The organism is Nonomuraea terrae (assembly GCF_044465245.1).
Taxonomy (GTDB): domain Bacteria; phylum Actinomycetota; class Actinomycetes; order Streptosporangiales; family Streptosporangiaceae; genus Nonomuraea; species Nonomuraea terrae.
The window spans coordinates 767,913-824,129 of record NZ_JBITLL010000004.1; the positions used below are offsets into that span (position 1 = coordinate 767,913).

The following is a 56,217-nucleotide window of genomic DNA, read 5'->3' on the forward strand; positions in this document are numbered from 1 at the left end:
CCGGGCAGCAGGGACCCGGAGCCGGGCGGCCCTCTCCCGCGCGGAGCTCAGCGCGTGTCGGACTCGCTCTGGGAGAGCGCGGCCCGGCCGGCCTCCAGGCGGGCCACCGGGATCCGGAACGGTGAGCAGGAGACGTAGTCGAGGCCCACCTCGTGGCAGAAGTGCACGGAGTCGGGGTCGCCGCCGTGCTCGCCGCAGATGCCGAGGTGCAGGTCGGGCCGGGCAGCCCGGCCCTCCTCCACGGCGATCTCCACGAGCCGCCCCACACCCTCGCGGTCGAGCGTCTCGAAGGGCGAGACGCCGAAGATGCCGAGGTCGAGGTAGCGGGAGAAGAACGAGGCCTCCACGTCGTCGCGGGAGAAGCCCCACGCCATCTGGGTCAGGTCGTTGGTGCCGAAGGAGAAGAACTCCGCCGCCTCCGCGATCTGTCCCGCCGTGAGGGCGGCGCGCGGCACCTCGATCATGGTGCCGATCAGCGCCTCCACGCCGGCCTCCGCGAGGATCTTGACGGCCTCCTCGCGTACCGCCTCCAGCTCCTGTACGGACGCCACGAGCGGGATCATGATCTCCGGACGCGCCCCCGGCACCTCCGCGGCGGCCTGGGCGATGGCCCTGACCTGCATCGCGAACAGACCGGGGATCATCAGCCCGAGCCGCACGCCGCGCAGGCCGAGCATCGGGTTCTGCTCGTGCAGCCGCTTGACGGCGGCCAGCAGCCGGTGATCCTTCTCGGTGACGTCCCGCGACGTGGCGATCTTGACGGACAGGTCCACGATGTCGGGCAGGAACTCGTGCAGGGGCGGGTCGATGAGGCGGATGGTGACCGGAGCACCCTCCATCGCCTGAAATATCCCGATGAAATCGGATTTCTGGAGTGGCTCCAGCGCGTCCAGGGCGGTCTGGCGTTCCTCGTCGGTCGAGGCCAGCACCAGGTCCTCCACGAGCTGCCGGCGCTCGCCCAGGAACATGTGCTCCGTACGGCACAGACCGATGCCCTGCGCGCCGAAGCGGCGGGCCCGGGCCGCGTCCTCGGGGGTGTCGGCGTTGGCGCGCACACCCAGGCGGCGGGCCGCGTCCGCGTGGCGCATGATCCGGTCCACGGCCCGGACCAGGTCGTCGGCCGGCTCCGAGCCCTCGAAGTACTCGACCACGGCCGAGTCGACCACCGGAACCTCGCCGAGGAAGACCTCGCCCGTCGTGCCGTCGATGGAGATGACGTCGCCCTCGGAGACCACCACGTCGCCGGGCGCGACGAACCGCTTCTCGGCGGTGTTCACCTCCAGCTCCTCGGCGCCGCACACGCACGTCTTGCCCATGCCGCGGGCCACCACGGCGGCGTGTGAGGTCTTGCCGCCGCGGCTGGTGAGGATGCCACGGGCGGCGATCATGCCGGACAGGTCGTCGGGGTTGGTCTCGCGGCGGACGAGGATGACGTGCTCGCCCTGCTCGGCCAGCTCGATGGCGCGCTCGGAGGAGAAGACGGCCTTGCCGACGGCGGCGCCCGGGGAGGCGTTCATGCCCTTGGCGATCTTCTTCTTGTCTGCGCCGCCGTCGAAGCGGGGGAACATGAGCTGGGCCAGCTGGTCGCCGGTGACCCGGGTGACGGCCTCGTCCATCGTGATGAGGCCCTGGTCGACGAGCTGGGTGGCGATGCAGAACGCGGCCGCCGCCGTGCGCTTGCCCACCCGGGTCTGCAACATCCACAGCTTGCCGCGCTCGATGGTGAACTCGATGTCGCACAGGTCCCGGTAGTGGTTCTCCAGGGTCTCCATGATCCCGAGCAGCTCGTCGTAGGAGTGCTTGTCGATGCGCTCCAGCTCTTCGAGGGGGATCGTGTTGCGGATGCCGGCCACCACGTCCTCGCCCTGGGCGTTCTGCAGGTAGTCGCCGTAGATGCCCTGGCGGCCCGAGCCGGGGTCGCGGGTGAAGGCGACGCCGGTGCCGGAGTCGTCGCCGTAGTTGCCGAAGACCATGGCCATGATGTTCACGGCGGTGCCGAGGTCGGTGGGGATGCGTTCCTGGCGGCGGTAGAGGATGGCGCGCGGGGCGTTCCAGGAGTCGAAGACGGCCATGACGGCCAGGCGCATCTGCTCGCGCGGGTCGGTGGGGAAGTCCTGTCCGGTCTGCTCGCGCACGATGCCCTTGTACGTCTTCACCAGCTGCTGCAACTCGCCCGCGTCCAGGTCGGTGTCCTGGCGCTTGCCCTTGAGGGTGTCGAGCGCGCGCTCGAACAGGTCGCCGTCGATGTCCAGCACGGTCCTGCCGAACATCTGGATGAGCCTGCGGTAGGAGTCCCACGCGAAGCGCTCGTTGCCGCCGGCCTGCTTGGCCAGGCCGTGGACGGATTCGTCGTTGAGACCGATGTTGAGGACCGTCTCCATCATGCCCGGCATGGAGAACTTGGCCCCCGAGCGTACGCTCACCAGCAGCGGGTCGTCCGCCTGGCCGAGCTTCCTGCCCATCTGCGCTTCCAGCGCCGCGAGGTGCTCGGCGACCTCCTGGTCGAGACCGTCCGGCACGGCGCCCTCCGCCAGATAGTGGCGGCACGCCTCAGTGGTGATCGTGAAGCCGGGGGGAACGGGCAGCCCTAGGTTCGTCATTTCGGCGAGGTTCGCGCCCTTACCGCCGAGAAGATCCTTGAGATTCCTGTTGCCCTCGGTGAAGTCGTAAACGTACTTGGCCACCACAGCTCCAATCCAACGCCTCTGTCCCGGACTCTACCGGTGAAATTGGCGACGAAACTGCACCCCTCGGTTAATTGCACGTTATGCCTGGTGAAGGCGGCATGACAGGTCTAATCCAATTATAGGTCCCGACAGCGGAAATTGGATTAGACCAATTGGTTTAAACCAATTTCGATAAACGCACGGGAGCGAGAATGAGAAACAGATCACACCACCACCGCAGCCCCAACTGGTTACTACGGTCCCTTCTGGACCAAGGGAACTACCACCCCCGATCCCCGCACCAGCCTCTCCACCCCAGCTCAAACGGCTTCCCCGGCACACCCATGACCGGCCGCCCCACGGACTCAGGGGGAAGCCAGGGGTCGGAACTGCTGGCGTATCGCGCGCCCGGCGCGCCTCACGCGGCGTCCAGAGGCCACCCGCGCTTCCATCACTAGAAAGCCGCCGGGATGGCTGAGGTCAGCGGGCTCGTGGCCGACCGCCGGGTCATGGCCGGAGGCCCATGGGGTCGTGGCGGCCCTCGCCAGGCCCTCCTCACCTCGCGAACGGACGTCCACCTTAGGAGAGCGCCCCTTCATGAGGCGGACGTGCCGCCCCTCGCAGGAAGGGGGATGGCACTGGCCGGGGAAGGCGAGGTCGCGCCAGGCGAAACCGTGGGGGTTACGCGGCCGGTGGGATGAGGGGGTTGTGGTCAGGCGGTGGGAGGGGCGTGCCCTCGCGGGGCGGCAGCCAGAGGATGAAGGTGGCGCCCTGGCCGAGGCGGGAGAAGACCGCGACGCGGCCCCCGTGCGACTCCACGATCTGGCGGACGATCGCCAGGCCGAGGCCCGTGTGGCGGTCCCGGCGGCTGGCCTCGCCGCGCCAGAAGCGGTCGAACACCCGTGCCTGGTCGGCCTCCCGTATCCCCGGGCCGTCGTCGCGGACGGCCGCCCACAGCCACCCCGAGTCACGGCCGGCCGCCACCCGGATCCTGCCGCCGGGCGGCGAGAGGCGTACGGCGTTGGACAGCAGGTTGGACACGGAGCGGCGCAGGGCGTCGGAGTCGCCGGTGGTGTCCAGCCCCGGGGACAGGTCGCGGGTGATCGTCAAGTCACGGGCGGCGGCCGGGGCCGCGTACTCCTCGCACGCCTCCCCCACCACCCGGGCCAGGTCGACGTCGGCGTCGGCGAACGCGGTGCCCTGCCGCCTGGCGGTGGCCAGCAGGTCCTCCACCAGCCGGGTCATGCGGGTGGTGGCCCGGTCCACGATGGCCACGGCCCTGACCCGCTCCTCCTCGCTGGCGTCGGGGGCGGCCAGGACGGCGTCCACGTTCGCCCGGATGATCGTCAGCGGGCTGCGCAGCTCGTGCGAGGCGTCGTCGATGAGCTGGCGCTGCGCCCGGAACGCCTCTTCCAGCCGGTCGAGCATGGTGTCGATGGTGTCGGCCAGGTCCTTGAGCTCGTCGCGGGGCCCGTTCAACTTGATGCGCCGTTTGAGGTCGGTGGCCTGGATCTCCTCGGCCGTCCGCGTGATGGACCGGACCGGGCGCAGCACCCGACCGGCCAGCACCCAGCCGATGCCGAGGCTGGCGACGTACAGGCCGGCGAGCGTGAGCAGCGAGTAGTCGCGCAGCGTGGCCAGGGTCTGGACGTTGACCGCGTTCTCGACCTCCTCGACGAACACCACCTCCTGCTTACCGACGTACCGGTCCCCCGCGTACGCCTTGGCGTACTGCGTCGTGTACGGCCGCTGGTCGGTGCTCTTGGACACCGCGAAGTAGATGCCGCCGAGCACGACCGTGGCCAGCACGAACAGCAGGCCCGAGTAGAGCACCGTGAGCCGGAAGCGGATGGTGTGGATCACGAGGGCTCCTTCAGCCGGTAGCCGCGGCTGATCACGGTCTCGATGAGCCCGTCCTCCTGGAGTTTGCGGCGCAGGTTGCCGACGGTCACGCGGACGGTGCTGGTGAACGGGTCGGTGTGCTCGTCCCAGACGTGTTCGAGCAGTTCCTCGGTGGACACGACGTGCCCGGGGCGGGTCATCAGGTAGTGCAGCACGCCGTACTCCTTGGGGGTGAGGGCCAGCGCCCGGCCGTCGAGCGACACCTCCAGGCGGGCGGTGTCGATGCGCAGACCGCCCACCTGAAGCACGGAGGTGCCGCCGCCGCCGTCCCTGCGCAGCAGTGCCCGCACCCTGGCCAGCAGCTCGGGGAACGCGAACGGCTTGACCAGGTAGTCGTCCGCCCCCTCGTCGAGCCCGCGTACGCGGTCGTCGAGCCGGTCCCGGGCGGTCACCATGATGATCCGCACGCCCTGGCCCGCGCTCCGGACGGTCCGGCACAGCTGGAAGCCGTCGCCGCCGGGCAGGTTGAGGTCGAGCAGCACCAGGTCGTACGTGTTGACCTGCAGCTTCTCGTGGGCGGACGGCGCGTCGTAGGCGACGTCCACCGCGTATCCCGCCCGGACCAGGCCGACCCGCATCGCGTCGACCAGGTCCTCCTCGTCCTCCACCACAAGCAGTCGCATGCCAAGGACCCTAGTTTCGGATGATTCGTTCTGCGATGGGCGCGGCCCTGTCGATCGGGATGGCGAAGCCGATGCCGATGTTGCCGCCGCCTCGGCCGGCCGCGATCGCGGTGTTCACCCCGACGACCTCGCCGCGGGCGTTCACCAGCGGGCCGCCGGAGTTGCCGGGGTTGATGGAGGCGTCCGTCTGCACGGCGGTCCGCTGGGAGCCGCCGAGGCGTACCTCCCGGTCCGTGGCGCTGACGATGCCGGCGGTGACCGTGCCGGACAGGCCCAGTGGCGAGCCGATGGCGAGCACCTGGTCGCCGACGGACAGGTCCGCGGACCTGCCGAGGGTGGCGGGCGTGAGGTTCATCAGGTAGTCGACCTCCAGCACCGCCAGGTCCTCGTCGGTGTCCATGCCGACGACGCGGGCGGTCAGCCGGCTGCCGTCGTTCAGCGTCACGCTGACCTGGCTGCCGCCCATGACGACGTGGGCGTTGGTGAGGATGTGTCCGCGGTCGTCCACCACGAACCCGGAGCCGCCCCCGCCACGTGTCTCGATCGACACGACGCTCGGCAGCACGCGGGCGGCCGTCGCGCTCAGGCCGGTGAGGCTCGCCGACGACGCGGGCGGCACCTGGGGCAGGGCGGCGACCGGGCTCGGCCCTTCGGAGAGCCGGGCCCCCGCCACGCCGGCCACCGTCCCGGTGACCGCCGCGACGAGCGCGGCGGCCACCAGGAGGCGGCCCCTGGGAGAGGTATTCGGCGGCTTCGGCGGGTTCGGCGGGTTCTCCCTCGGCGGCACGTACGCCCGGTGCGCCCCCGCGGGCTCGGCGGCCACACGCGCGCCCGGCGCGTGGAAGGGGACGGTCTCCTGCCGGACCCCCAGCGGCGGGGTGTGGAACTCCGGCCCCCGCGGCCGCCCCAGCCCTCTCACGGGAGCCTCGAGAACCAGAGCATCGACGTGACCGCCGCGATCATCGCCAGGACCAGTCCAGCGCCCACGAACCACTGCCATACCTCCTGACGTTCGGTGCGGTAGCCGACGGAGGTGCCGATGTCGTCGTAGACCGCCTGCAGCTCGTCGCCGCTGGCCGCCTCGTAGAAGCCGCCACCCGCCGTCTGGGCGAGACCGCGCAGGGCGGGCCCGTCCACCGGCACCGGGACCTCGTTGCCCGACAGGTTGATGACGCCTTCAGGGGTGCCGTACGCGATCGTGGTGACCGGGACGCCGCGGGACGCCGCCTCGGCCGCCGCTTCGCTGACCATGCGGCCGGTCGTGTTGGAGCCGTCCGACAGCAGCACGATGTGCGCGGGCGGGGCCTGCTCCCCCGTGTCGAGCGAGGCGACGGCCTCCAGCGAGGTGAAGACGGCCTCGCCGATGGCGGTGCCGGAGTCGGTGGTGAGCCGGTCGAGCGCGTCCAGCACCGCCTGCCGGTCCAGGGTCGGCGGCACGGCTACCGAGGCGCTCCCGGAGAAGGACACGAGCCCGAGGTTGAACCGCTCGGGCAGCCCCTGGACGAACTGCCTGGCCGCCTGCTTGGCCACCTGGAACCGGTTCGGCGCGACGTCGGTGGCGTCCATGGACGCGGACACGTCGAACGCCACCATGATCGTCGCCCGCTCGCGCGGCACCTGCACCTCGGCCGTCGGCCGGGCGAACCCCACCACGAGCAGCGCGAACATGAGCAGCAGCGCCGCCGCCGGCACGTGCCTGCGCCACCCGGGCTGCCGCGGCGCCACCTTGTCGAGCAGGTCGAGGTTGGTGAAGCGGACGGCGTAGGCGGTCCTGCTGCGCAGGGCCATGAGCACGTACGCGACGGCCAGCAGCGCCACGGGGATGAGCAGCAGCAGCCAGACGGGCGCCATGAGCGTCACGCCGCGTCACCTCCCCCACCCGGCCGCCGCCCACGGCGCCCACTCGGACGCCCAGCCAGCCGCCCGGCCGGGCCGGGCGACGGTCCACCGGCGGCACCGTGTGACGAACCATCCGAAGGGCCGCCCGACGAACCACCCGACGCGCCACCCGAAGGGCCGCTGGGCAGGCTGCCCTGGGGGCCGGAGCGGGGCGGAGTCGAGGCTGGGCTGGCGGCCAGGCTGGCGAGCCGGCGCTGGCGCATGACGTGTCTGACCAGATCGCGCACCCAGTCCCGGTCCGTGCGCAGGCGCAGGTGGGTGACCCCGGCCCTGCGCAGCGCCTGGCCGATCGTCTCGCGCTGCGCGGCCGCCGCCTCGGCGTAGCGGCGGCGCAGCCGGGCGTTGCCGGTGGCGACCTCGCGCCGCCGGCCCGTCTCCGGGTCGATCAGCGTGAGGATCCCCACGTCCGGCAGGGTCAGCTCGCGCGGATCGACCACCTCGACCGCCAGCACCTGGTGGCGGGCGGTGAGCTTGCGCAGCGCCAGCTCCCAGGTCTCCGGCTCGTCGAGGAAGTCCGACACGACCAGGACCAGGCCGCGCCGCCGTACGACCCGGCTCAGCTGCTCGGCCGCGACGCCGAGCAGCGGCTCGGCCACCCCCGGCGGGGTGCGCGGCAGCCCGAACGCCGCCTGCAGCAGCGCCATCAGGTGCGGCCGGCCCGTCCGGGCGGGCAGCGTCCTGACGCCGCCGCCGTGCAGCAGGTGGGCGCCGATCCGGTTGCCGGTGCGCTGGGTGAGGAAGCCGACCGCGGCCATGGCCGCGAGGGCCAGCTCCCGCTTCTCCATCGCCGCGGTGCCGAAGTCCATGCTGGCGGTGGCGTCGAGCAGCGCCCAGATCTCCAGCTCCCGGTCGGCGACCATGTCCCGCACGTGGGGCTCGTTCGTGCGGGCGGTGACGTTCCAGTCCATCCGCCGCACGTCGTCTCCCGGCTGGTACGCCCGTGACTCCGCCGGTTCGCTCCCGGGACCTGGCACCAGGCCGAGATGTTCGCCCTGGAGCAGTCCATCCAATCTCCTCGTGATCGTCAGCTCGAGCCGCCGCAGCGCGGGCTCGGCCATCAGGTACGACCTCATGCCACGATCTCCTGACGCCGGATCTCCTGCTGCGGGGCGATGACCGGCAGCGGTACGGCGTTCAGCACCCGGTCCACGACGTTCCGGGGCGTGATCCCGTCGGCCAGCGCGTCGAACGACAGCACCAGCCGGTGGGCCATCACGTCGTGGGCCAGGTCCCGGACGTCCTCGGGCAGCACGTAGTCGCGGCCCCGCATGAGGGCCAGCGCCCGGCCGGCCGCGAGCAGGCCGAGCGTGGCGCGGGGGCTGGCGCCGAAGGCCAGCAGCCGCCGTACGTCGGGCACGCCGTAGCGCTCCGGGTCGCGGGTGGCGTACACCAGGCGGACGGCGTACTCGGCGACCGCGTGGTGCACGAAGATCTCCTCGGCCCGGCGCTGAAGCATGACGACCTGCGCCGGGTCGAGGATGCTCTGGGGCTGAGGCGGGTCGACGCTCATGCGGTAGACGATCGCCAGCTCCTCCGACTCGCTGGGATAGTCCACGTCGATCTTCATGAGGAAGCGGTCCCGCTGTGCCTCGGGCAGGTGGTAGACGCCCTCCGACTCGATCGGGTTCTGCGTGGCCAGCACCAGGAACGGCCGCGGCACGTCGTGGGTGACGCCGCCGATGCTGACCTGCCGCTCTGCCATGATCTCCAGCAGGGCGGACTGCACCTTCGCGGGCGCCCGGTTGATCTCGTCGGCGAGCAGCAGGTTGACCATGACCGGCCCGAGCTCGACGTCGAACGTCTCGGTCGAGGGCCGGTAGATCCTGGTGCCGACGATGTCGGCGGGCACCAGGTCCGGCGTGAACTGGATGCGGGCGAACGTGCCGCCGACCACCGTCGCCAGGGTCTCGGCGGCCAGGGTCTTGGCGATGCCGGGCACGCCTTCGAGCAGGCAGTGTCCCTTGGCGACCACCGCCACGAGCAGCCGTTCGACCATGCGATCCTGTCCGACGATCACTCGCTTGACCTCGAACAGGGCCCGTTCGAGCAGTGCCGGGTCGGTCATGGCTGCACGTCCTTCTGGGGGCAGTCGTCCACGACCACCCGTAGCTCCAGGGCGGTCGGCTGGGGATCGGCGTACGCGGCACCGCCTGTCATGAGCAGCGCGCCGGCGGCCAGCAGACCTAGAGCGAAACGCGATCTACGCATGGATTCCTCGTCCCTCGTATCGGCTTAGAAGGAATTTCAGCAAGAGACCGCGAAAACCTGCGTAACCGCCGTCTTTACACGGTTTTTCGGTGAACGGGGTTAGACCTCCGACATGACGCCCATCCAGCGCTATCTCGCCGAAGAGGTCGCCCTCGACCACGTGGACGGCCTGATCTCCCGCCGCGAGGCCCTGCGGCGGCTCGGTCTGCTCGGGCTCGGGCTGCCCGCGGCCGCCGCCCTGCTCACCGCCTGTGGCGCGTCCCCGGAGCCGGCGGCCCCGGCCACCCCGGCCACCTCCCCTGCTCCCCCCGCCCCCACCGCGAGCCCGGCCGGGCCCTCACCACTGCCCACGGAGCCCGTCACGTTCGGCGGGCCCGAGGGCACGACGCTGCAGGCCGCCTGGGCCTCCGCCGAGGACGCCAAGGGCGCGGTCCTCGTGATCCACGAGAACCGCGGCCTCACCGACCACGTCCGGTCGGTCGCGGGACGGCTGGCCGCGAGCGGCTACTCGGCCCTCGCCCTGGACCTGCTGTCACGGGACGGCGGCACGGCGGCGTTCACCGACACCGCCGAGGCCACGGCGCGGCTCGGGGAGATCCCGCCGGAGCGGTTCGTGGCGGACATGAAGGCGGCGGTGGGCGAGCTGGGGCGGCGGGCCGAAGGGCCCAAGCTGGGCATGATCGGCTTCTGCTTCGGCGGCGGGTTGTCGCCCCCGAAGACGTCCTCCAATACGCGGTTCAGGCTCGCCGCTCGGTCGTCTGGTGCAGGCCAAGGAGGGGCCGGCGCGATGGCCTTTCTGGCCCGCGACGCTGCCGCCTCCATCACCGGGCAAGGACCTCAATGTGTCCGCCGGTCTTGTCATGTGCTGATCGCGTGAAGCCACGGATGTGCCGCAGATCTGGTCCACCGCCCGAGACCTCTGCATAGCGCAGGTGAGAGGCATATCCGTACGCTAGGAGGCAAGGGGCAGGCGTAGGACGAAGCGCGCCCCGTCGGGATGGTCGGCGACGTGGAGATCGCCATCGTAGGCTTGGGCGATCTCGCGGGCGATCGGCAGCCCGAAACCTGAGCCGCCTGGGTCGAGTCTCCGGGCCTGGTCCTGGCGGTACAGGCGGTGGAAGATTCTCTCGCGGTCCTCCGGCCGGATGCCGGGGCCGTCGTCGATGACCTCCAGAACGGCGAACGGGGGGTCGGTGGCGACCACAATCTCGATCTTGCTGGTGGTGTGCCGCTCCGCATTGGCCACAAGATTGGACAACAGCCTGGCCAGCCGCACGCGAGAGGCCCGGACCACGGCGTTGTCGCCGAGATGAATGATGACCTCGGCGTTCACCGGGTGAGCCTCCAGTTCTTCCATGACAAGGTTCCCCAGGTCGACCAGACTGGTGGTGGGCGGAGTCGCCGTGTACAGGCGGGCCAGGACGAGCAGGTCGGCGACGACATCGTCGAGCCGTTCAATGTTCGGACGCAGAGTCTGCAGCGTCTGGCGCGGATCGGCATCGGGGTCGTCCAGCGCCACCTCGACCTCGGTCAGCAGGCCCGTGATCGGGTTACGGAGGTCGTGGGTGGCGTCGAACAGAAATCGTTGCTGCTGCTCGATGGCCTCGTGCAGCGCCGACACAGCTTGCTGCTCCTGGCGGTATGCCTGTTGCAGCCGCAAACTCACCTTCACCGGGTCCGGGTCCTGGCCGGGGATACGTGCGCCGGTCCGCGTCGACCCGCCCCCGACGACTCCGGCCCTCAGTGAGGCGCGCACCTGCTCGAAGAGGCCGGTCACGTCCTCCAGCGTGACGATGATCCACCGCACCTGGCCGACCGTGTCGAACATCGGCACGTTCAGCAGGCGCCAATACCGCTCCTCAAAGGCCCCCGGGCGGTCAGACGTCTCCATCCCGTGCCCTAGCAGCGGCACGACGTCGGCCACGCCGGTGTTCGCGACCCTCTGGAGCGAAGCACGCACTTCTGACACGCCGGACGTCTCCGGATCGCCGACGACGCGGAGTCGCCCAGAAAGGCCGGCAAAGACATCGCGACGGGCGACGTCCTCTCGCTCCCGCCCGATCAAGCGTACGTAGGCATCGTTGGCAGCCACGACGACCTGATCCGGGGTGAGGATGGCGCAGGGTGACGGCATCGCGTCAAATACCGCCTGATAATCGATGTTCGTTTCCACAATGGATCACCTAATAGACATCTGCCTCTGATTGCCGACCGTCAAGGCGGCAGGCGGTCCACGCCCGCATGTCACAGGCCGGCCCGGAAAGCGCCGCTGCCGCCGGAGTTCCGGCTCCCGTTCCAACGCGCCGCCGTACGTCCAAGCCCAGGGACCCGGCCCCGGCCTCAACGCCGACCCGGATGACGAGAGCGTGCGCCAGGAGAACGCCCGCGCCCTGTGCCGCTTACGGAGCCTTCAGATTGAGGCCGTCGACGACTGCGGGGCCGGCGGGGAGGAGATCGGCGAAGGTCATGCGTTCCATGAACTGGCGGCGGCTGCGGGCCGCGGCCTCGTTGACCGGGATGTCGCCGGCCCCGGTGTAGTCGACGGTGGTACGGAACGGACGGGAACCGGCGGGAAGGCCGACGACGCGGACGATCTCATCGGCGACGCTCTGCACCTGGGGGGTCGGGCCGGGGAGCGTCATTCCTCGGGATGCCTCCTCGTTGCGGTCCAGGTACGACTGGTAGAGCGCCAGGTACTCCTGCTGGATCCCGGCGTCGGCGGGGAACTCGGCATTGGGGAAGTGGGCCGTGCCCTCGACGAAGATGCCGGGCATGACGATCGTGGTCTCGATGCCGAACTTGATCGTTTCGTAGCTGACCGACTCGGCGAAGGAGTCGAACGCGGCCTTGGCCGCCGTGTACGGGCCGAGGAACGGGGGGACCACCCTGGTCGAGCCGCTGCCCACCCAGACCAGCAGGCCGGAGCGTTGCCGCCGCATCATCGGCAGGAAGACGCGGTTGACCCGCAGAGCGCCGACCACGTTGGTGTCCAGCCCGCGCATGACCTGTTCAGGTGTGAAGGCTTCCGTGATCCCGACATAAAGGTGGGCGGCGTTGTGCACCAGCACGTCGAGACGGCCCTGCTCCTGCTGGATCGTCCGCGCAGCCGCCTGTGCCGACTCGTCCGACAGGACGTCGAGTTCGACGACCCGAAGGTCGACCCCGTGTTCTTCGGCGAACGCACGATGCTCCGCGGCGTTGTCCGCATCGCTCGCGTCGATGTTCCGCATGCTCGCGTACACGGTGTGGCCGGCCAGTGCGAGGGAACGTGCGGTGAGCCTCCCCATGCCGGTGCCGGCACCGGTGATGATGATGACCATGAGCTCAGCCCTCGCTGTCTAGGGTGGCCATCAGCTGGGCGTTGTACCGGTCGCCGACGGCCGAGCCGGCGGGGATGGCAGCCTCGATGGCGGAGAGGTGCTCATCACTGAGGACCAGGCTTGCGGCGGCCAGCGACTCGGTGAGCCGGTCGCGGCGGCGCGCGCCCACCAGCGGCACGATGTCCGGCCCGCGTGAGGCGACCCAGGCGATCGCGACCTGCGCGACGGTGGCGCCGATCGACCGGGCGACCTCGCGCAGCGCGTCGACCAGGGCGAGGTTCGCCTTGAGGTTCTCGTCCTGGAAACGCGGCAGCGCCTGAGCGCGGAAGTCGCCAGACGTCAGCTGCCGGTCCGCACTCCAGTGGCCCGACAGCAACCCCCGGGACAGCACGCCGTACGCGGTGAGCCCGATGCCCAGCTCGCGGAGGGTCGGCAGGATCGTCTCCTCGACGCCGCGGGAGATCAGCGAGTACTCGATCTGCAGGTCGCTGATCGGGTGGACAGCCGCCGCCCTGCGCACGGTGGTCGCGCCGACCTCGGAAAGCCCGACGTACCGGACGTAACCGGCCTGGATCAGTTCAGTGATGGCGCCGACCGTGTCCTCGATCGGCACGTTCGGGTTCAGCCGCGTCGGCCGGTAGATGTCGACGTAGTCGGTGCCGAGGCGGCGCAGCGTGAACGCCAGCCGGTCCTTGACCGCGACCGGGTCGGTGTCCGCGGGCACCGGCTGGAAGGCGCCGCCCGGGATACGCCGCGAGCCGAACTTGACGCTCAGCACCACGTCCTCGCGGTTCCGCTCCTTGAGCGCACGGCCGATCAGCATCTCGTTGTGGCCGGAGCCGTAGAAGTCGCCGGTGTCGATGAGCGTGACGCCCGAGTCGATCGCGGCGTGCAGGGTGGCGATGCTCTCCTGCTCGTCGGCTGGGCCGTACATATCGGACATGCCCATGGCGCCCAAGCCGATGGCCGAGACGCGCGGGCCGTTCGACCCGAGCCGGCGGGAAAGAACGGTGGCCATTGCGGATTCTCCTTGTCGTTTCTCTTCCCCGCCTTCGCGGGGACAGACCCAGTTTGACCTGCGATAACGAGGCCAGCCACGGCTGCCACGGCCCTGGGGACGGCGTCCCCCCTCTACGCACCGCAAGGCCGACCCTCTGGCTCGACCCAGGGGTTGCGGTCCCCTGGTTCCGCCCATCGGCCTGCGCCACCATGGAGATATGAACCACTCGGAACTCGCCGCGTACCTGAGGTCGCGGCGTGACAGGATCCGTCCGGCCGAGGTCGGTCTGCCCACCGGTCCGAGGCGCCGGGTGCCGGGACTGCGGCGCGAGGAGGTCGCCCAGCTGGCGGGGCTGTCCGCGGACTACTACACCGAGCTGGAACGCGGTCGCGGCACACAGCCCTCGGCACAGGTGCTGGCCGCACTCGCGCGGGCACTGCGGCTGGACGGCGACGAACGCGACCACCTGTTCCACCTCGCCGACCGGCTGGTCCCCACGGAGGCGCACGGCCCGACCGCGCACGTCCAGCCGGCGCTGCTCAGCCTGCTGGACCGGCTCTCCACCACCCCCGCCCAGATCATGACCGACCTGCACGTGATACTCGCCCAGAACCCCCTGGCCATCGCCCTCCTCGGCCACGTGTCCACGACGCGGGGCCAAGGGGCCGGATTCATCCACCGCTGGTTCACCGACCCCGGCGCCCGCACGCTGTACCCGGCGCAGGACCACGACCACCACTCGCGTGTCTTCGTCGCCGACCTGCACGCCGTCGCCGCCCGCCGCGGGCGCGACCCCGAGGTGAACCGCTTGGTCTCCGCACTACGACGGCGCAGCCAGGAGTTCGCGAGCCTGTGGGAGACGCGTGACGTCGCCCTGCGGCGGGCCGACCACAAGCGGATCGTCCACCCCGCCCTCGGCGTCATCGAGGTCGACTGCCACAGCCTGTTCAGCGAGGACGGGCGCCAGCGCCTGCTGTGGTTCACCGCGCCGCCCGGCAGCAACGGCGCCGCCCGGCTGGAGATGCTCTCCGTCATCGGCACCCAGGACATGACGACCGGCGCCGGCCACACCCAGCCGACCGGCACGTCCCGGATGACCCCATAACGGCACCTGCACCACCTCCCCCTGGTCGATCTCTGTGCTGGAGGGCGCGCGGGAGAACATGATCGTCGGCGAAACCGTGGCCGGCGACCGCTACAGCGCCGAACGCCCGGGCCGCCACCTCAAAAGCCTGGCCAAGGAGCAGAGCGAGGAGCCCGACCAGCCGCCGCTCTTCAGCCGGCCGACTTCCGCGGGGGCGCCCTGCAGGTGGACACCTGATCTAGTTGCGCCTTGATCTGTCCGTATCGGCGTGGCGGCAGATCGTTGATCATCACATGGTCTCACGGCTCGCCTGTCGCGAGACTTGTCCGACGCCCGGTGAGCGTTGATCGAACCGAGCTTGACGGCATGGCGAGCGGCCCGGCATGGGCCAGGTAAAAGCAGCCCGTGTGCACGACCTGCGGGGAATCGTGTCTGCGGCTGCATGCCCCGCTTCCCATGATCTAGTGGGCGATGGCTGACCTCGCTCGGCACCCGGTGAGCCGGCCGGAGGGACCACGGAGCCGGGCGACGTGCGCCGTAACGGCGGCGCGCCGGTGAGGCGGAGGAGCGTCTCCCTGGAGGGCCCTCAGGATGACCACGGCGGGTGGGCCGGGCCGGCGCAGCCGTAAAAAGAGGAAAAATGGATCGCCGCAACGAGGGATCACGCCGCCGCGAAAGCGCGCCGTAACAGAGCCACCGCGCCGCCGCGAAAGCGCGCCGTAACAGAGCCACCGCGCCGCCGCGAAAGCGCGCCGTAACAGAGCCACCGCGCCACCGCGCCACTGCGCCACCGCGCCGCCGCGCCGCGGCGAAGCGCGACATAGCCGCCGCGCCCGTGACAGGGCCACCGTGCCGTGAGCGTCGGGACAGCGCCCTCGACGGAAGACATGGCAAAAGCCGCCCGCCACAAGTACGGCGAGCGGCCCGTGCCGGAGAACTCAGTCGTTCAGGTGCTGGCGGAGGTAGGACTCCACGGCGTCGATGGAGATGCGCTCCTGGCTCATCGTGTCGCGCTCGCGGATGGTCACCGCGTGGTCGTCGAGGGTGTCGAAGTCGACCGTGATGCAGAACGGCGTGCCGATCTCGTCCTGGCGGCGGTAGCGGCGGCCGATCGCCCCGGCGTCGTCGAACTCGACGTTCCAGCGGCGGCGCAGCTGCGCGGCCAGGTCGCGGGCCTTCGGCGACAGGTCGGCGTTGCGCGACAGCGGCAGCACCGCGGCCTTGACCGGGGCGAGCCGGTGGTCGAGGCGCATGACCGTGCGCTTCTCCATGACGCCCTTGGCGTTGGGCGCCTCGTCCTCGCTGTAGGCGTCGAGCAGGAACGTGAGCGTGGCCCGGTCGACGCCGGCCGCCGGCTCGATGACGTAGGGAACGTAACGCTCCTGCGTCTCCTGCTCGAAGAAGCTGAGGTCGACGCCCGACGCCTTGGAGTGGGCCGTCAGGTCGAAGTCGGTGCGGTTGGCGACACCCTCCAGCTCACCCCACTCCGAGCCGGTGAAGCCGAACCGGTACTCGATGTCGACCGTGCGCTTGGAGTAGTGGGACAGCTTGTCCTTCGGGTGCTCGTAAAGGCGCAGGTTGTCCTTGTTGATGCCGAGGTCGGAGTACCAGCGGTAGCGCTCGTCGATCCAGTACTGGTGCCACTCCTCGTCGGTGCCGGGCTTGACGAAGAACTCCATCTCCATCTGCTCGAACTCGCGGGTGCGGAAGATGAAGTTGCCCGGCGTGATCTCGTTGCGGAACGACTTGCCGATCTGGCCGATGCCGAACGGGATCTTCTTGCGCGCCGACTGCTGCACGTTGAGGTAGTTGATGAAGATGCCCTGCGCGGTCTCGGGCCGGAGGTAGGCCAGGCCCGATTCGTCCTCGACGGGGCCGAGGAAGGTCTTCAGCAGGCCGCTGAACTGGCGAGGCTCGGTGAAGGTGCCCTTGTTGCCGCAGTTGGGGCAGGTGATGTCGGTCAGGCCGCCCTCGGGCGACTTGCCGTTCTTCTCCTCGTAGGCCTCGATGAGGTGGTCGGCCCTGAAGCGCTTGTGGCAGGACAGGCACTCGGTGAGCGGGTCGGTGAAGGTCTCGACGTGGCCGCTGGCGCGCCACACCTCGGGCGCCAGGACGACGGAGGAGTCGAGGCCCACCACGTCTTCGCGCGACTGGACCATCGACAGCCACCACTGCCGCTTGACGTTGCTCTTCAGCTCGACACCCAGCGGACCGTAGTCCCACGACGCGCGCAGTCCGCCGTAGATCTCGCTCGACGGGTATACGAGCCCGCGGCGCTTGGCGAGGCTGACGATGGTGTCCATGACGTCGTTGCGTCGTGCCATTTCGGTAGGTTCTCTTTCCGGCTGGAGGTCGGCGAGGGTATTGGTGAGCTCCCAGCTTAGGGGACGCTTCCCCGGTCTCGCGCGCGAGTAAATGTTACGCCCCGTCGCGCGGATAGACGTCCTCGTACGCACTGGGTTCGTTGACCATGAGAATCATCAGCGGATACATCACCATGCGGGCGGCGGACAGCGCTCTGCGGTAGAAACCGGCGCCTTCCCACTCCGTGACCAGGGCCCACAGATTGGGCTCGTCGACCGAACGGGCGAGCCTGCCCCGCTGGAAGCCGGGCTGTTCGGCGAACGTGTCGAGGATCGTGTGGCCCTGCTTGAGGAAGTCCTGCGACTGGGCATCGGGCACGGTGTAGCGGATGACGGCGAGCACGCGTTCCAGCCTAGGGGTGCGGGCGGTCCGCCACAGCCCGGTCACCTGCGCTCATCCGGCTCACGGACAGGCGATCTCCCGTAGGCTCGGGGGCGTGGCCCCTGACGACAAGCGCCGCCCGCTGCCCCAGGACGAGCAGTTCTTCACGCCCGGCGCGAGCGGCCTGCGCAAGGCCGTCGAGCAGCGCAGCGCGGTGCCGATGGCGTTCCTGTTCACGCAGGTGCCCCGGTGGGTGGCGCCGGCGGTGCTGGTGATCCTGCTGCTGGTGGGCTTCGCCGTGGCGAATCCGCTCGGCGGCGTGGCGGTGTTGCCGGTGATCGCGTTCATCGGCTGGCTCGCCTACCTGTCATGGCCGTCACTGCGGATCGGCGGGAAAGTGTTGCGGGTCGCCATGCTGACGTTTCTGGTCCTGCTCGCGGCGACGCGCTTCGGCGTCTTCTAGGCTCACGCCTACAGGTCCTTGGAGGCGACCACGAACCCGACGACGATCGTGGCGATCCCTAGCACGAAGCAGATCAGGCCGAGCAGGGTGCCTCTTCCCATCACGTTGTCGATGCGGACCTGCGTGGGGATGTCCGGGTCGTAGAGAACGCGCACCTGCCGGCCGGGCCGCGCGGGCGGCGGGTTGGTGGCGGCGAAGGTCTCGGCCTCCACGTGCACGCCCTGCCGGGTGGTGAACCGGATGATCGCGTAATAGGCGGCGCCCTTGTGGGGTCCGGCCGGCCTCAACCCGACGACCAGGCCCTGAGCTCGGTGGGCCCGGCTGCGGAAGCGCCGGGAGCCGATCGCCGTCACCACGCCGGCGAAGGCGAAGAGCAGGCCCAGGCCGCAGATGACGAGGACGGCATTGATGGTTTGCAGCACGGTTCGACCATATTGATGCCGCTTGCAGCTGGCTTGACATCGGGATGAGGACACGTGTCACCGCGCCGCCTGCGGGCTCTGCGCCGGTCGTGCCGGCGCAGAGCCCGGTTGGCGGGTCAGGCGACCGTGGCGGTGTCCGGCAGCAGCGTGTAGCTGGGGAAGTTGCCCGGGAGGCGTTCGCCGTCCGGGCCGACGGTGGCGGCGCGCACGAGCAGCTCGCCGCCGACGAACGCGCCGCGCCACGACGCCCCGAGGCCGCCGAACAGCTCGTCGCGGTCGCCGCGCGAGCGCGGCCTGTTGTGGCCGACCTTGAACGCCCGCACCTCGGGCGACAGCCGGCGGAAGGTCTCCTCCTCGTCGCAGGAGAGCGTGGCGACCAGGGCGCCGTTGCTGGCGTTCATGGCGGCCAGCAGCTCGGCCTCGGTGTCCACCAGCACGATCGTGTCGACCGGCCCGAAGGGCTCGGCGTGGTGGAGGGGCGACGAGCGCGGCGGGTTGAGCAGCGCTGTCGGAGCAAAATAGGCGGATTTATCCTGCCCAGGCAGGAAATGTCCGGCGTCCAGTGCGGCACGGTGGAGCGGCACGCCGCCCCTGGCCACGGCCTCGTCCACCTGGTCGGCCAGTTCCTTGGCCTTCGAGGCGTTGATCAGCGGGCCGAAGTCCAGCTCCGGCAGGGGGTCATCGGGGTCGGCCACGGCCAGCGGATGGCCGAATCGCAGCGACCCCACGGCCTTCAGGTACGCGGCCAGGAACTCGTTGAACAACGAGCGCTGCACGACGAACCGCGGGTAGGCGGTGCAGCGCTGCTTGGCGTAGTCGAACGACCCGCGGATCTGCCGGGTGAGCAGGTCCCAGTCGCCGTACTCCCACACGCCCCAGCAGTTGAGGCCCTCCTGCTCCAGCACGTGCCGGCGGTCGAGGTCGGCCAGCGAGGTGGCCACATTCGCCCCCGCGTCGCGTCCGCCGACGAACGACACGCACCCGAGCGACTGCCCGCCCACCAGCACCGGCGACAGCTCCGCCCCTCCCCCGCTCACCAGCGTGAACGGGAGCCCCTCACGGACGGCCAGCGCCGTGGCGAGGGTGAGGCAGCACAGCCCGCCGTCGGTGGGCGTCTTGGCGATGACCGCGTTGCCGGCCAGCGCCTGCACGAGCATGGCGTGCATGAGCACGCTCATCGGATAGTTCCAGCTGGCGATGTTGCTGACCGGGCCGGGCAACGGGGTGCGCCCGGCCGTCATGTCGTCGATCTGCTCGATGTACCAGCGCACGCCGTCCAGGCAGCGGTCGACGTCGGCGCAGGCCGTCTTCCACGGCTTGCCGATCTCCCAGACCAGCAGCATGGCCAGCAGGTCGCGGTGGGCCGCCATGGACTCCACCGCTGCGGACACCATGGCCTTGCGCTCGGCCGGCGGCAGGTACCGCCAGCGCCCGTGCTCCTCGACCGCTCCCGCCACGGCCCGGCCCGCGCCGGCCCGGTCCAGCCGGGGCAGGCCGGCGATGGCGGTGCCGTCGACCGGCGAGAAGCCGGGCACGGGGCGCCCGTCGCGGTGCCAGATGCCGCCCCAGTGGTTGAGCACCCGATCATCGTGGAAGGCTTCCGGCGCCACCGAACAGCACCGTTCGTAGGTGTCCCGCCAGGACGTCCCCGGCTTCAGCTGCATGTGCTCCTCCTCAGTCGGACCAGTCGGCGGTGATGAGCTCGGGCAGCGGTTCGAATTCCTTGACGGCCTCCAGCGACGGCCCCATGGCGGCGTTCGCCTCGCGCTCGACCATCACCTCCACGAGCACCGGCAGCCGTTCGCGCGCCGCCTCGGCGCTCGCCCATGCCAGCGCGTCGCGGATGTCCCCGGGCAGCTCGACCCGGCGCGCCGGGCAGCCGAACGCCTCCATGGCCTTGACATGGTCGATGCCACCCTCCCCGTAGTGCAGGTCCACGGCGAAGTTCATGTCGTACGGGAGCTCGGCCTGCCGGATGAGGCCCAGGTACTCGTTGTTGACCATGACGATGACGAACGGGATGCGGTACTGGGCGGCCACCGCGACCTCTTCCATGAGGAACTGGAAGGAGTAGTCGCCCACCACCGCCACGACCTGCCGTTCCGGGTGGGCGAGCTTGACGCCCATGGCCGCGGGCACCTCCCAGCCGAGCGGCCCGGCCTGCCCGCAGACCAGGTAGCGGCGCGGCAGGTACGTCGTCTGGAACTGCCCGGACCAGATCTGGTAGAGCCCGATGGCGGTGACGAACGTGGTGTCGCGCGGGAAGTACTCGTTGATCTCCTTGAACACCCTGGGCGGCTTGATCGGCACGTCGTCGAAGTCGTCGCGCCGCAGCAGCGTGCCGCGCAGCTCGCCGACCTTGCGCACCCACTTGTCCGGCTCCTTGGGCGCGCCGCGCCGGCGCGCCTCGTCGCGCAGGTTGGCCAGCACCGGGCGGGCGTGCCCGACGACCCCGAGGTCGGGCTCGAAGACCCGGCCGATCTGCAGCGGGTCGATGTCGACGTGGATGAACTTGCGGCCCCGGCGGTAGACGTCGAGCTCGCCGGTGTGCCGGTCGCCGAAGCGGGCGCCGACGGCCAGCACGAGGTCGCTCTCCAGGAACGCGGCGTTGCCCCACCGGGTCTGCGTCTGGATGCCGGCCATGCCGGCGAACAGCGGGTGGTCCTCGGGGAAGGCGCCCTTGCCCATGAGCGTCACCTGGACGGGCACCTGCAGGTGCTCGGCCAGCGCGCGCAGCTCGTCGCAGGCGTCGGCGATGATGACGCCGCCGCCGGCCAGGATGATCGGCCGCTTGGCCTGCTGGATCATGTCGAGGGCGGCGCCCACGGCCTGCGGCAGCGGCTCCGGCACCTCGACGGGCAGCGGCCCGTCCAGGGCGGGGTCGTACAGGCAGGTGCCCTTCGCGATGTCGATGGGCAGGTCGATGAGCACGGGGCCGGGCCGCCCCGAGCGGGCGATCCTGAACGCCTCACGGAACACCCACGGAGCCTGCGCGGGCTCCTTGAGCTGCACGGCCCACTTGGTCACGGGCCGGGCGATCTCCACGATGTCGACCGCCTGGAACGCCTCCTGGTGCAGCTTGGAGGTCGCGGCCTGGCCGGTGATGCAAATCATCGGGATCGAGTCGGCCATCGCGGTGTAGAGGCCGGTGATCATGTTCGTGCCGGCCGGGCCGGAGGTGCCGATGCAGACGCCGACGTTGCCGGTCACCCGCGCCCATCCGTCGGCGGCGTGGGTGCCGCCCTCCTCGTGGCGGACGGTGATGTGCCGGATCGAGCTGTGCTGCAGCGCGGCGTAGAGCGGCAGGATGGCCGCGCCGGGGATGCCGAAGACGGTGTCCACGCCCTCCGACTCCAGCACCTTCACCACGGCTTCCATACAGGGAACGCGCGTCATCCATTCAGCCTTTCGATGACCTTGAGCAGGGCGGAGTGGTCGAGCGAGCCGTGCCCCTGCGCCCGGGCCGCCGCCACGAGCTGGGCGACCTGCCCGGTGAGCGGCAGGCTGACGCCGGCCTCGCGGGCGGCGGCGACGGCGATGCCCATGTCCTTGTGGTGCAGGTCGATGCGGAAGCCGGGGGCGAACTCCCGCTTGACCATGGTCTGCCGCTTGAGCTCCAGGATCCGGGAGCCGGCCAGGCCGCCCGCGAGCACGTCGAGCCCGGCCGCCGCGTCCACGCCGGAGGCCTCCAGCAGCACGATCGCCTCCGACACCAGCCCGTAGATGCCGCCGACGACGAGCTGGTTGGCGGCCTTGACGGTCTGTCCCGCCCCGGCCGGGCCGACGTGCACGACGGTGGTGCCGAGCGCCTCCAGGACCGGCCTGGCCTCCTCGACGTGCTCCGGCTCGCCGCCGACCATGATCGACAGGGTGCCGTCGATCGCGCCGCGCTCGCCGCCGCTGACGGGGGCGTCCAGCGCCCGTACGCCGACCGCCGCGGCCTGTTTGGCCACCGAGCGGGAGGTCTCCGGCTTGATGGTGCTCATGTCGATGTAGAGCAGGTTGGGCTTGCCGTACTCGATGACGAGCGGCGCGACCTCCTCCACCTGCGGCGAGTCGGGCAGCATCGTGATCACCACGTCGGCGCCGCCGACCGCGTCGACCACGCCCGTGGCGGCCTTGCCGCCCAGGCCGACGAGCTGCTCGAGCCGTTCCGCGCTGACGTCGTACCCGGTCACCGCGTGACCGGCCTTGAGGAGATTGGCCGCCATCGGGCTGCCCATGATCCCCAAGCCGACGAACCCGATGTTCATGTCTGCCTCCAGTCGAACGCGCCCGGCCCCTCGTGCCGGTACTCCAGGCCGACGTGCCCGTGGTAGCCCGCCGCTTCCAGCCGCGCGAAGATCTCCGCGTACGGCATCCGCCCGCTGCCCGGCCGGCCCCTTCCGGGGTCGTCGGCGATCTGCACGTGGCCGAAGCGCGCCGCGTGCCCGTCGATGAGCGCGAGCACGTCCTCGCCCATCCGGTTCAGGTGGTAGAGGTCGGCGAGGAAGGCCGTGTTGTCCCGGTCCACCTCGTCGATCAGCTCGAAGGCGGCCTGCGACGAGGTGATCGGGTAGTGGGGGTTCTCGTGCGAGTTGAGCGCCTCGACGACCACGGTCGCGCCGATGCCGGCCGCCGCGTCGGCCGCCCGGCGCAGGTTGTCCACGGCGAGGGCGTGGTCGGTGCCGGGGCCGTTGCCGTAGAGGGCGTTGAGCACGCCGCAGCCCAGCTCCCCGGCGAAGCGGACCGCGATGTCGATGTTGGCGCGGAAGCGGTCTGAGCCGTCGGGCCTGGCCAGCAGGCCGCGCTCGCCGCCCGCCATGTCACCGGCGTCGAAGTTGAGCCCGACCAGGCGCACCCCGGCGTCCTCGATGGCCTGGCGCAGGGCGGCCAGGTCCGCGCCGCAGGGGTCGGGCGCGGAGAACGGCCACCACAGTTCGACGGCGTCGAACCCGGCCTTGGCGGCGGCGGCCGGGCGCTCCAGCAGCGGCAGTTCGGTGAAGAGAATGGACAGGTTGACGTCGAATTTCAGGGAGCCCGACGCCACGGTCCCCGCGCTCACCGCGCGCCCAGGGCCGAGCGCATGAGCCGGGCCGTCTCGGTGGGGGTCTTGCCGACGCGGACGCCGACCGCCTCCAGGGCCTCCTTCTTGGCCTGCGCCGTGCCGGACGAGCCGGACACGATCGCGCCCGCGTGGCCCATCGTCTTGCCCTCGGGGGCGGTGAAGCCGGCCACGTAGGCGACGACGGGCTTGGTGACGTTCGCCGCGATGTAGGCGGCGGCCCGCTCCTCGGCGTCACCGCCGATCTCGCCGATCATCACGATGGCGTCGGTGCCCGGGTCCTCCTGGAAGGCCCGCAGGCAGTCGATGTGGGTGGTGCCGACGACGGGGTCGCCGCCGATGCCCACCGCGGTCGAGAAGCCGAGGTCGCGCAGCTCGTACATGAGCTGGTAGGTGAGCGTGCCGGACTTCGAGACCAGGCCGATGCGGCCGGCCGAGGTGATGTCGGCGGGGATGATGCCGGCCGACGACTGCCCGGGGCTGATCAGGCCGGGGCAGTTGGGGCCGATGATCCGGGTTTCGCCCGCCGCCGCGAGCGCGCGGAAGCGTACGGCGTCGTGCACGGGGACGCCCTCGGTGATGACCACGCAGAGCGGCACCTTGGCCGCGATGGCCTCCTCGACGGCGCCGCCGGTGAACTTCGGCGGCACGAAGACCACCGACACGTCGGCCCCGGTCTGCTCGACCGCGTCGGCCACCGAGCCGAACACCGGCACGGTGCGCTCACCGAAGTCGACCGACGCGCCGCCCTTGCCGGGCGTGACGCCGGCCACGATGTCAGTGCCGGCGGCGAGCATGCGGGCGGTGTGCCGCCTGCCCTCCGCGCCGGTCATGCCCTGGACGAGTACCCGGCTGTCCTTGGTCAGAAAGATCGCCATTACGCACCTGCCGCGAGTCTGGCCGCCATCTCGGCGGCGCCGTCCATGGTGGAGACCTGGCGGACCGCCGGGTGCCGGGCGTCGCTGAGGATGCGCCGCCCCACCTCGGCGTTGTTGCCGTCCAGCCGTACGACGATGGGCGTGCCGTGGCCGCGCTCGCCGAGCAGCTGGAGTGCGGTGACGATGCCGTTCGCCACCGCGTCGCAGGCGGTGATGCCGCCGAAGACGTTGACCAGCACCGAACGCACGTCGGGGTCGGCCAGGATGATCTCCAGCCCGTCGGCCATCACCTGCGCGGACGCTCCGCCGCCGATGTCGAGGAAGTTGGCCGGGGCGGCGCCGGCCCCGGCGACCACGTCGAGCGTGCTCATGACGAGCCCCGCGCCGTTGCCGATCACGCCGACCTTGCCGTCCAGTTTGACGTAGTTCAATCCCTTGGCCTTGGCCTGGGCCTCCAAGCTGACGGATTCCTCCGCGTACTCCCAGGAGTGCCGGAAGGCGGCGTTGTCGTCGACGGTGACCTTGCCGTCGAGCGCCATGATCTGCTGGTCGGTCGTGCAGATCAGCGGGTTCACCTCGACGAGCAGGGCGTCCTCCTCGACGAGCACCCGCCACAGCTTCTCCAGCACGCCGGCCGCCTGCTCGGGCAGGCCCGCCTTGCCGGCCAGCTGCCGCGCGGTGTCGGCGTCGACGCCGGCGACAGGGTCGATCGGCAGCTTCACGATGGCATCGGGGTCGCGGGCGGCCAGTTCCTCGATCTCCATGCCGCCCTGGGCCGACACCATCGCCAGGAACGCGCCCTCTGCCCGGTCCACCAGGAAGGCCGCGTAATACTCCTCGAACGGCACGGTCGCGGCCTCCACCAGCACGCGGCGCGCGATGTGCCCCTTGATGTCCATCCCGATGACGCGCTCTGCCTCGCTCTCGGCCGCGGCCGGCCCGGCCGCGGGCCTGATGCCGCCCGCTTTGCCGCGTCCACCGGTCTTCACCTGGGCCTTGATGACGACGGGCGTGTCAAGCTCGGCCGCGATCGCGCGGGCCTCGGCCGGCGTGGCCGCGACCTTGCCCGCGGGAACGGGGATCCCGTGACGCCCGAAGAGCTCCTTCGCCTGGTACTCGTACAGGTCCATTCGAGCCTCCTTTGTAGACGGTATACCGTATGGAGTATCCTCCGTCTAGGGTCTCGACAGGCGTGGGTCCGTGTGGATACTCCATACAGTATGGAGAATGCAATCCGAGATTGGCGGGGCCGCGCATACCGTCCCGGGCCCGTCCCCGCCGACCGCATGCGCATGTTCTGGCTGGCCCTGGCCGCGATGGCGGCCATCAGCCCGCTCCAGTACGGCTACGCCGCCCTGCTCGCCCGCGAGGCGGGCGGCCTGACGCTGCTGGCCGTCTGGATCGCCTGCCAGGCCGCGGGCGCCCTGCCCGCGCTCCATCTCGTACGCCGCGGACGCCTGAGCGTGCGCGCCAGCCTGGCCATGGGCGCCGCGCTGAGCGGCCTCGGCCTGGCCACGGCGGCGTTGTCCGGCGGGCTCGGCCTGCCCGCCCTCGTGGGCTACGCCGTCCTCGGCGGCCTCGGCGGCGGCCTGGTCTACGGCGTCTGCGGCGAGGTCGTCTCCGCCTGGTTCCCCGAGCGCCCCGCCGGCCGGGTCGGCCTGATCACCGGCGCCTTCGGCTACGGCGCGGTGCCGCTGCTCATCTGGGCCGGGATCGCCCCGGGCGCGACGACCGCCGCGTTCCTCGTCGCCGCCGCCGTCGCCACGGGCGTCATCGCGGCCGCCGCCGCGCGTCTGCGGCTCCCGCCGGCCCTGTGGTGGCCCGACGACGTGGACCCGCGTACGCACGCCCTCGACGCGGCCCGGCTGCGCACGGCCCCGGAGGGGACCAAGCAGTTCGGCCTCGCGCAGGCGATGCGCACGCGGACGATGCCGACCCTCGCGCTGATCCTGACCTGCGCGGGCGCGGTGTCCGTCTTCGACGTCATCGTGGTGGCGGGCACGGGGGCGTGGGGCGCGCTGGCGTTGCTCGTGGCGCTCAACGGGGTCAGCCGGTCGGTGGCCGTGCGGGCCTCGGAGCTGTTCGGCCGCCGGCGGGTGCTCGCCACGGTGTTCGGCGCGCTCGCGGTCGGCCAGATCCTGCTCGCCGTGGCCGTCCAGAACGCCGCCGTGCCGGGGCAGGCCGCCGGAGCGCTGCTCTGGCTCGGCGCGGTCGCGGCCGGGCTGGGCGGCGGGGCGTTCTATCCCCTGCTGGCCGGTCTCGTGCGCGAGTTCTTCGGCGCCGAGCGGGCCGGCGACATCCACGCGGTCGTCTACAGTGCCAAGGCCGTGGCCGGCGTGGTGGCGGTCGTGCTCGCCCTCACCGCCCTGACCGCGCCCGGGGCCGCGCTGCTCGCCGCCGCGGCGCTCGCGGCGCTGCCCGCGCTGGCCGCGCCCCGTCTGCGGATTCCGGGCCTGCCGGCCACCATCCCCCTGTGATAATGATCCTGCGCGGCGCTCCGCCCCGGACGCCTCACGACGCCCTCACAGTTGTGCATCTGTGAAATGAGACACCAGATGTGGCGTCTGAGGCGTCTGCGCACGTCACGGGAGTCTCGCCAGCGCCACAAGTGACGTCCTGTGATGAGACTCACCCACGCCGGGGACCCCCGGACGGTATGCTGTAGGCAGTCGACCAAAAACCTTTAACACTAACGCAGTCCTGGAGTCGTGACCATGTTGCTGTCGGAACAAACCGGCCAGTCGGCGGCCGCCAAGATTCCCCGCCCGGCCACGCTCCGGGAAAGCGTGATCGAGGCCATCCAAGAGCTCATCGTCTCCGGCCAGCTCAAGCCGGGCCAGCACCTGGTGGAGAGCGAGTTGGCCGGCCTGCTCGGCGTGTCGAGGCAGCCGGTCCGCGAGGCGCTGCAGCAGCTCAGCGGTGAGGGCTGGGTCGATCTCCACCCCGGGCAGGGCGCGTTCGTGCACGTCCCGACGGTTCAGGAGGCCGACCAGCTGCTGGCTGTTCGCGCGCTGCTGGAGACCGAGTCGGCCCGGCTCGCCGCCAAGCACGCCGGCGAGGACGGCGTGAAGCGGCTGCGGGAGCTGTGCGAGCAGGGCATCGCCGCGGTGGAGTCCGACGACGTCGACACGGCCGTGGCGCTCAACTCCGACCTGCACGGCCTGGTGACCGCCCTGTCGGGCAACGCCGTCCTGGCGGAGCTGGCCGCGCAGGTGGCCAGGCGGGTGCGGTGGTACCACACGCCGGTGGCCCGTCGGCGCGGCATGGCCTCGTGGGACGAGCACACCCAGCTCATCGACGCCATCGAGGCCGGCGACGAACGCCGCGCCGCGAAGATCATGCGTGAGCACACCGAGCACACCCGCATCTCCTACATGGCGCAGCGGGAGAACGAGCCGGTGGAGCCCGCGCCCAAGCCCGTCCGCCGGCGGCGGCCGCGCACCCCGTACGCGGGGTAGCGGCGCCGGTTGACGTGACGTTCACAGAAGCCCACATGCTCCGAAACACCTCGGGTAGAGGGTGGAGCCATGACCGATTGGAGGTGCATGACGATGAAAGCGTTCTGGCGCTATCTCCTTGGTGATCCGCCGGGTCACGCGGCAGACGGCCGGTCCATCGGCCTCGGCCTGAGCACAGCGCTCAAGAAGTACTACTCCGCGGACGACGCGGAAGACTACGCGCGCCAGTGGAGCGCCGAGCACGAGATTCGCAAGAGCCCGCGGCACTGAGGCCGCGGCGAAGGGGCGTGGCCGCGTGGCAGCCCCGTCCCCCCGCACGCGGCCCGGTTCAGCGCCCGTGTGAAGGTTCCTCCGCAGGCTCCTCGTCCTGCGTTTCCGCCTCGGCCTTCTCGGCCTTGGCATCACGCGAGGACTTCATCAGGCTCAGCACCGTGGTGATGGCCAATGTGCCGATGATGATTCCGAGCGACACCATGATGGGCACCTCTGGCGCCCACGAGACGCCGTCGTGGTGCAGCGCTTCGAGGATCAGCTTGACGCCGATGAAGGCGAGCACCACCGACAGGCCCTTACTCAGGTAGACGAGCCGGTCCAGCAGCCCGCCGATGAGGAAGAACAGCTGCCTCAGCCCCATGAGGGCGAAGGCGTTGGCGGTGAACACCAGGTACGGCTCCTGGGTGAGCCCGAAGATCGCCGGAATGGAGTCGAGTGCGAACAACAGGTCGGTCGTCCCGATGGCGACCATGACGATCAGCATGGGGGTGAACATCCTGCGGCCCATGTGACGCACCGTGAGGCTGGCGCCGTGGTAGGTCTCCGTGGTGGGGAGCACCCGCCGGGCCGTGCGCAGGGCGATGTTCTCGGAGAACTCCGCCTCCTCTTCCTCGTGCCCGATCAGCTTCCACGCCGTGTAGACCAGGAAGGCGCCGAACACGTAGAACAGCCAGTCGAACCTGGTGATCGCCTCCGCGCCGGCGGCGATGAAGGCGCCGCGCAGGAGGAGCGCGATGACGATGCCGATGAGCAGCACCTTCTGGCGGTACTGCCGCGGCACCTGGAAGCGACTCATGATCAGCAGGAAGACGAAGAGGTTGTCCACGCTGAGCGAGTACTCGGTGATCCAGCCGGCGAAGAACTCGCCGCCGTGTGTCGGCCCCGAGAGCACCAGCAGGCCGACACCGAAGGCGACGGCCAGGCCCACGTAGAACGACACCCAGCCGACGCACTCCTTGAAGCTGGGTTCGTGCGGGTTGCGCGCGACCAGCCAGAAGTCGAACGCGAGCACGATGCAGAAGCCGCCGATCGTGACCAGCCAGATCCACAGCGGCAGGTTCACCTACGCGCTCCCTTCCGCGCCTGGGTCATCCGGGCGAATCGGAGGTAGTGACCGAGCAGCTCCTTTGCGACGGGATTGTCAGGGGCACGGCGCATCAGCCAGTGCGGCATGAGCCGCTCGTGCATCCAGACGAATCCGATCGCGAAGCCGAGGCTCACCATGGCCTGGTAGGCGAGGAACGTCAGCACGCCGTCGGCCGTGCCGACGCCGAACAGGGTCTCCTGCACCAGCCGGGAGAGCGGGAAGGCGGCCATCCAGTACAGGCCGACGGGGCCGAAGGTGCCGGGCCGGAACACGCCGTGGCCGAGGAGCACGCCGTACAGCCCGCCGAAGAGGGCGAGCGGCGCGGCGAGCGCCAGGGCCGACAGCGCGGCCATCCCGGCGGGCTGCCCTGCGAGGAGGGTCAGCCCGCCGGCCATGGCACCGGCGACGGCTCCGATAGTCGCCCCTGGCAGGGCGAGTTCGAGGCTGTGCCGTCCGTTCATCAGTTCACGACCACGCCGAAAGCGATCATGCTGTAGAAGAGCATGCCGAGGTAGAACACCGCGCCGAATCCGATGATCGCGTTGCTCCACCACTTCGGCCTGATCGGCTTCGGCAGCATGCGGTTGTTGACCAGCAACAGCGTCACGCAGTACGCACCCATCGCGAACGTCGACAGGAACGCCAGCGTGTCCAGGATCGCGCTCGGCCCGTCAGCCGGCCCGAAGAGCAGGATCAGGATGCCGAAGATGATCACGCCCCACAGGAAGATCGCGTACAGCTTCGACATGCCGATCTTCTTCGCCCCGGGGACGAAGTTGAACGTCATGTCCGCCTGGCCACGGGAGAAGGAGTCGAACAGGCCGAGGGTGGCGTTCAAGCCGATCAGCGCGATGAACCCGAGGAAGACCACCCCGAGCACCGAGCTGCCCGCCGAGGAGACGGCGGCCGACATCGCGCTCAGCGCCGCTTCCCGGTCGTCGGCCATGAGGGCGTCGCGGACGCCCGGGTCGATCCGGGCCGCCGACTGGGCGATCACCGTGAAGGAGATCGTGACCAGCATGGTGACGCCCCAGAAGAGCAGGAGGGCGTCGAAGGTGACCCAGCGCCGCCAGCCCTTCCACTTCGCCATCTCGGCCGGGTCCTCGGTGTCGAACATGAAGCCCCGGTTGGGCATCTCCTCTTCCTCGCCCGCGTGCCGGAGCCCGCGGACCTTCGGGATGTGAGCGCCCATGCCGGCCCCGGAGTCACGCAGGTGCAGCGTGTACCACATCTGCTGCATGCCCGAGGGACCGGCGAACGCGCACGCCCCGACGATGACCGGGAACCACGCGGCGGACATGGCCTCCGGCGGCAGGTAGCCGATGGCGAACATGCCGGAGATCGTGGTGACCACGTCGGCCCAGGAGCCCACCATGGCCGCGATCACAGCGGTGCCGAGCACGAGGGCGCCGATGAGCAGCGACAGCACGTTCTCGAGCAGGTTGTAGATCACCTTGGCCAGGGTGAAGATCACGCCGACGAGGATCAACCCGGCGATCGCGGTCACCACCCAGGGAATTCCGGTGATCTCCTCGAACGCCGCGGCTCCGGCTGACAGGTGTCCCGGCCAGATGTAGACGGCGATCGCCACGATGAAGAAGAACCACATCAGCGGCTTGAACACCCTGGCCGCGCCGGAGAAGATGCTCTCCCCCGTGGCCATGGCGTAGCGGGCCATCTCCAGCATCACGACGGCCTGCAGGGTGACGCCGATCAGGAACAGCCACCTGATCTCAGGCCCGAACAGCAGCACCAGCCTGGGCCACATGTACGACTCGCCCATGCCCACGCCCAGGGCGACGAGGAACACCGTCGGCCCGAGCAGGTGCACCGAGGGAGGCGCGTCGGGGAGCTTCCTGATGGGCATCGGCTCGAGCCGGCCCGCTTTCCATACTCGTCCATCTTCGACCGGCGGCGTGGCCGTCGCCGGTGGGGTGTTCGATGTGTCCACCTACGGACCTCCTGGGGGGATTTGTTGCCTTTCCTCTTGCGCCCCGAATGCCCCCTCGCCTGGTGCTGCTGCGCTCGGCTCTTAGCTCAGCAGACCGGCAGCCCTGGCCCAGCGGTACTTCGCACCGAGGACCGCCACGGGCTTTTCTGTCGTGTACGGGTACGCGACCACGCCATGCTCGTACAGGTACTCGCTTGCCTCCTCAACTTCGGTGTCGCCGGCCAGGCTGGCCACGACCGGCTTGACATTGCCCTTCGCCCGCTCCTCCGCCACCACACGGGCGATGAGCTCGGCGAAGACCATCGGCGGCGTCACGATCGTGTGCCAGTAGCCGAGGACGAGCGCGTGGATGCGGTCGTCCTGCAGGCCGAGGCGGACCGTGTTCTCGTAGGTCGAGGGGGGTTCGCCGCCGGTGATGTCGATGGGGTTGCCCGCCGCCCCGAACGGCGGGATGTAGGCACGGAACGCCTTGTCCAGGTCGTCAGGGATGTCCATGAGGGTCAGCCCGGCGTCCACGATGGCGTCCGACAGCAGCACGCCCGAGCCGCCGGCGCCGGTGATGATGACGACGTTCTCGCCCTTCGGCGCGGGCAGGACCGGCAGCGCGCGAGCGTACTCGAGCATGTCGTTCAGCCCAGGCGCGCGGACCACGCCGGCCTGGCGCAGGATGTCGTCGTAGACCTTGTCGTCACCGGCCAGCGCGCCGGTGTGGGAGCCGGCCGCGCGGGCGCCCATGGCGGTGCGGCCCGCCTTGAGCACGATGACCGGCTTCTCCTTGACGACCCGCCGGGCGGCGTCGACGAAGCCGCGCCCGTCCTTGAGGTCCTCCAGGTGCATGGCCACGGCCTTGGTGTTCTCGTCCTGCTCGAAGAAGGTGAGCAGGTCGTCCTCGTCCACGTCGGCCTTGTTGCCGACGCCGACGATGGCCGAGACGCCCATCTTCGTCGTGCGGCTGAAGCCCAGGATGGCCATGCCGATGCCGCCGCTCTGCGAGGTCAGCGCCACGCTGCCCTTGACGTCGTACGGCGTGCAGAACGTCGCGCAGAGGTTCTCCGGCGTGTAGTAGTAGCCGTAGATGTTCGGGCCGAGCATGCGCACGCCGTGCCGCTTGGCGATCTCGACGATCTCCTGCTGGCCCTCGACGTTGCCGGTCTCCGCGAAGCCCGACGGGATCATGACCGCGCCCGCCACGCCCTTCGTGCCGACCTCCTCCAGCGCGGGCGCCACGAACTTGGCGGGGATCGCGAACACGGCCACGTCCACGTCACCGGGCACGTCGGAGATGCTCTTGTACGCCTTGCGCCCGAGGATCTCGTCGGCCTTGGGGTTGATCGGGAAGATCTGCCCCTTGTAGCCGCCGTTGATGAGGTTCTTCATGACCGAGTTGCCGATCTTGCCGTCCTCGGCCGAGGCGCCGATGACGGCGACCGAGCGCGGCTTGAAGATCCTCGTCATCTGCCGCAGGATCTCCTCCCTCGACAGCCGGGTGACCTCCGCGGGCTTGTCGCCGATGAGGATGCGCACGTCCGCGGCGACGGCCCCGTTCGCGTCGGCGAAGACCGGGTTGAGGTCCACCTCGGCGATCTCGGGGTAGTCGGTGACCAGCTTGCCGACGCGCTCGATGAGGCTCGCGAGCGCCTCCCGGTTCGCCGGTTCGGCGCCTCGGGCCCCGCGCAGCACTTCCGCTGCCTTGATGTCGTCCAGCATGCCAAGCGCATCATCGCCTGAAACCGGGGCAAGACGGAAGGTCACGTCCTTAAGGACTTCAACCAGAACGCCGCCCAGACCGAAAGCGATCACCTTGCCGAAGGTCGGGTCGGTGACGGCGCCGACGATGACCTCGTGGCCGCCGCCGACGAGCTGCTGCACCTGGATGCCGTCGATCTTGGCGTCGGGGTTGTAGGCGCGGGCGTTGGCCAGGATCTTGTCGTAGCCCTCCCGCACCTCCTCGACGGTCCGCACACCGACGAGCACACCGCCGGCGTCGGTCTTGTGCAGGATGTCCGGTGAGACGATCTTGAGGACGACCGGGAGCCCGATCTTCTCGGCGATCTCCGCGGCCTCGGCGGCCGAGGTGGCCAGCCCCTCGCCGGGAGTCGTGATGCCGTACTCCTCGCACAGCAGCCGGCCCTCGGGGGCGGTCAGGGCCGTACGGCCCTCCGCGAGTGCCTTGTCGATGACTTGCCTGACCGTGCTCACCTAGATGACTCCGTTCGCTTTGAGTTCGGCCAGCTCGTCCGCGCTCACGCCGAGCCGGCCGTAGATCTCTTCGTTGTGCTCGCCGAGGAGCGGCGGGGTGCGCACGTCCACCGGCGAGTCGGACAGCTGCAGCGGGCTGCCCACGGTGACGAACTCGCCGCGCTCGGGGTGGTCGACCGTGACGACGATGCCCTCCTCGCGCAGGCTCTCGTCCTCGACCAGCTCCTTGGTGGACAGGATCGGACCGCAGGGGATGTTCTCCGCGTTGAGGCGGTCGAGGACCGTCCACTTGTCGTGGCGGATCGTCCACTCCTCGATGAGCTGGAACATCTTGTCCAGCTTCGACAGCCGCGCCTCCGGAGTCGCCCACTCTGGGTCCTCGGCCAGCTCGGGGCGGCCGATGATGTCCGCGATGGGCTTCCAGCCGACGGGCTGCACGATCACGTAGACGTAGTCGTTCGGCCCGCCGGGCGCGCAGCGGACCGCCCAGCCCGGCTGCCCGCCGCCGCTCGCGTTGCCGGAGCGGGGCACCTCGTCGCCGAACGACTCGTTCGGGTACTCGCGCAGCGGGCCGTGCGCCAGCCGCTGCTGGTCGCGCAGCTTCACGCGGCACAGGTTCAGCACGGCGTGCTGCATGGCCACCTGTACGCGCTGGCCGCGCCCGGTCTGGGTGCGCTGGTAGAGAGCGGCCAGGATGCCGGACAGCGCGTGCACGCCGGTGCCCGAGTCGCCGATCTGCGCCCCGGTCGCCAGCGGCGGGCCGTCCTCGAAGCCCGTGGTGCTCATCGAGCCGCCCATGGCCTGGGCGACCACCTCGTACGCCTTGAACTTGGCGTACCGGCCGGCGCCGAAGCCCTTGATCGAGGCGTAGATGAGGCGGGGGTTGAGCTCCTGGAGCCGCTCCCAGGAGAAGCCCATGCGGTCGACCGCGCCGGGCCCGAAGTTCTCCACGAGCACGTCGGCCTCCTTCACCAGCTCGGTGAAGATCTCCTTGCCGCGCTCGCTCTTCATGTTCAGGGTGATGCTGCGCTTGTTGCAGTTCAGCATCGTGAAGTAGAGGCTGTCGACGCCTGGCACGTCGCGGAGCTGCTGCCGGGTGATGTCGCCCGTGGGGGCCTCCAGCTTGACCACGTCGGCGCCCAGCCAGGCGAGCAGCTGGGTGCACGACGGGCCCGACTGGACATGAGTCATGTCGAGGACGCGGACACCTTCGAGAGCCTTCATGTCGGAGTTCCCCTACTTGTACATGGTCTGGTTCATGGTGCCGGGGGCGTAGACCTCTGGGTCGACCCAGACGTTGATCAGTGAGGGCTTGCCCGACTCCCTGGCCCGCTCGAGCGCGGGGCGGATCTCGGCCGGGTCACGCACCTCTTCGCCGTAGCCGCCGAGCAGCTTGGCGAACTCGCCGTACTTGATGTCGCCGAGCGTGTTGCCGATGCGGGCGCGGTCCTCGCCGTACTTGGCGGCCTGGCCGTACCGGATCTGGTTCATGGACGAGTTGTTGCCGACGACGCCGATGAACGGCAGGTCGAAGCGGACCATCGTCTCGAAGTCCCAGCCGGTGAGGCTGAAGGCGCCGTCGCCGAAGAGGCAGAGCACCTCCTTGTCGCGGCGCGCCTGCTTGGCCGCCATCGCGAAGGCCATGCCGACGCCGAGGGTGCCGAGGGGGCCCGGGTCCATCCAGTGGCCGGGCGACTTGGGCTGCACGACCTGGCCGGAGAAGGTGACGATGTCGCCGCCGTCGCCGATGTAGATCGTGTCCTCGGTGAGGAACTCGTTGATCTCGTGGACCAGCCGGTAGGGGTCGATGGGCTGGGCGTCGGAGTGCTGGCGCGGCAGACGCTTCTCGTACGCCTGGGTCTCGACCGCGCGCAGCTCGTCCAGCCACGCCTTGCGCTTGGCGGCCGCGTCCTGGATGCGGCCGCTCGCGGCCTGGGCCGCCGCGGCGAGGATGAGTCCGGCGTCGCCGACGATGCCGAGGTCGATGTCGCGGTTCTTGCCGACCGTGCGGTAGTCGAGGTCGATCTGGACGACCTTGGCCGTCGGCGACAGCCGCTTGCCGTAGCCCATCCGGAAGTCGAACGGGGTGCCGACGATGATGATCAGGTCGGCCTCGGTGAAGGCGTAGCGGCGGCTGAGCTGGAAGTGGTGCGGGTCACCGGGCGGCAGGGTGCCGCGGCCGGAGCCGTTCATGTAGGCCGGCACGTTGAGCGCGCGGACGAAGTCGATGGCCGAGTCGGTCGCCCGGCACGTCCAGACCTGGCTGCCGAGCAGGATGCACGGCTTCTCGGAGTGGGCCAGCATGTCGGCCAGCTGCTCGATGGCCTCCGGGTCGCCCTGCTGGCGGGTGGAGGCGCGGTAGTGGCCCGCCTGCGGGATGCGCGCCTTCTCCAGCGGGACCTTCGCGTCGAGCACGTCACGCGGGATCTCCAGGAACGACGGCCCCGGAGCGCCGTTGTAGCACTCGCGGAAGGCCATCGACACGATGTCGGCCACCCGCTCCGTGCTCGGCACCGTGGCCGCGAACTTGGTGATCGGGGTCATCATGTCGACGTGGGGCAGGTCCTGCAGGGAGCCCATCTTGTGCTGGCTCAGAGCACCCTGGCCGCCGATCAGCAACATCGGGCTCTCCGCACGGAAGGCGTTGGCCACACCGGTGACCGCGTCGGTCGTGCCGGGGCCCGCGGTGACCACCGCGCATCCGGGCTTGCCGGTGATGCGCGCGTAGCCGTCGGCCGCGTGGGCGGCCACCTGCTCATGGCGTACGTCGATGACCTCGATGCCCTCGTCGACACAGCCGTCGTAGATATCGATGATGTGGCCGCCGCAGAGCGTGTAGATCACGTCCACGCCCTCGGCCTTGAGTGCCTTTGCTACGAGATGACCACCAGAGATCGTTTCAGACATCAGTCACCCTTTCCCGGCGACGAGCTATACCTGTCTTCCGCATACTGCATACCGTATGAACGCAATGCTTACTCCCTCCTGAACGGACTGTCTAGCCCCTACGGGGCAACTCGATCGGCTCCACTCGCCCGCCGGACCACCCCGGATGGGCGTCCGCCGGCACGTCGGCCAGCGGTGCCTCGCACAGGGGCATGACGGCCTCGTGCAGCCATCCCCTTGACGACCTCCTCACCTCCGAGACACCCCACATGTGATCGCCTGCCCCCTTTGAGGACCTCCCGCGATCGACCATGACCCCGGCCTCCGAGACGGGATCGTGACCAAAGGCGAGCGGCCGGATACGGCTGGCCCGGGCCGCGCGGGTCGGGGCGCGGGGACCTACCCGCTCGACGCCGCCGGCTCTCTCGTGCCGCCGGCCGTCCGCTGCGCGGCCCGGGCGCCGACTCCCTCGTCCCACCCGGCCGCCCGCTGCGGCGCGGGCCGTGTGACCCCGCGTGGCGGAAACGGCGGCGACGGGCGCCGTCGCCGGCGGGCTCGCCGGCGGGCTCGGCGGCGGGCTCGGCGGCGGGCTCGGCGGCGGGGAGAGGCGGTCGCCAAGCTCATCGCCGAGCGGCGGTCCTGAGGCGCCCGGCGAAGGCGCCGGCCGGTCCACGTAGGCCCGCGGCATGGCTTCCACCACTGGTTCATGCCGCAGAACGGTCACAGGCACGCTCCTTGACCCACCTTTTTCCATACTGTATACCGAATACACGGTGGGCCGCATCACGCGGCCCATCTCGTGTACGGGCCCGTACACCTCCGACGCGAGAACGGAGCGCAGCATGAAGGTGGCTGTTCTTGGCGCCGGCGCCATCGGCGCATACGTGGGGGCCGCCCTCCACAGGGCGGGAGTCGAGGTGCATCTCATCGCAAGAGGTGCGCACCTCGAAGCAATTCGCCGCGCCGGTGTGCGGGTGCTCTCCCCCAGGGGCGATTTCGTCGCCCATCCCCATGCCACCGACGACCCCAACCAGGTCGGCACGGTGGACCACATCTTCCTGGGCCTCAAGGCGAACAGCTACGCCGCCGCAGGCCCCATGATCAGGCCGCTCCTCCACGAGACCACGAGCATCATCGCCGCACAGAACGGCATCCCGTGGTGGTACTTCCACGGGCTCAAGGGCCCCTACGAGGGCTACCGCATCGAGAGCGTGGACCCGGGCGGCACGGTGACGGCGGCCCTGCCGCTGCACCGCGCCATCGGATGTGTCGTCTACGCCGCGACCGAGATCGAGGAACCTGGCGTGATCCGCCACCTCGAAGGCACCCGATTCTCCATCGGCGAGCCCAACGGCAAGCTGACGGAGCGCTGCACGTCCTTCAGCGAGGCCGCCATCGCCGGCGGCCTGAAGTGCCCGGTGGAGACCGACCTCCGCCGGGACATCTGGATCAAACTCATGGGAAACATCTCCTTCAACCCGATCAGCGCCCTGGCCCGCGCGACGATGGCGGGCATCTGCCGCCACGACGGCGCCAGGGAACTGGTCGTGGCCATGATGCAGGAGACCGTGGAGGTGGCTCGCCGCGTCGGTTGCGATCCGGGCATCTCCATCGAACGCCGCCTGCGCGGAGCCGAGAAGGCGGGCGAGCACAAGACGTCCACACTCCAGGATCTGGAGAAGGGCAAGCCACTGGAGCTCGACGTGCTGCTGTCAGCGGTGGTCGAGCTGGCCGATCTCACCGGCGCCGAGGTCCCGACATTGCGTGCCATCCACGCGGTGAGCGACCTGCTGAACGAGAACCTTGCCCGTGCGGTTTAGCCCGGAATACCGTACATTGTATGCGGAATGGAGGGGATCATGAGCTATGGCCGCCTGACCATGGCCCCGACAGACTCACGATGATCGGCACCAACACTGTGGACTCCTGCGACCGCACCTGCCACGCGCCCAGCGTGGCAGGGCTTTCCGCCGTCTTCGGCACCTCGTCCCACCAGAAGACCGAGGACGCCGACGGCATCATGACGTGGGGCTCGGCGGCCGGCCATCTCCACCGACCGGGACTCGGCATGAGCGCGGACATCCTGACCGCCCACGCCGCGACCCGGGAAAGCGAGCGCGCCACGGCGGGCTCCGAGAAGCTCAAGGAGTCGGTCGGGCCTTGGACGCCCGCCGTGGCCGAATCCCTGACCGGCGCACCCGCGAAGGCCATCCGCGAGCCGGCCCAAGAAGGACTGACACACATCGGGTTCCCGAAGGGGAACGCGGTGCACGACTACACCGGTGAACGGCGCCTGCGCGAAAGCGCCGTCACGGTCGCGTAAGACGTCACCTCGGGCGTCGGCAACGGCTCTGCCGACGCATGATCACCGGGGTGATGACGGGATGCCGATCGGCGCGCCGGGCCCCCAGCCGCCGACCGGCATCCCTATTTATGGGCCTCGCTCCGCGAGGCCGGCTCGGTCGCCTCGAATGCCGCCGCCTTCCCCCGCTCCGGTCGCTTCGCTCCCTCCGCTCCTCCAGGCGACGGCAGCTCCCTCGCGATTCCAACCGGCCTGAAGTCGTGAGACGGCCTCCTCCGCCAGAACGCTCACCACGTACGCCCGCGTAAGACGGCCAGCACCACCTACGCCCCCCTACGGGCAGTACCAACGTTCGCCCCCCGAAAGACGGGCCAGCCCCGCACCGTCCAGCCAGCGTGTGGGACAGGTCCCGTGCCGGCATCCACGCGGTCTCCGCTCGTGAGGCGGGTTGGGTCACCCGTGAGGCGGGTCGACGTCCCCGTGCGAGGGCCGGCTGGTCACATCACCCGCTCAACTCTCCGCGAGGACGCCCCGGCACCGGCACCCGTGCACGGGCCCGGCCCCGGGAAGCGGTGACCAGACGGGGGGTCAGCATCCGCCCGCACCTCATCGTGAGGCGGGGTCGCTGCTCACCGCCGCTGCACCCACGTTCGACCCCGCCTGCGAAGTGGGGCGGCTGGGGGCAATACCGTCATGCGTGGATGGGCTCGGGGCGCAGCGGATTTTGACAATCGTTTTCATTTCGGCGCATACTGGTCGCATGATGTCAGGATTTCCCCGGGCTTGTGCCGCTCGTTCATTGGCTGGAACCGCTGTGCTGGCGGCTGCGTTGGCGACCGCCGCCTGCGGGAGCGGCTCCACCCAGACCACCGCCGCCGCGACCGGGAAGCCGGAGGTTGTCGCCGCCTTCTACCCCTTGCAGTGGCTGAGCGAGCAGGTCGGGGGATCCGACGCCCAGGTGACGGTGCTGACCGCGCCGGGGGTCGAGCCGCACGACCTCGAGTTGGGCATCAAGCAGGTCACCGACGTCAAGAACGCCGCCCTCACCGTCTACATCAAGGGCATCCAGCCGGCCGTCGACGACGCCGTCGAGCCCGACAAGAGCTTCGACGCCGCCACCGCCGTCACCACGCTCCCCGCCGGCGAGCACGAGGAGCACGCCGAGCACGAGGAGCACGCCGGGGAGAGCGAGGAGGAGCACGCCGAGCACGCGGACGTCTCCTACGACCCGCACATCTGGCTCGACCCCTCCCGCCTGGCCACCGTCGCCACCAAGCTGGGCGAGCGCATGGCCGCCGCCGACCCCGCGCACGCCCAGGGCTACCGCGACCGCGCCGCCAAGACGGCAGCCACCCTCACCGGCCTCGACCAGGAGCTCAGCCAGGGGCTGAGCACGTGCCGGTCGAAGACGCTGGTCACCGCGCACGAGGCGTTCGGTTACCTGGCCGACCGCTACAAGCTCAAGCAGGTCGGCATCACGCTCGACCCCGAGATGGAGCCGTCGCCCGCGCGCCTGTCCGAGGTGGCCAAGCTGGCCAGGTCCGAGGGCGTCACCACGGTCTTCACCGAGTCGCTGGTCAGCCCGAAGGTGGCCGAGGTGCTGGCGAGCCAGGTCGGCGCGAAGACGGCCGTGCTCGACCCGCTGGAGAGCAAGCCCTCCGGAGATTACGTCTCGGCGATGCGCGATAACCTCAAAACCCTACAAACAGCACTGGGGTGTACGGCATGAGCGAAACGGCCTTCTCGATGACCGGCGGCCGGGTCTCCTTCGACGGCAAACCCGTCCTGCAGGGGATCGACCTGACCGTCAGCTCCGGGGAGGTCGTGGCCCTGCTCGGGGCCAACGGGTCGGGCAAGTCCACGCTGGTGCGCGCGCTGCTCGGCCTCACACCGCTGGGCGGCGGGCGGACTCTCCTGTACGGCGTCCCGCCGGCGAAGTTCCGTGACTGGTGGCGCATCGGCTACGTGCCGCAGCGCCTCCAGGTGGGCGGCGGCGTGCCGGCGACCGTGCGCGAGGTGGTCGCCTCCGGCCGGATCGCCCGCCAGAGCCGCCTGCGCCGCACGAGCACGACGGACAGGTCCGCCGTCGCCCGGGCGCTGGAGGCCGTACGGCTGACCGGGCGGGCGAACGACCCCGTCCAGTCGTTGTCCGGGGGCCAGCAGCAGCGGGTGCTCATCGCCCGCGCGCTGGCCGGAGAGCCCGACACGTACGTGATGGACGAGCCCACCGCCGGGGTGGACGCCGAGACGCAGCAGCTGCTGGCCGACACGCTGTCCGGCCTGGTGCTCAGCGGCAAGACGGTGGTGCTGGTGGCCCACGAGCTGGGCCCGCTGGAGCCGATCATCACGCGCGGCGTACTGATCCGCGAGGGGCGGGTCGTGCACGACGGGCCGCCACCGCGCCCCGAGGGGGAGTGCGCGCGGCCGGGGCACGACCACCAGCACGCGCACGCGGTGGAGTCCGTCGCCGGGCCGCTGACCGGCTGGCAGGGGGAACCAAGGTGATCATCGAACTGCTGCAGGAGCAGCTCTTCCAGCTCGCGCTCGTCGCGGCGCTGCTGGTCGGGCTCTGCGCGCCCGCCGTCGGCACGTTCATCGTGCAGCGCCGGCTGGCGCTGCTCGGCGACGGCATCGGGCACGTGGCGCTGACCGGCGTGGCGCTGGGCTTCCTGACCGGCACCACTCCCGTGCTCACCGCCGTGATCGTCTCCGTCATCGGCGCCGTCGCCATCGAGCTGGTCAGGGCTCGTGGCCGTACGAGCGGCGACGTGGCGCTGGCGCTGCTGTTCTACGGCGGCATCGCGGGCGGCGTCATGCTCATGGCCATCGCGCCGGGCGGCAGCAACGCCAAGCTCAACTCCTACCTGTTCGGCGCCATCGCCAGCGTCACGCCCGAGGACATCTGGGTCATCGCCGCGCTGGCCGTCGCGGTGGTCGGGATCGTCGTGGTGTTCGGCAGGGAGTTGTTCGTGCTCTGCCAGGACGAGGAGATGGCCAGGGCGAGCGGGCTGCCGGTACGCTTCCTGAGCCTGCTGATCGCCGTCACGGCCGCGCTCACCGTGGTCATCGCCATGCGGGTGGTCGGCCTGCTGCTGGTCAGCGCGCTCATGGTGATCCCGGTGGCCACCAGCCAGCAGCTCACCCGCGGATTCCGTACGACAATGGGGCTGGCCATGCTGTTCGGGGTGCTCGCCTCCGTGGGCGGGCTGCTCGCCTCCACCTTCTCCACGAAGGTCCCGCCGGGCGCCGCGATCGTGCTTCTTGCGCTCGCGGGCTTCGTCCTGGCCCTCGGAGTCGGTAAATTCGTACGGCGAGGCCGGACCCAGGAGTCTTCCGTGACAGATCGACCACAGCTGCGCGTCGAGGAGGTCGCATGACAACGAGGCGCGACGCCGTCCACGACACCCTCCGCAAGAGCGAGGGTTTCCGCAGCGCGCAGGACGTCTATGCCGAGATGCGCCTGCACGGCGCCAAGATCGGCCTGACCACCGTCTACCGCGCCCTGCAGGCGCTGGCCGACGGCGGCCAGGTCGACGTGCTGCGCACCGACGACGGCGAGTCCGTCTACCGCGCGTGCGCGACCGGCTCGCACCACCACCACCTGGTGTGCCGCCACTGCGGCCGCACCGTCGAGGTGGCGGGGCCGGCCGTCGAGCGCTGGGCCGAGTTGGTGGGCAGCGAACACGGCTTCACCGAGATCACTCACACCGTCGAGGTCTTCGGCACCTGCGCGTCCTGCTCGGCGACGGCCAAGGCGGTCTGAGGGCGGCGCGAGCCGTACAGCACTCCGAGGACGACCACGGCGCAGCCGGCGAGCTGCAGCGGCGAGGGGCGCTCCCCGAGGGCCAACGCGGAGAGCGCCACGGTCGTCAGGGGCTGCACGAGCAGCAGCAGCGCGGTGAGCGCCGCGGGCTGCCTCGGCAGCGAGAAGGCGATCAGCGACCACCCCACCACCTGCGGGCCCAGCGCGAGCAGCAGCAGCCACCCGTGAGCCGGCCACTCCGGCACGAAGTCGGCGCCGCCGAACACCGGGCTGAGCAGCGCGATGACGATCGTCGCCACCACGGTCGCGTGCGCCAGCGGCCCGGCCCCGCGCCCCGATCCGCTCTTCATCAGCAGCAGGAACGCCGCGTACGACACCGACGTCGCCACCCCGGCCAGCACCCCCATCGTGGGGTCGCTGCCGTAGGCGGCGCTGTCGAACACCCCGGAGATCAGCACGACCCCGGCGAACACCACCGGAGTGCCGACCATCAGCCGGGACGACGGCCGCTCCTTGAACAACGCCCACGCGGCGAACGCCACGATGAACACCTGCAGGTTGCCCAGCACCGTCGCCAGGCCCGCGCCCACATATTCGATCGCGTGGTGCCAGAACAGCAGGTCGAGCGCGAACGTCACGCCGGCCGCCCAGGCCGGGACGAGCGCCTTTCGTGGCATCGGCCCCAGCCGGCGCCGCTCCAGCCAGGCCAGCAGCACGATCGGCGGCACGGCGTACGCGCAGCGGAACAACGCCGAGGTCGCGGGCGCTACATCGGACAGCCGGACCAGCGGGCCGGAGGTCGAGATGATGAGTGCGCCGGCCACCGCGATCAGCACGATACGCCGATGTGCACTCACGGAAACCCCCCGACCCACGCGCACGAGATACGCTGCGATCACGCTAGAACCCGGCGCGACAGGAGTCAACATGCCGTTTGGCCATGACATGGTGCATTCCCTGGCCACCGTTGTCGAACTGGTCAACACCTCGCCCGCCACCGGAGGCGACGAGGGGCTGCCCAGCCTGGCCGAATTGCAGGCGTTCGTGGAGTCCCGCCAGGTCAGCGGGGTCCACACGCTCACGCCGCGCGACCTCGGCCAGGTGCGGATGGTGCGCGAGGCGTTCCACCGGGTCTTCACCGCCCCCGACCAGCCGACGGCCGTACGCACCCTCAACGCCCTGCTGGCCGGCACGCGCATCACACCCCGGCTGACCGAGCACGACGGGCATCCGCTGCACGTCCACTACTTCGCGGCCGACGCGTCGCTGGCCGAGCACGTGGCGGCCGACTGCGGGGTGGCGCTGGCCCACCTGCTGGTGGAGGGCGAGGTGGAGCGCCTGCGCACGTGCTCGGCGCCCGACTGCGAACGCGTCTTCGTCGACGAGTCACGCAACCGCTCCCGCGTCTACTGCGACAGCCGTACGTGCGGCAACCGCATGCACGTGGCCGCCTACCGCGCCCGCCGCCGCGCCTGACAGCACCCGCCTGACACCGGGCGCGCTTTCTTCGGATGCGAAAGGGCCGGCCCGGGGTTGCCCGGGCCGGCCCTTTTCGTTCAGACGTCAGTGACTGTTCAACCGGTCAGCGACCGGAGTGGCCGTCGTGGTCGTCACCGTGGCCGTCGTGGTCGCCGTGACCGTTGCCGTGGTCGTGCTGGCCGTGGTCCCTGCCATGGTCACGGCCGTGGTCCCGACCGCGCTCCCAACCGCGCTCCCAACCGCGGTCGGATCCGTGGTGGCCGCGGGGCCGGTGGCCGGGGAAGAAGTCGTGGCGGTACAGGTCGTGGCGGCGGGCGTACGACGCCGACACGGCCTTCCACTTGCCGCCGCTCCACCGGTAGAAGCGGTGGCCGTCATAGCGGTAGCGCTCGCTGTGGTCGAAGCTGTACCAGTCCCCGTGGCCGCTGTAGCGGAACCACCAGCGCTGGCCGTCCCAACGCTGGGCGGCGCTGTCGTGCCGGACGACCTGCTGGCCGACGGCGACGTTCTGCCCCGTGGTCGTCGTCGCCGACGCGGCTCCCGCGCCGGCGAAGAAAATGCCCCCCGTGACCGCCAGAGTCGCGGCAGCCGTGGTCAAACGCATAACGATCTTACTCATGATCGTGTGTTCCCCTTGGTACGCCTGCCGCTCTGAGGCTCTGGATGCTCCAGAGCGACCGGCGTGGTTGCTGTGTTACATCGGCGTTAACCAGCCACGTGGGGCGAATAATCCCAATCATCCCATGATGTGACTTATGTCGCGGATGTGGCCCAACACCAAGAAAGCGTCATCGCGGACGGCATGACCGTGCACGGCATACCCGGAGGAGCTCCTGACATGCCTGGACATCGTCCAGGCGCGGCCCAGCCATGTCACCGAGCGCCCGGCCCTCCAGGACGCTCGACCGCCGCGTGGCTAGACCTGGTTGGGGAGCGCGCCGCCGTAGCGGCGGTCGCGCTTGGCGTAGATCTCGCACGCCTCCCACAGGTCGCGGCGGTCGAAGTCGGGCCAGAGCCGGTTGAGGAACACCATCTCGGCGTACGCCGACTGCCACAGCAGGAAGTTGGAGATGCGCTGCTCCCCCGACGAGCGCAGGAACAGGTCGACGGGCGGGATCTCGGGCTCGTCGAGATAGCGGGAGAACACCTTCTCGTCGACCCGCGACGGTCTGACCCGCCCGGCCGCGATGTCCTCGGCCAGCTTGAGCGCGGCCTGCACGATCTCGGCCTGGCCGCCGTAGTTGACGCAGAACTGCAACGTCAGCTTGGTGTTGGAGACGGTCATCTCCTCGGCCGTCTGCAGCTCGCTGATCACGCTCTTCCACAACCGCCCGGGCCGGCCCGCCCAGCGCACGCGTACGCCCATGGCGTTGAGCTCGTCGCGGCGGCGGCGGATGACGTCGCGGTTGAAGCCCATGAGGAAGCGCACCTCTTCGGGCGAGCGCTTCCAGTTCTCCGTGGAGAACGCGTAGGCGCTGAGGTAGGGGATGCCGAGCTCCAGGGCCCCTCCGATGACGTCGAAGAGCGAGGACTCGCCCGCCTTGTGCCCCTCGGTTCGGGGCAGCCCGCGCGCCTTGGCCCAGCGGCCGTTGCCGTCCATGACGATGGCGACGTGGCGGGGCACCAGCTCCCGGGGAATGGGTGGCGGCGTCGCCCCCGACGGGTGCGGGGACGGAGGACGTACGTTCACACGGGCTCCCTTTCGACGTGACGGAGAGAGCGTATGCCGTGCTCCAGATGCCACTGCAGGTAGGCCGCCACCAAGCCGCTGCACTCGCTGCGATGGCGCTGCTCGGAGGCGTCGGCCGTGGCCCAGTCGCCACGCAGCAGCGCCGTCATGAGCCCGATCGTCTCCCCCGCCGGCACGACCGCGCCGGCGGGTTTGCAGGCCCCGCACACCACGCCCCCGGCCACGATGGCGAACGCCCTGATCGCCGGCGCCTGGCACTTGGCGCACGCCTCCAGCGCGGGGGCGTAGCCGGCCACGGCCAGCGAGCGCAGGAAGTAGGCGTCGAGGACCAGCCTGGCCTCGTGGCCGCGGTCGGCGAGCGTGCGCAGCCCGCCCACCAGCAGCAGGAACTGCCGCAGCGCGGGTTCCTTCTCGCCATGGGTCAGCCGGTCGGCGGTCTCGAGCATCGCGGTGCCGGCGGTGTAGCGGGGATAGTCGGCGGCCAGCGCCTCCCCGTAAGGTCTGATCGTCTCCGCCTGCGTGACGACGTCGAGCGTGCGGCCGGTGTGCAGCTGCAGGTCGACGTGCGTGAACGGCTCCAGCCTGGCCCCGAAGCGCGAAGTGGTGCGGCGCACGCCCTTCGCCACCGCACGGATCTTGCCGGTGCGCCTGGCGAGGATGGTGACGATGCGGTCGGCCTCACCGAGCTTCTGCGTGCGCAGGACCACGCCTTCGTCACGGTAGAGACTCACCCGAACATCTTACGGCCGCCCCCTATACCGGCGGACCGGACGTTACGGGCATCCTCCAGTGACACGACTTTACGTCCTTCTCACTAGACTTTGACCCCTGTCCCCGCATTACCCGTTGTTCAACCCCCCGCTACCGCCTCGAAAGGGAGTCATGACCCGCGTGGTCCTGCTGGGCGCCTCGCCCGGCCCCGACATCTCTCCGACTGGCCTGAGGCTGGCCGCACTGCCCGGCAACCCCACCGTGGCCGAGCGGCTGCACAGCCAGCTCGCCGCCATGGATCCTCGCTTCGCCACGATCCCCTCGGGTGACGTGGCCGCGGCTCTGCGCGCCGTGGCCGACGTGGCCGACTCCGCGACGGAGAACCTCTTCATCATCCCCGAGAACTCCGTCGTCCACGACGAGCTGATGTACCAGATCACCAAGACCAAGCGCGGTGCTCTGGCGCTCGTCGCCAAAGAGCCACGCCCTCAGGCGACCGAGGAGGCGGACGAGGACAGCGACCAGGACGAGAGCCAGGTCGAGCGCATCCCCGTCGACGAGGCCGAGCCCGAGATCGGGCACAATCGCGTCGAGGGGCTGCCCGTACGCGTCCGCATCGGGAAGTCGGGGCGCGTCGTGTCGGTCGGCACCGCCACTCACGCCGTGACCCGGCCCAACGGCATCGTGCTCGGCCCGCTCCACGTCAGCGCCCGCAACGCGCCCGTCCTGGCCGAGACCTGCCGCGCGCTGGCCGACATGGCCGACCGCTTCGGCCCCGACGACGACCTGGTGCAGCTCATCGTGTTCGGCCTGGTGCGCAACGGCGTGTCGGTCGGCATCCGCGGCCGCCGCGACCTGTTCTACCGCCGGGTCACCACCCAGGAGGAGGTCAACGAGGCCGGCGCCGAGATCGTCGGCATCGACGAGGACCGCGCCCGGCTCAACCACGCGGTCAAGGGCGCCGACGGCTTCTTCACCACGTTCTTCGTCTCCACCTACTCCCGGTTCATCGCCCGCTGGGCGGCCCGGCGCGGGCTGACGCCCAACCAGGTGACGCTGATCTCGATCGCGCTGGGCGTGGCCGCCGCGGCGTGCTTCGCCACCGGCGACCGGCCGTGGATGATCCTCGGCGGTGTGCTGATCTACTTCGCGTTCGTCTTCGACTGCGTCGACGGGCAGGTCGCCCGCTACGCCCGCAAGTTCGGCGTGCTGGGGGCCTGGCTCGACGCGACGTTCGACCGGTTCAAGGAGTACGTCGTCTTCGCCGGCCTGGCCGTCGGCTGGGTGGTCTCCGGCAACGGCGACGACATCTGGATCCTGGCCCTGGCCGCGCTCAGCCTGCAGTCGGTGCGCCACCTGCTCGACTTCTCCTTCGGCATCGCCAACCGCCGCAAGCCCCCCGCCAAGCTGCCGACGATCCCGCTCGACGATCCCGACGACCGCGAGCTGCGTCAGGCGCTCGTCCGCCGGAAGGCCGAGCGCACCCAGGGCCTGCGCGCCGTGCTCAAGATGTGGGGCAGGGCCGGCAGGTTCAGGGCCGTCCACTGGGCGCGCAAGATGATCGTGTTCCCCATCGGCGAGCGGTTCGCGGCCATCGCGATCACCGCCGCCCTCTTCGACGCCCGGATCACCTTCATCACCCTGGTGGTCTGGGGCTCCGTCGCCGCCCTCTACACCCTCACCGGACGCCTCATGAGGTCGCTCGTATGATCACCCACCCCCAGGCCATGGCCACCCCCACCCCGGACCCTGACGAGGAGCGCCGCCGCATCCAGACCGCCCGCCTCCTCGCCTATCGGGACGACGGCCCCCTCGCCCATGTCCTGGCCGGCAAGATCGGCGCCGGCCTGCCCCCCATGCCCGCCGCGCTCGTGGCCCTGCTGGCCGTGGTCGCCGTCACGGTGGCCGGCCTGCTGGAGCCGGGGCCCATGCTGCTCGTGCCGGTGGCGATCATGCTGCTGCTCGTGCTGCCCACGACGCCGCGCGACCACCTCGGCCGCCTCGACTGGCTCACCCCGCCGCTGCTGCGCGGCGCGGAGTTCTTCACCATCATCGCGGTCGGCCTGGAGGCCGAGGCGCCGAAGTGGCTGCTGTTCGTGCTCGTCTACGTCGTCGGCTACCACACCTACGACACCGTCTACCGGACCCGGCAGAGCATCTGGCCGCCCGCCTGGGTGTTCCACGCGGGTCTCGGATGGGAGCTGCGGCTGCTGATCATCGGTCTCGGTGCGGCGTTCGACGTGCTGACGCCGGTGCTGGCCGTGCTGACGGCGTACCTGTTCGTGCTGTTCGCCGTGGAGAGCGTGACGAGCTGGGTGCGCCTGGACAAGGCGTCCGCCCAGGCCGGCGCCGACGCCGAGCAGGACCTGGAGGCCTCCCCCGAAGAGGCCATGGAGCAGGCCAAAAGCGACGAGAAGGGCTGAGTCTCCGCTTCCTCACCCTTGCGGCGCCGCACTCCCCGTGCGGCGCCGCTTCGTGTTTTCGGGCATCGGTACGCCGTTCGCTGCTGATTCGACCGCCTAGGCTGGATTTCAGGGACATGTGAGCCGGGTGCCGGTCGGAGCCAGGAGACGCGGATGGCGTTCTTGTCGCGGCTGTTCAATCGGGGCGACCCGCTGGCCGAGCGGGAGGAGGCCCGCCGTCAGGGGAGGAAGGACGCCCGCAGCCACCCGCTGGGCGAGTTCACGGACCCGGATTTCCAGCCCGCGTACGTGACCGAGATCCGCGCCCGGGCCCGCGAGCAGATCACCGAGGTGGACCGGCGGCTGGCCGCGCGGCGTACGGCGCTGCTGGAGCGGGCACTGCGCGAGCGGGAGGTGATCCTGCGCGAGCTGGGCCGCAGCGACACCCGCCCCCAGCCGGCCGGGTACGCCAACGGGCACGACGCGAACGGTGACGAGTTCATCTCGATCGCGGAGGCCAGGACGCGGCGGGCGGAGGCGCGGCGGCGGGCCGTGGTCGAGGAGTCGAACGCCGGCGTGCAGGGCGCCAGGGCCCGGCTGGAGCACCTGACCCAGGAGTGGGAGAACGCGCTGGCCGAGCGCGACCACGAGGTGGAGGCGGTGCACGCCAGGGCCGAGCAGCTCATCGCGGCGTACAAGAGCGGGGTGCTGCAGGCCCATCCGCGGCGGGAGGAGATCCCGTCGTTGTGGAAGGGCGAGGTGATCGCGGTCGACGCCCCGGGCGGCGGCGCGGCGGCCGGCCCGGGCCGCGAGGAGATCGCGCGGATCTTACGTGAGGTGGAGCAGCGCATCGAGGTGTGGCACGCGGAGGTCATGCCCGCGCACCCCCGCGCCCAACTCACCGCACCCGACCACGAAGCCTCCGGACAGGCCACTGAAGACGGCCCGGAAAGGGGCCCGGAAAAGGGCCCCGAAGACGGCTCCGAAGAGGGCGACGACGCTCCTGCGACGAGGAAGGCGGACGATGCCTGAGGACAGCGACATCGGCGCCGGCAAGCCGGCGCCGGCCGGGTTGGGGCGGCGGGTCGGGGCAGTGGCGGGGGCGATGACGCTGGTCCTCTCCGGGGTCGTGGCGTGCGGGACGGAGTCGGGCGCCGTCTGCGGCGTGATCGTCGACTCCACCAGCTACGCCGACCCCGCCACCTCCAGGAACGACGTCACCTCCAAGCTGCCCGCCTTCACCCGCGGCTGCGACTGGATCGGCTTCGCGGCCGTCACCGGCAGCTCCGAGAGCAGCACCTGCCGTCAGGACCCCGTCCCGATCGCCGCCACCCCGGCCGAGAACCCCAACGACAACCCCGTCGTGGAGGAGCGTGTCAGGGAGCACCGCATCTCGCAGGTGCTGCCGAGGGCCGTCCAGCTGTTCGACTGTCCGACGGAGGGGGAGGGCTCGGACGTGCTCGGCGCGCTGCGCTACCTGGCCAAGCAGCTCACCGCGCAACGCCGGCCGGACATGCCGCACCAGATCGTCGTCTTCAGCGACCTGATCAACAACCGCGGCGACCTCGACGTCAACCGCCTGGACCTCACCGAGGACGCCCGCCGCCAGAAGATCCAGCAGCTGCGCGAGGCCCGCCTGCTGCCGGACATGACCGGCTACACCGTGACCGTCCACGGCTTCCTGCGCGGACGGACGGCGAGCCCCGACCGTTTCCCGCAGCTGGAGGCGTTCTGGCGGGAGGCGTTCGAGGCGGCCGGCGCCGGCACGGTCGACCTGCTGTGAAGCCTCAGGACCGGGTACGGCGGCGCAGCACGATGCGCTCGGCCCAGCTCGCCGCCTCGGGGTCCTTCAGCCCTTCCACCACTCCCCCGAGGTAGGCGGTCGCGAGGCTGTCGAACCCGCTGTCGAGCTGCCGCAGCCGCCCGGCCCGCCGCCGGTCCGCGCCCTGGAGGTACTGGGCGATGCTCTCGGCGTATCCCGCGTCGGCCTGGTAGGCGACCTGGGCGGCGGCGCACGCCTCGGCCTCGGCGTCGCGTTTGGCGCGCAGCTCGAACAGGCGGCGGTCGTTCGGGTTGTGCATGCGGCGGCCGAGGTCGGCGGCGATGAGCGCGGTGGCGATCAGCAAAGCCAGCAGCAGCACCATCGTGGGCAGCCGGCCGACGCCTTCCGAGGCCGGCCCGATCGCCTGCCCGTCGACCACGAGGGGCCGGACGAGGGCGTCCCGGCGCAGCACCGCGACCGCGAGGATGAGCCCGAGCCAGACCAGCGCGACGCCGATGAGCAGCCAGCGGCCCTTGGCCGGGCTGCCGTTCTCCTGCCAGGAGCGGAACGCCCGCCCGTACATGTGCGGGGCGACCAGCATGACGAGGGCGGCGCCGGCGGCCAGCAGGGCGGTCATCGCGACGCTGTCGCCCCAGCTCAGGATGACCTGGTAGAGGATGGGCACCTCGACGATCACCAGGAGGGTCAGCAGGAGCGCGGCGGGTAACCAGCGGCGCACGGCGGGCCAGTGCCCGCCCGTGATCGCGATGGAGCTGGGGCGGCCGTCGCCGGGCCGCCTGCTGGGCTGCTCCAGCTCGGCGACCCGCCGCCGGCTGTCCTCCAGAGCCTTCCTGGCCTCTCCGAACGTGCGCTGCGACTCCGCCAGGCGGATCCTCTGGCTCTCGAACGCGGCCCGCGCCCGCTGGATCTCCTGCTCGGTGAGCTCCTCGATCCTGGCCATCTCCGCCAGGCGCTCGTCCTCCAGCTCGTGGAAGCGCGGCACGCTGCCGGTCTGCAGGGTGAGCGTGTCGATCTGGCCCTCGGCGGCGTGAGAGCGGCCGAGCTCGCGTTCCTCGCGGCGGCGCTGCGCCCAGTCGGGCAGGCGGTAGAGGTCTCCGTCGTACGCGACGGCGGGCGCGATCCTGGTGACCTCGTCGCCGGGATCGGTGGGAGTGTCGTGTTCGCGGAAGAAACGCATCTGCCCTCCCCGGGTCCTGCCTTCGATGCTAAGCCGGGGACCCGCCGTGCCGAGCGGGCTATGCCGACTCTCTCACCACCAGCCGCGTGGGGAGCACCACCGGGGTCGTGGACCGGCCTTCCAGCCGGGACAGCAGCAGCCGGGCGAGCGCCAGCGCCTGGTCGGCGACCGGGACGCGGACGGTGGTGAGCGCCGGGGTGGTGGCCGAGGCGGCGTCGCCGTCGCCGAAGCCGACGACCGCGAGGTCCTCCGGCACCCGCAGGCCCGCCTCCCGCGCCCCGCGCAGCGCCCCGACGGCGAGCTGGTCGGTGGCGGCGAAGACGGCGTCGAGTGACGGGTCGTCGGCGAGCAACCGCCGGGTGGCCGCCGCCCCCGAGTCGCGGGTGAGGTCGGCGAAGGCGAGGTGCGGGCGGAGCCCGGCACGCGCCAGCGCCGCCCGGTGTCCTTCCAGGCGGTCCTGGACGGTGACCAGGTCCATGGGTCCGCAGACCATGCCGATGCGGCGGCGGCCGGCGGCCAGCAGGTGCTCGGTCGCCGCCACCGCGCCGCCGGCGTTGTCGACGTCCACGTACGGCACCAGCGACGTGATCGCCGGCTTGCCCAGCAGCACGACCGGCACCCCGGTGCGCGCGAGCCGCTCGGCGAGCGTGTCCGCCCGCTCGGGCGGCAGCAGCACGATGCCGTCGACCTGCCCGGCCTCGACGTGGGCGACGATGCGCCGGTGGCTCTCGGCGGTGTCGGCGAGCATGAGCGTGATGTGCTTGCCGGCGCCCTCCAGCACGCTGGTGACGTACTGGACGACGGCGGCGGTGAGGGCGTCGCCGCCCGGCCGCGGCACGGACAGCACCAGGGCCACCGCGTTCGTCCGGCGGGTGACGAGGCTGCGCGCGGCCGCGTTGGGGACGTACCCGACCTCGTTGACCGCGCGCAGCACGGCGGCCCGCACCTGCGCGCTGACCGCCGCCTCGCCGTTGACCACGCGGGAGACCGTGGCCCTGGACACCCCGGCACGGGCGGCCACCGTCTCCAGGGTGGGCCGTTTCGGCCGGGTCGGGGGCAGGGCGCCGCGTCGGATGACGTCGCGGTACCACAGCGCGCTGTCCTTGGGCCGCCGCCGCTGGGTGGCGAAGTCGACGTGGTAGAGCCCGAACTTGCGCCGGTAGCCGTCGGCCCATTCGAGGTTGTCGAGCAGCGTCCAGACGAGATATCCGCGCACCCGCGCGCCGTCGTCGATCGCCGAGCGCACGGCCCGCAGGTGCTCTTCCAGGAAGTGAACGCGGTCGACGTCGTGGATGCCGTCGCCGGTGACCACGTCCACGAAGTCGGCGCCGTTCTCCGTCACCATCAGGTCGAGGTCCGGGTACTCGCCGGACAGGCGGCGCAGCAGCCTGGTGAGGCAGTCGGGCACGATGGGCCAGCCCATGGCGGTCACGGCGGTGGGAACCGTGCAGAACAGGACGCCTTCGCTGCCCGGCCACGCGGGGTCGGCGGGCTCGCTGGGCTGGGCCTGCACGACCAGCGGCGTGTAGTAGTTGACGCCCAGCAGGTCGAGGGGCTGGTTGATGATCTCCAGGTCGCCGTCGCGCACGTGGCCGAGATCGCCGCAGGCGCGCTCGACGACCGGCAGCAGCTCGTCGGGGTAGGCGCCGCGCAGCAGCGGCTCCAGGAACTGCCGGTTGGCCAGCACGTCGATCCTGGCCACGGCCTCGGCGTCCTCCTCGGCGAGCGGCCTGGCCGGGTCGCCGACCTGGGCGGGCGTCATGACGGGCGAGATGTTGAGCACCGTGCCGACCTTCGCGGCGCCGGCCGCGCGCAGCGCCCGGGCGCCGAGCCCGTGGGCGAGCAGCAGGTGGTGGGCGCTGCGGAAGGCGTCGGCGGGCGAGGTGCGGCCGGGCGCGTGGCGGCCGGCGCCGTAGCCGAGGAAGGCCGCCACCCACGGCTCGTTCAGGGTGAACCACGTGTCCACGCGGTCGCCGAGCCGCTCGTGCACGGCCGCGGCGTAGTCGGCGAAGCGGTGGGCGGTGTCGCGGGACGGCCACCCGCCGAGGTCCTCCAGCGCCTGCGGCAGGTCCCAGTGATAGAGGGTCGCGTACGGCGCGACGCCCGCGCCGAGCAGCTCGTCCACCAGCCGGTCGTAGAAGTCGAGCCCGGCCGGATTCACCTTCTCGCCGTCGGGGAGAACCCGCGCCCAGCTCACCGAGAACCGGTAGGCGGAGACGCCGAGGTCCCGGATCAGCCCCACGTCGTCGCGGTAGCGGTGGTAGTGGTCGCACGCCCCGGCGTGATCGGCGAGGAACGCGTCCCAGATCGACGGCCCACGGCCGTCGGCGGACGTCGCCCCCTCGATCTGGAAAGCCGACGTCGAAACCCCCCACACGAAACCATCGGGGAAACTCATCCTCGCGCGTACCTTTCCTTCACATGTCAGCGCGCCCAGTCTCCCGCGTCGCGCGCCTGCCTGGCCACGCTGTATACAGGGCGCGTGGAACTGGACCGGCTCGATCGTGACATCATCGCGGCACTCGTCGACGACGCCCGCGCCACCTACGCCGAGATCGGCCACCAGGTGGGGCTGAGCGCGTCGGCCGTCAAGCGGCGGGTCGACCGGTTGCGGGAGAGCGGGGCGATCACGGGGTTCAGCGCCCGGGTCGCGCCGCAGGCGCTCGGCTGGACGACGGAGGCGTACGTCGAGCTGTTCTGCCAGGGCAAGACCAAGCCGTCCGACATCGCGCTGGCCGTCTCCCGCTACCCGGAGGTGGTGGCGGCGGCGACGATCACCGGTGAGGCCGACGCGCTGCTGCACATCAGGGCCACCGACGTGGGCCACGTGGAGCGGGTGATCGAGCGCATCGCGGCCGAGTCGTTCGTGGTGCGGACCAAGAGCTCCATCGTGCTGTCGAGGCTGGTCGACACGCCTCCGGGGGCCGTGCCGGACGCGCGCAACGAAACAGCGGTCACCGGCTGACAGACGCAACAGACCTGCGCGAACGCGCAATATCACCCTCTTGGCCCGCGCATCAGGGCGTTCCTAGGCTGTTCCCTGCATTTCCCCTGCTCAGTTGCGCGATGGAGCCTGCATGCCCAAACACTTCCTCATGTGCCGCCCCGACCACTTCGCGGTCGAGTACGCCATCAACCCGTGGATGCACCCCGAGTCGGGCGCGAACCGCGACGTCGCGGTCCGGCAATGGGAGAGCCTGAAGGCGGCGTACGAGGAGCTCGGTCACCGGGTGAGCCTGATCGACCCGATCGAGGGGCTGCCCGACATGGTGTTCGCCGCCAACGGCGCCCTGGTGGTGGACGGCCGGGTGTACGGCGCCCGTTTCGCCTTTCCGCAGCGCGCCGCCGAGGGTCCCGCGTACCTGCGCTGGTTCGCCGAGCGCGGCTACCCGACGCTGGAGGCGTCCCGTGTCAACGAGGGCGAGGGCGACTTCCTCACTCTCGACGACGTCATCCTGGCCGGCACCGGCTTCCGCACCGACGTCGTCGCCCACCAGGAGGCGCAGGAGTTCCTGGGCCGGCCGGTGATCTCCCTGACCCTGGTCGACCCGCGTTTCTACCACCTCGACACGGCGCTGTTCCCGCTCGACGGGCACAACGTCGCGTACTACCCGGAGGCCTTCTCCCCCGGCAGCCGGGAGGTGCTGCGGCGGATGTTCCCCGACGCGGTGTTCGCCACCGCCGAGGACGCCGAGGTGCTCGCCCTCAACGCGGTCAGCGACGGCACGAACGTGGTCGTCAACGCCGAGGCGTCGAATCTCCAACTGCAGCTCAAGCGGCGTGGCTACGAGGTGATCCCCGTCGATCTGTCGGAGCTGCGCAAGGCAGGCGGGGGTCCCAAGTGCTGCACACTGGAGATCAGGGGGGAGAACTGACATGACCACCAGCGCAGAGCTGATCGATTTGAGTGAGCGCCGCAGCGCGCACAACTACCACCCGCTGCCCGTGGTGATCCACGAGGCGCACGGCGCCTGGGTCACCGACGTGGACGGCAGGCGGTATCTCGACTGCCTGTCCGGCTACTCCTCGCTCAACTTCGGCCACGGCAACCAGAAGATCATCGACGCCGCGAAGGAGCAGCTCGACCGGCTGACGCTGACCAGCCGGGCCTTCTACCACGACCAGTTCGCGCGCTTCTGCGCCGGGCTCGGCGACCTGACGGGCAAGGACATGGTCCTGCCCATGAACACCGGCGCCGAGGCCGTCGAGACCGCCATCAAGGTGGCGCGCAAGTGGGGGTACGAGGTCAAGGGCGTCGAGCCCGGGCAGGCCAACATCATCGTGATGGAGGGCAACTTCCACGGTCGTACCACCACGATCGTCAGCTTCTCCACCGATCCCGACGCCCACGACAACTTCGGCCCCTACACGCCGGGCTTCCGGATCGTCCCGTACGGCTCCGCCGAGGCGATCCGGCAGGCGATCGACGCCAACACCGTGGCCGTGCTGGTCGAGCCGATCCAGGGCGAGGCGGGCGTGCTGGTGCCGCCGGACGGCTACCTCACCGACGTGCGCGAGCTGTGCACGGCCGAGGGCATCCTGATGATCGCCGACGAGGTCCAGTCGGGCCTCGGCCGCACCGGCCAGACGTTCGCCTGCGACTACGAACGGGTCGTGCCGGACATCTACGTGCTGGGCAAGGCGCTCGGCGGCGGGGTCGTGCCGGTCTCGGCCATCGCGGCCGACCGCGACGTGCTCGGGATCATCCATCCGGGGCAGCACGGGTCCACGTTCGGCGGCAACCCGCTGGCCTGCGCGGTCGCCATCGCCGTCATCGAGCTGCTGAACACCGGCGAATACCAGGCCAGGGCCGGCAAGCTCGGGGAGGTGCTGCACGCGCGGCTGCGCGAGCTGGTCGGCAA

52 protein-coding genes (1 of these 52 cut by a window edge) are annotated in these 56,217 nt (G+C 70.7%); 20 read left to right on the forward strand and 32 right to left on the reverse strand.

Annotated features, from left to right (window positions below):
* Positions 1 to 47 precede the first annotated feature (47 nt).
* The 8 genes from ppdK to ACIBP6_RS21840 all read right to left on the reverse strand — a co-directional run bounded on the left by ppdK (position 48) and on the right by ACIBP6_RS21840 (position 9,298).
* On the reverse strand, positions 48 to 2,684 hold the full coding sequence (ppdK, locus tag ACIBP6_RS21805) for a pyruvate, phosphate dikinase (RefSeq protein WP_397054743.1): 2,637 nt from the start codon (positions 2,682 to 2,684) through the stop codon (positions 48 to 50).
* Positions 2,685 to 3,347: 663 nt separating this feature from the next.
* Positions 3,348 to 4,529, reverse strand: coding sequence for a sensor histidine kinase (locus tag ACIBP6_RS21810; RefSeq protein ID WP_397054745.1), 1,182 nt, complete (start codon positions 4,527 to 4,529; stop codon positions 3,348 to 3,350).
* Positions 4,526 to 5,191, reverse strand: a complete 666-nt coding sequence (locus ACIBP6_RS21815) for a response regulator transcription factor (protein WP_132623346.1) — start codon at positions 5,189 to 5,191, stop codon at positions 4,526 to 4,528. The genes ACIBP6_RS21810 and ACIBP6_RS21815 overlap by 4 nt, the downstream gene beginning before the upstream one ends.
* Before the next feature lie 10 nt (positions 5,192 to 5,201).
* On the reverse strand, positions 5,202 to 6,110 hold the full coding sequence (locus ACIBP6_RS21820) for a S1C family serine protease (protein WP_397054747.1): 909 nt from the start codon (positions 6,108 to 6,110) through the stop codon (positions 5,202 to 5,204).
* Positions 6,107 to 7,051, reverse strand: a complete 945-nt coding sequence (locus ACIBP6_RS21825) for a VWA domain-containing protein (RefSeq protein WP_397054749.1) — start codon at positions 7,049 to 7,051, stop codon at positions 6,107 to 6,109. The genes ACIBP6_RS21820 and ACIBP6_RS21825 overlap by 4 nt, the downstream gene beginning before the upstream one ends.
* A complete protein-coding gene (locus tag ACIBP6_RS21830; protein WP_397054751.1) occupies positions 7,048 to 8,163 on the reverse strand; it encodes a DUF58 domain-containing protein in 1,116 nt (371 codons plus the stop codon). Before ACIBP6_RS21830 ends, ACIBP6_RS21825 begins: the two co-directional genes overlap by 4 nt.
* Positions 8,160 to 9,155 carry an AAA family ATPase gene (locus ACIBP6_RS21835; protein ID WP_397054753.1) on the reverse strand — a complete coding sequence of 332 codons (996 nt, stop codon included), beginning with the start codon at positions 9,153 to 9,155 and terminating at the stop codon, positions 8,160 to 8,162. Before ACIBP6_RS21835 ends, ACIBP6_RS21830 begins: the two co-directional genes overlap by 4 nt.
* Entirely contained in the window at positions 9,152 to 9,298 is a 147-nt protein-coding gene (locus ACIBP6_RS21840; RefSeq protein WP_165970232.1) for a hypothetical protein, read from the reverse strand. The genes ACIBP6_RS21835 and ACIBP6_RS21840 overlap by 4 nt, the downstream gene beginning before the upstream one ends.
* Positions 9,299 to 9,410: 112 nt before the next feature.
* Here ACIBP6_RS21840 and ACIBP6_RS21845 point away from each other — a divergent pair, with 112 nt between their 5' ends.
* Positions 9,411 to 10,175, forward strand: a complete 765-nt coding sequence (locus ACIBP6_RS21845; protein WP_397054755.1) for a dienelactone hydrolase family protein — start codon at positions 9,411 to 9,413, stop codon at positions 10,173 to 10,175.
* Between the two features lie 75 nt (positions 10,176 to 10,250).
* Here the strand turns inward: ACIBP6_RS21845 and ACIBP6_RS21850 are convergent, their stop codons facing one another.
* From ACIBP6_RS21850 to ACIBP6_RS21860, 3 genes are all read right to left on the reverse strand, one after another.
* The gene (locus ACIBP6_RS21850) at positions 10,251 to 11,471 is read right to left on the reverse strand and encodes an ATP-binding protein (protein WP_397054757.1); all 1,221 of its coding nucleotides are present in this window, start codon (positions 11,469 to 11,471) and stop codon (positions 10,251 to 10,253) included.
* A 226-nt stretch (positions 11,472 to 11,697) separates the two neighbouring features.
* Entirely contained in the window at positions 11,698 to 12,618 is a 921-nt protein-coding gene (locus ACIBP6_RS21855) for an SDR family NAD(P)-dependent oxidoreductase (RefSeq protein WP_397054759.1), read from the reverse strand.
* A gap of 4 nt (positions 12,619 to 12,622) precedes the next feature.
* Positions 12,623 to 13,636, reverse strand: coding sequence for an aldo/keto reductase (locus tag ACIBP6_RS21860; protein WP_397054761.1), 1,014 nt, complete (start codon positions 13,634 to 13,636; stop codon positions 12,623 to 12,625).
* A 199-nt stretch (positions 13,637 to 13,835) separates the two neighbouring features.
* Between ACIBP6_RS21860 and ACIBP6_RS21865 the strand changes: the two genes are divergently transcribed.
* Positions 13,836 to 14,723: a helix-turn-helix transcriptional regulator gene (locus ACIBP6_RS21865; RefSeq protein WP_397054763.1), complete on the forward strand. Its 888-nt coding sequence runs from the start codon at positions 13,836 to 13,838 to the stop codon at positions 14,721 to 14,723.
* Positions 14,724 to 15,640: 917 nt separating this feature from the next.
* Here the strand turns inward: ACIBP6_RS21865 and ACIBP6_RS21870 are convergent.
* Together ACIBP6_RS21870 and ACIBP6_RS21875 are read right to left on the reverse strand one after the other, a co-directional pair.
* On the reverse strand, positions 15,641 to 17,026 hold the full coding sequence (locus tag ACIBP6_RS21870) for a glycine--tRNA ligase (RefSeq protein WP_397054765.1): 1,386 nt from the start codon (positions 17,024 to 17,026) through the stop codon (positions 15,641 to 15,643).
* Positions 17,027 to 17,120: 94 nt separating this feature from the next.
* The gene (locus tag ACIBP6_RS21875) at positions 17,121 to 17,408 is read right to left on the reverse strand and encodes an antibiotic biosynthesis monooxygenase family protein (RefSeq protein ID WP_132615907.1); all 288 of its coding nucleotides are present in this window, start codon (positions 17,406 to 17,408) and stop codon (positions 17,121 to 17,123) included.
* Between the two features lie 94 nt (positions 17,409 to 17,502).
* Between ACIBP6_RS21875 and ACIBP6_RS21880 the strand changes: the two genes are divergently transcribed.
* The gene (locus ACIBP6_RS21880) at positions 17,503 to 17,850 is read left to right on the forward strand and encodes a DUF6703 family protein (RefSeq protein WP_397054767.1); all 348 of its coding nucleotides are present in this window, start codon (positions 17,503 to 17,505) and stop codon (positions 17,848 to 17,850) included.
* Positions 17,851 to 17,858: 8 nt separating this feature from the next.
* On the opposite strand, the gene ACIBP6_RS21885 is transcribed toward ACIBP6_RS21880, so the two are convergent.
* From ACIBP6_RS21885 to sucC, 7 genes are all read right to left on the reverse strand, one after another.
* A complete protein-coding gene (locus tag ACIBP6_RS21885) occupies positions 17,859 to 18,272 on the reverse strand; it encodes a DUF3592 domain-containing protein (RefSeq protein WP_397054769.1) in 414 nt (137 codons plus the stop codon).
* 116 nt (positions 18,273 to 18,388) lie between these two features.
* Positions 18,389 to 19,936 carry an aldehyde dehydrogenase family protein gene (locus ACIBP6_RS21890; protein WP_397054771.1) on the reverse strand — a complete coding sequence of 516 codons (1,548 nt, stop codon included), beginning with the start codon at positions 19,934 to 19,936 and terminating at the stop codon, positions 18,389 to 18,391.
* A 10-nt stretch (positions 19,937 to 19,946) separates the two neighbouring features.
* Positions 19,947 to 21,668, reverse strand: coding sequence for a glyoxylate carboligase (gene gcl / locus ACIBP6_RS21895; protein WP_397054773.1), 1,722 nt, complete (start codon positions 21,666 to 21,668; stop codon positions 19,947 to 19,949).
* Positions 21,665 to 22,525: a 2-hydroxy-3-oxopropionate reductase gene (locus tag ACIBP6_RS21900; protein ID WP_397054775.1), complete on the reverse strand. Its 861-nt coding sequence runs from the start codon at positions 22,523 to 22,525 to the stop codon at positions 21,665 to 21,667. Before ACIBP6_RS21900 ends, gcl begins: the two co-directional genes overlap by 4 nt.
* Positions 22,522 to 23,316, reverse strand: coding sequence for a hydroxypyruvate isomerase family protein (locus ACIBP6_RS21905; RefSeq protein ID WP_397054776.1), 795 nt, complete (start codon positions 23,314 to 23,316; stop codon positions 22,522 to 22,524). Before ACIBP6_RS21905 ends, ACIBP6_RS21900 begins: the two co-directional genes overlap by 4 nt.
* A complete protein-coding gene (gene sucD / locus ACIBP6_RS21910) occupies positions 23,313 to 24,194 on the reverse strand; it encodes a succinate--CoA ligase subunit alpha (RefSeq protein WP_397054778.1) in 882 nt (293 codons plus the stop codon). The genes ACIBP6_RS21905 and sucD overlap by 4 nt, the downstream gene beginning before the upstream one ends.
* The gene (gene sucC / locus ACIBP6_RS21915; protein ID WP_397054780.1) at positions 24,194 to 25,324 is read right to left on the reverse strand and encodes an ADP-forming succinate--CoA ligase subunit beta; all 1,131 of its coding nucleotides are present in this window, start codon (positions 25,322 to 25,324) and stop codon (positions 24,194 to 24,196) included. The genes sucD and sucC overlap by 1 nt, the downstream gene beginning before the upstream one ends.
* Positions 25,325 to 25,486: 162 nt before the next feature.
* Between sucC and ACIBP6_RS21920 the strand changes: the two genes are divergently transcribed.
* From ACIBP6_RS21920 to ACIBP6_RS21930, 3 genes are all read left to right on the forward strand, one after another.
* Positions 25,487 to 26,671, forward strand: coding sequence for an MFS transporter (locus ACIBP6_RS21920; RefSeq protein WP_397054782.1), 1,185 nt, complete (start codon positions 25,487 to 25,489; stop codon positions 26,669 to 26,671).
* A gap of 237 nt (positions 26,672 to 26,908) precedes the next feature.
* Entirely contained in the window at positions 26,909 to 27,652 is a 744-nt protein-coding gene (locus ACIBP6_RS21925; protein WP_132615917.1) for a GntR family transcriptional regulator, read from the forward strand.
* 93 nt (positions 27,653 to 27,745) lie between these two features.
* Positions 27,746 to 27,922 (forward strand): hypothetical protein, encoded by a 177-nt coding sequence (locus tag ACIBP6_RS21930; RefSeq protein ID WP_165969897.1) that lies wholly within the window; start codon positions 27,746 to 27,748, stop codon positions 27,920 to 27,922.
* A gap of 58 nt (positions 27,923 to 27,980) precedes the next feature.
* On the opposite strand, the gene ACIBP6_RS21935 is transcribed toward ACIBP6_RS21930, so the two are convergent.
* The 6 genes from ACIBP6_RS21935 to ACIBP6_RS21960 form a co-directional block, all read right to left on the reverse strand.
* The gene (locus ACIBP6_RS21935; RefSeq protein ID WP_397054784.1) at positions 27,981 to 28,988 is read right to left on the reverse strand and encodes a TerC family protein; all 1,008 of its coding nucleotides are present in this window, start codon (positions 28,986 to 28,988) and stop codon (positions 27,981 to 27,983) included.
* A complete protein-coding gene (locus ACIBP6_RS21940; RefSeq protein WP_397054786.1) occupies positions 28,985 to 29,473 on the reverse strand; it encodes a hypothetical protein in 489 nt (162 codons plus the stop codon). Before ACIBP6_RS21940 ends, ACIBP6_RS21935 begins: the two co-directional genes overlap by 4 nt.
* Positions 29,473 to 30,879 carry an Nramp family divalent metal transporter gene (locus ACIBP6_RS21945; RefSeq protein ID WP_397054788.1) on the reverse strand — a complete coding sequence of 469 codons (1,407 nt, stop codon included), beginning with the start codon at positions 30,877 to 30,879 and terminating at the stop codon, positions 29,473 to 29,475. The genes ACIBP6_RS21940 and ACIBP6_RS21945 overlap by 1 nt, the downstream gene beginning before the upstream one ends.
* 165 nt (positions 30,880 to 31,044) lie before the next feature.
* Positions 31,045 to 33,162: an acetate--CoA ligase family protein gene (locus ACIBP6_RS21950; RefSeq protein WP_397054790.1), complete on the reverse strand. Its 2,118-nt coding sequence runs from the start codon at positions 33,160 to 33,162 to the stop codon at positions 31,045 to 31,047.
* The gene (frc, locus tag ACIBP6_RS21955; RefSeq protein ID WP_397054791.1) at positions 33,163 to 34,386 is read right to left on the reverse strand and encodes a formyl-CoA transferase; all 1,224 of its coding nucleotides are present in this window, start codon (positions 34,384 to 34,386) and stop codon (positions 33,163 to 33,165) included.
* Between the two features lie 12 nt (positions 34,387 to 34,398).
* On the reverse strand, positions 34,399 to 36,069 hold the full coding sequence (locus ACIBP6_RS21960) for a thiamine pyrophosphate-binding protein (protein ID WP_397054793.1): 1,671 nt from the start codon (positions 36,067 to 36,069) through the stop codon (positions 34,399 to 34,401).
* Positions 36,070 to 36,890: 821 nt separating this feature from the next.
* Between ACIBP6_RS21960 and ACIBP6_RS21965 the strand changes: the two genes are divergently transcribed.
* The 6 genes from ACIBP6_RS21965 to ACIBP6_RS21990 all read left to right on the forward strand — a co-directional run bounded on the left by ACIBP6_RS21965 (position 36,891) and on the right by ACIBP6_RS21990 (position 42,113).
* Positions 36,891 to 37,868 carry a 2-dehydropantoate 2-reductase gene (locus tag ACIBP6_RS21965; RefSeq protein ID WP_397054795.1) on the forward strand — a complete coding sequence of 326 codons (978 nt, stop codon included), beginning with the start codon at positions 36,891 to 36,893 and terminating at the stop codon, positions 37,866 to 37,868.
* Between the two features lie 80 nt (positions 37,869 to 37,948).
* Complete coding sequence (locus ACIBP6_RS21970; protein WP_397054797.1) at positions 37,949 to 38,371, forward strand: hypothetical protein; 423 nt, start codon at positions 37,949 to 37,951, stop codon at positions 38,369 to 38,371.
* A 793-nt stretch (positions 38,372 to 39,164) separates the two neighbouring features.
* Entirely contained in the window at positions 39,165 to 40,079 is a 915-nt protein-coding gene (locus ACIBP6_RS21975) for a metal ABC transporter substrate-binding protein (RefSeq protein WP_397054799.1), read from the forward strand.
* On the forward strand, positions 40,076 to 40,855 hold the full coding sequence (locus ACIBP6_RS21980) for a metal ABC transporter ATP-binding protein (protein ID WP_397054801.1): 780 nt from the start codon (positions 40,076 to 40,078) through the stop codon (positions 40,853 to 40,855). The genes ACIBP6_RS21975 and ACIBP6_RS21980 overlap by 4 nt, the downstream gene beginning before the upstream one ends.
* Entirely contained in the window at positions 40,855 to 41,727 is an 873-nt protein-coding gene (locus tag ACIBP6_RS21985; protein WP_397055382.1) for a metal ABC transporter permease, read from the forward strand. The genes ACIBP6_RS21980 and ACIBP6_RS21985 overlap by 1 nt, the downstream gene beginning before the upstream one ends.
* Positions 41,724 to 42,113 (forward strand): Fur family transcriptional regulator, encoded by a 390-nt coding sequence (locus tag ACIBP6_RS21990; RefSeq protein WP_397054803.1) that lies wholly within the window; start codon positions 41,724 to 41,726, stop codon positions 42,111 to 42,113. Before ACIBP6_RS21985 ends, ACIBP6_RS21990 begins: the two co-directional genes overlap by 4 nt.
* On the opposite strand, the gene ACIBP6_RS21995 is transcribed toward ACIBP6_RS21990, so the two are convergent.
* A complete protein-coding gene (locus ACIBP6_RS21995) occupies positions 42,053 to 42,970 on the reverse strand; it encodes a DMT family transporter (protein WP_397054805.1) in 918 nt (305 codons plus the stop codon). The two genes, ACIBP6_RS21990 and ACIBP6_RS21995, sit on opposite strands and share 61 nt — an antisense overlap.
* A 70-nt stretch (positions 42,971 to 43,040) precedes the next feature.
* Between ACIBP6_RS21995 and ACIBP6_RS22000 the strand changes: the two genes are divergently transcribed.
* Positions 43,041 to 43,589: a CGNR zinc finger domain-containing protein gene (locus ACIBP6_RS22000; protein WP_165969895.1), complete on the forward strand. Its 549-nt coding sequence runs from the start codon at positions 43,041 to 43,043 to the stop codon at positions 43,587 to 43,589.
* Positions 43,590 to 43,695: 106 nt separating this feature from the next.
* On the opposite strand, the gene ACIBP6_RS22005 is transcribed toward ACIBP6_RS22000, so the two are convergent.
* The 3 genes from ACIBP6_RS22005 to recO all read right to left on the reverse strand — a co-directional run bounded on the left by ACIBP6_RS22005 (position 43,696) and on the right by recO (position 46,013).
* Positions 43,696 to 44,211 carry a hypothetical protein gene (locus tag ACIBP6_RS22005; RefSeq protein ID WP_397054807.1) on the reverse strand — a complete coding sequence of 172 codons (516 nt, stop codon included), beginning with the start codon at positions 44,209 to 44,211 and terminating at the stop codon, positions 43,696 to 43,698.
* 297 nt (positions 44,212 to 44,508) lie between these two features.
* Positions 44,509 to 45,282 carry an isoprenyl transferase gene (locus ACIBP6_RS22010; protein WP_397054808.1) on the reverse strand — a complete coding sequence of 258 codons (774 nt, stop codon included), beginning with the start codon at positions 45,280 to 45,282 and terminating at the stop codon, positions 44,509 to 44,511.
* The gene (gene recO / locus ACIBP6_RS22015) at positions 45,279 to 46,013 is read right to left on the reverse strand and encodes a DNA repair protein RecO (RefSeq protein ID WP_397054810.1); all 735 of its coding nucleotides are present in this window, start codon (positions 46,011 to 46,013) and stop codon (positions 45,279 to 45,281) included. The genes ACIBP6_RS22010 and recO overlap by 4 nt, the downstream gene beginning before the upstream one ends.
* A 151-nt stretch (positions 46,014 to 46,164) precedes the next feature.
* Between recO and ACIBP6_RS22020 the strand changes: the two genes are divergently transcribed.
* From ACIBP6_RS22020 to ACIBP6_RS22035, 4 genes are all read left to right on the forward strand, one after another.
* Positions 46,165 to 47,703: a CDP-alcohol phosphatidyltransferase family protein gene (locus tag ACIBP6_RS22020; RefSeq protein ID WP_397054812.1), complete on the forward strand. Its 1,539-nt coding sequence runs from the start codon at positions 46,165 to 46,167 to the stop codon at positions 47,701 to 47,703.
* The gene (locus ACIBP6_RS22025) at positions 47,700 to 48,416 is read left to right on the forward strand and encodes a DUF5941 domain-containing protein (protein WP_397054814.1); all 717 of its coding nucleotides are present in this window, start codon (positions 47,700 to 47,702) and stop codon (positions 48,414 to 48,416) included. The genes ACIBP6_RS22020 and ACIBP6_RS22025 overlap by 4 nt, the downstream gene beginning before the upstream one ends.
* 153 nt (positions 48,417 to 48,569) lie before the next feature.
* Complete coding sequence (locus ACIBP6_RS22030) at positions 48,570 to 49,427, forward strand: hypothetical protein (RefSeq protein ID WP_397054816.1); 858 nt, start codon at positions 48,570 to 48,572, stop codon at positions 49,425 to 49,427.
* The gene (locus ACIBP6_RS22035) at positions 49,420 to 50,178 is read left to right on the forward strand and encodes a hypothetical protein (RefSeq protein WP_397054818.1); all 759 of its coding nucleotides are present in this window, start codon (positions 49,420 to 49,422) and stop codon (positions 50,176 to 50,178) included. The genes ACIBP6_RS22030 and ACIBP6_RS22035 overlap by 8 nt, the downstream gene beginning before the upstream one ends.
* A gap of 4 nt (positions 50,179 to 50,182) precedes the next feature.
* Here ACIBP6_RS22035 and ACIBP6_RS22040 read toward each other — a convergent pair whose 3' ends face one another.
* Together ACIBP6_RS22040 and ACIBP6_RS22045 are read right to left on the reverse strand one after the other, a co-directional pair.
* Positions 50,183 to 51,355, reverse strand: coding sequence for a hypothetical protein (locus ACIBP6_RS22040; protein WP_397054820.1), 1,173 nt, complete (start codon positions 51,353 to 51,355; stop codon positions 50,183 to 50,185).
* 58 nt (positions 51,356 to 51,413) lie between these two features.
* Positions 51,414 to 53,753 (reverse strand): GH1 family beta-glucosidase, encoded by a 2,340-nt coding sequence (locus ACIBP6_RS22045; RefSeq protein ID WP_397054822.1) that lies wholly within the window; start codon positions 53,751 to 53,753, stop codon positions 51,414 to 51,416.
* A gap of 84 nt (positions 53,754 to 53,837) precedes the next feature.
* Between ACIBP6_RS22045 and ACIBP6_RS22050 the strand changes: the two genes are divergently transcribed.
* The 3 genes from ACIBP6_RS22050 to rocD form a co-directional block, all read left to right on the forward strand.
* On the forward strand, positions 53,838 to 54,320 hold the full coding sequence (locus tag ACIBP6_RS22050) for an Lrp/AsnC family transcriptional regulator (protein ID WP_132611164.1): 483 nt from the start codon (positions 53,838 to 53,840) through the stop codon (positions 54,318 to 54,320).
* A gap of 112 nt (positions 54,321 to 54,432) precedes the next feature.
* Positions 54,433 to 55,230, forward strand: a complete 798-nt coding sequence (gene ddaH / locus ACIBP6_RS22055; RefSeq protein WP_397054824.1) for a dimethylargininase — start codon at positions 54,433 to 54,435, stop codon at positions 55,228 to 55,230.
* A 1-nt stretch (position 55,231) separates the two neighbouring features.
* Positions 55,232 to 56,217: the 5' portion of an ornithine--oxo-acid transaminase gene (rocD, locus tag ACIBP6_RS22060; RefSeq protein ID WP_397054826.1), read on the forward strand. The gene runs 229 nt beyond the window's last position; only the first 986 of its 1,215 coding nucleotides appear in the window; it begins with the start codon at positions 55,232 to 55,234; the stop codon falls past the right edge of the window.

Coding starts and splice junctions, on each gene's coding strand:
- ACIBP6_RS22000 (WP_165969895.1), top strand. CDS start 43,041: ATGCCGTTTGGCCATGACATGGTGCATTCCCTGGCCACCGTTGTCGAA.
- ACIBP6_RS21815 (WP_132623346.1), bottom strand. CDS start 5,191: ATGCGACTGCTTGTGGTGGAGGACGAGGAGGACCTGGTCGACGCGATG.
- frc (WP_397054791.1), bottom strand. CDS start 34,386: ATGAAGGCTCTCGAAGGTGTCCGCGTCCTCGACATGACTCATGTCCAG.
- ACIBP6_RS21900 (WP_397054775.1), bottom strand. CDS start 22,525: ATGAACATCGGGTTCGTCGGCTTGGGGATCATGGGCAGCCCGATGGCG.
- ACIBP6_RS21990 (WP_397054803.1), top strand. CDS start 41,724: ATGACAACGAGGCGCGACGCCGTCCACGACACCCTCCGCAAGAGCGAG.
- ACIBP6_RS22030 (WP_397054816.1), top strand. CDS start 48,570: ATGGCGTTCTTGTCGCGGCTGTTCAATCGGGGCGACCCGCTGGCCGAG.
- ACIBP6_RS21890 (WP_397054771.1), bottom strand. CDS start 19,936: ATGCAGCTGAAGCCGGGGACGTCCTGGCGGGACACCTACGAACGGTGC.
- gcl (WP_397054773.1), bottom strand. CDS start 21,668: ATGACGCGCGTTCCCTGTATGGAAGCCGTGGTGAAGGTGCTGGAGTCG.
- ACIBP6_RS21855 (WP_397054759.1), bottom strand. CDS start 12,618: ATGGTCATCATCATCACCGGTGCCGGCACCGGCATGGGGAGGCTCACC.
- ACIBP6_RS21830 (WP_397054751.1), bottom strand. CDS start 8,163: ATGAGGTCGTACCTGATGGCCGAGCCCGCGCTGCGGCGGCTCGAGCTG.
- ACIBP6_RS22005 (WP_397054807.1), bottom strand. CDS start 44,211: ATGAGTAAGATCGTTATGCGTTTGACCACGGCTGCCGCGACTCTGGCG.
- ACIBP6_RS21960 (WP_397054793.1), bottom strand. CDS start 36,069: ATGTCTGAAACGATCTCTGGTGGTCATCTCGTAGCAAAGGCACTCAAG.
- ACIBP6_RS21965 (WP_397054795.1), top strand. CDS start 36,891: ATGAAGGTGGCTGTTCTTGGCGCCGGCGCCATCGGCGCATACGTGGGG.
- ACIBP6_RS21970 (WP_397054797.1), top strand. CDS start 37,949: ATGATCGGCACCAACACTGTGGACTCCTGCGACCGCACCTGCCACGCG.
- ACIBP6_RS22045 (WP_397054822.1), bottom strand. CDS start 53,753: ATGAGTTTCCCCGATGGTTTCGTGTGGGGGGTTTCGACGTCGGCTTTC.
- ACIBP6_RS22040 (WP_397054820.1), bottom strand. CDS start 51,355: ATGCGTTTCTTCCGCGAACACGACACTCCCACCGATCCCGGCGACGAG.
- ACIBP6_RS22035 (WP_397054818.1), top strand. CDS start 49,420: ATGCCTGAGGACAGCGACATCGGCGCCGGCAAGCCGGCGCCGGCCGGG.
- ACIBP6_RS21945 (WP_397054788.1), bottom strand. CDS start 30,879: ATGCCCATCAGGAAGCTCCCCGACGCGCCTCCCTCGGTGCACCTGCTC.
- ACIBP6_RS21920 (WP_397054782.1), top strand. CDS start 25,487: ATGTTCTGGCTGGCCCTGGCCGCGATGGCGGCCATCAGCCCGCTCCAG.
- ACIBP6_RS21860 (WP_397054761.1), bottom strand. CDS start 13,636: ATGGCCACCGTTCTTTCCCGCCGGCTCGGGTCGAACGGCCCGCGCGTC.
- ACIBP6_RS21835 (WP_397054753.1), bottom strand. CDS start 9,155: ATGACCGACCCGGCACTGCTCGAACGGGCCCTGTTCGAGGTCAAGCGA.
- ddaH (WP_397054824.1), top strand. CDS start 54,433: ATGCCCAAACACTTCCTCATGTGCCGCCCCGACCACTTCGCGGTCGAG.
- ACIBP6_RS21930 (WP_165969897.1), top strand. CDS start 27,746: ATGAAAGCGTTCTGGCGCTATCTCCTTGGTGATCCGCCGGGTCACGCG.
- ACIBP6_RS21980 (WP_397054801.1), top strand. CDS start 40,076: ATGAGCGAAACGGCCTTCTCGATGACCGGCGGCCGGGTCTCCTTCGAC.
- ACIBP6_RS22020 (WP_397054812.1), top strand. CDS start 46,165: ATGACCCGCGTGGTCCTGCTGGGCGCCTCGCCCGGCCCCGACATCTCT.
- ACIBP6_RS21840 (WP_165970232.1), bottom strand. CDS start 9,298: ATGCGTAGATCGCGTTTCGCTCTAGGTCTGCTGGCCGCCGGCGCGCTG.
- ACIBP6_RS21870 (WP_397054765.1), bottom strand. CDS start 17,026: ATGGCACGACGCAACGACGTCATGGACACCATCGTCAGCCTCGCCAAG.
- ACIBP6_RS22025 (WP_397054814.1), top strand. CDS start 47,700: ATGATCACCCACCCCCAGGCCATGGCCACCCCCACCCCGGACCCTGAC.
- ACIBP6_RS21865 (WP_397054763.1), top strand. CDS start 13,836: ATGAACCACTCGGAACTCGCCGCGTACCTGAGGTCGCGGCGTGACAGG.
- ACIBP6_RS21925 (WP_132615917.1), top strand. CDS start 26,909: ATGTTGCTGTCGGAACAAACCGGCCAGTCGGCGGCCGCCAAGATTCCC.
- ACIBP6_RS21940 (WP_397054786.1), bottom strand. CDS start 29,473: ATGAACGGACGGCACAGCCTCGAACTCGCCCTGCCAGGGGCGACTATC.
- sucC (WP_397054780.1), bottom strand. CDS start 25,324: ATGGACCTGTACGAGTACCAGGCGAAGGAGCTCTTCGGGCGTCACGGG.
- ACIBP6_RS21845 (WP_397054755.1), top strand. CDS start 9,411: ATGACGCCCATCCAGCGCTATCTCGCCGAAGAGGTCGCCCTCGACCAC.
- sucD (WP_397054778.1), bottom strand. CDS start 24,194: ATGGCGATCTTTCTGACCAAGGACAGCCGGGTACTCGTCCAGGGCATG.